This window comes from Streptomyces sp. ISL-99, from assembly GCF_018614005.1.
GTDB lineage: Bacteria > Actinomycetota > Actinomycetes > Streptomycetales > Streptomycetaceae > Streptomyces > Streptomyces flavidovirens.
The window spans coordinates 112,789-170,459 of sequence record NZ_JAGGPC010000028.1 but is presented as its reverse complement, the minus strand read 5'-3'; the positions used below and the strand labels follow the sequence as shown (position 1 = coordinate 170,459).

General features: G+C 69.7%; 43 protein-coding genes, 2 tRNA genes and 1 pseudogene (1 of these 46 running past the window's edge). 36 read left to right on the top strand and 10 right to left on the bottom strand.

All coding sequences use genetic code 11. The features are described from left to right. On the bottom strand, positions 1 to 1,340 hold the 5' portion of the coding sequence (locus J7E91_RS17370) for an amino acid permease (protein WP_308376700.1). Its footprint begins 301 nt before the window's first position; 1,340 of the gene's 1,641 nt are visible here — the first part of the coding sequence; it begins with the start codon at positions 1,338 to 1,340; its stop codon lies beyond the left edge, outside the window. A 120-nt stretch (positions 1,341 to 1,460) separates the two neighbouring features. After that, positions 1,461 to 2,840, bottom strand: coding sequence for an amino acid permease (locus tag J7E91_RS17365; protein WP_251015789.1), 1,380 nt, complete (start codon positions 2,838 to 2,840; stop codon positions 1,461 to 1,463). 271 nt (positions 2,841 to 3,111) lie between these two features. On the opposite strand from J7E91_RS17365, the gene J7E91_RS17360 reads away from it, so the two are divergent. Next, positions 3,112 to 3,714: a biotin transporter BioY gene (locus J7E91_RS17360; protein WP_214905100.1), complete on the top strand. Its 603-nt coding sequence runs from the start codon at positions 3,112 to 3,114 to the stop codon at positions 3,712 to 3,714. 71 nt (positions 3,715 to 3,785) lie between these two features. On the opposite strand, the gene J7E91_RS17355 is transcribed toward J7E91_RS17360, so the two are convergent. Continuing rightward, complete coding sequence (locus J7E91_RS17355; protein ID WP_214905098.1) at positions 3,786 to 5,240, bottom strand: amino acid permease; 1,455 nt, start codon at positions 5,238 to 5,240, stop codon at positions 3,786 to 3,788. 169 nt (positions 5,241 to 5,409) lie between these two features. Here J7E91_RS17355 and J7E91_RS17350 point away from each other — a divergent pair, with 169 nt between their 5' ends. Both J7E91_RS17350 and J7E91_RS17345 read left to right on the top strand, forming a co-directional pair. Further along, positions 5,410 to 5,898 carry a ribose-5-phosphate isomerase gene (locus J7E91_RS17350; RefSeq protein WP_214905096.1) on the top strand — a complete coding sequence of 163 codons (489 nt, stop codon included), beginning with the start codon at positions 5,410 to 5,412 and terminating at the stop codon, positions 5,896 to 5,898. A 430-nt stretch (positions 5,899 to 6,328) separates the two neighbouring features. Continuing rightward, on the top strand, positions 6,329 to 7,141 hold the full coding sequence (locus J7E91_RS17345; protein WP_214905093.1) for an Fpg/Nei family DNA glycosylase: 813 nt from the start codon (positions 6,329 to 6,331) through the stop codon (positions 7,139 to 7,141). A gap of 365 nt (positions 7,142 to 7,506) precedes the next feature. Here J7E91_RS17345 and J7E91_RS17340 read toward each other — a convergent pair whose 3' ends face one another. Continuing rightward, entirely contained in the window at positions 7,507 to 8,757 is a 1,251-nt protein-coding gene (locus J7E91_RS17340) for a GNAT family N-acetyltransferase (protein ID WP_214905090.1), read from the bottom strand. A gap of 107 nt (positions 8,758 to 8,864) precedes the next feature. Between J7E91_RS17340 and J7E91_RS17335 the strand changes: the two genes are divergently transcribed. Then, positions 8,865 to 10,010, top strand: a complete 1,146-nt coding sequence (locus tag J7E91_RS17335) for a PP2C family protein-serine/threonine phosphatase (protein ID WP_214905087.1) — start codon at positions 8,865 to 8,867, stop codon at positions 10,008 to 10,010. A 90-nt stretch (positions 10,011 to 10,100) separates the two neighbouring features. Next, positions 10,101 to 10,568, top strand: a complete 468-nt coding sequence (locus J7E91_RS17330) for an HD domain-containing protein (protein WP_214905086.1) — start codon at positions 10,101 to 10,103, stop codon at positions 10,566 to 10,568. Here the strand turns inward: J7E91_RS17330 and J7E91_RS17325 are convergent. Beyond that, entirely contained in the window at positions 10,565 to 11,794 is a 1,230-nt protein-coding gene (locus J7E91_RS17325) for an acyltransferase family protein (protein WP_214905083.1), read from the bottom strand. The genes J7E91_RS17330 and J7E91_RS17325 overlap by 4 nt on opposite strands. Before the next feature lie 517 nt (positions 11,795 to 12,311). Here J7E91_RS17325 and J7E91_RS17320 point away from each other — a divergent pair. Next, positions 12,312 to 12,506: a hypothetical protein gene (locus J7E91_RS17320; protein WP_037649254.1), complete on the top strand. Its 195-nt coding sequence runs from the start codon at positions 12,312 to 12,314 to the stop codon at positions 12,504 to 12,506. A gap of 81 nt (positions 12,507 to 12,587) precedes the next feature. On the opposite strand, the gene J7E91_RS17315 is transcribed toward J7E91_RS17320, so the two are convergent. After that, positions 12,588 to 12,661: transfer RNA gene (locus tag J7E91_RS17315), tRNA-Gly, on the bottom strand. A gap of 138 nt (positions 12,662 to 12,799) precedes the next feature. On the opposite strand from J7E91_RS17315, the gene J7E91_RS17310 reads away from it, so the two are divergent. From J7E91_RS17310 to clpX, 5 genes are all read left to right on the top strand, one after another. Next, a tRNA-Pro gene (locus J7E91_RS17310) sits at positions 12,800 to 12,876 on the top strand. A gap of 176 nt (positions 12,877 to 13,052) precedes the next feature. Further along, complete coding sequence (gene tig / locus J7E91_RS17305; protein ID WP_214905077.1) at positions 13,053 to 14,441, top strand: trigger factor; 1,389 nt, start codon at positions 13,053 to 13,055, stop codon at positions 14,439 to 14,441. A gap of 249 nt (positions 14,442 to 14,690) precedes the next feature. Further along, the gene (locus tag J7E91_RS17300) at positions 14,691 to 15,296 is read left to right on the top strand and encodes an ATP-dependent Clp protease proteolytic subunit (RefSeq protein ID WP_214905276.1); all 606 of its coding nucleotides are present in this window, start codon (positions 14,691 to 14,693) and stop codon (positions 15,294 to 15,296) included. A gap of 41 nt (positions 15,297 to 15,337) precedes the next feature. Further along, entirely contained in the window at positions 15,338 to 16,009 is a 672-nt protein-coding gene (locus J7E91_RS17295; RefSeq protein WP_285439094.1) for an ATP-dependent Clp protease proteolytic subunit, read from the top strand. Positions 16,010 to 16,157: 148 nt separating this feature from the next. Next, positions 16,158 to 17,453, top strand: coding sequence for an ATP-dependent Clp protease ATP-binding subunit ClpX (gene clpX / locus J7E91_RS17290; protein ID WP_214905055.1), 1,296 nt, complete (start codon positions 16,158 to 16,160; stop codon positions 17,451 to 17,453). Between the two features lie 65 nt (positions 17,454 to 17,518). On the opposite strand, the gene J7E91_RS17285 is transcribed toward clpX, so the two are convergent. Further along, positions 17,519 to 18,499, bottom strand: coding sequence for a hypothetical protein (locus J7E91_RS17285; RefSeq protein WP_214905052.1), 981 nt, complete (start codon positions 18,497 to 18,499; stop codon positions 17,519 to 17,521). Positions 18,500 to 18,635: 136 nt separating this feature from the next. Here J7E91_RS17285 and J7E91_RS17280 point away from each other — a divergent pair, with 136 nt between their 5' ends. Beyond that, complete coding sequence (locus J7E91_RS17280) at positions 18,636 to 21,287, top strand: valine--tRNA ligase (protein WP_214905049.1); 2,652 nt, start codon at positions 18,636 to 18,638, stop codon at positions 21,285 to 21,287. A gap of 105 nt (positions 21,288 to 21,392) precedes the next feature. On the opposite strand, the gene J7E91_RS17275 is transcribed toward J7E91_RS17280, so the two are convergent. Further along, a complete protein-coding gene (locus J7E91_RS17275) occupies positions 21,393 to 22,415 on the bottom strand; it encodes a rod shape-determining protein (protein WP_214905037.1) in 1,023 nt (340 codons plus the stop codon). Positions 22,416 to 22,544: 129 nt separating this feature from the next. Between J7E91_RS17275 and J7E91_RS17270 the strand changes: the two genes are divergently transcribed. From J7E91_RS17270 to J7E91_RS17210, 13 genes and pseudogenes are all read left to right on the top strand, one after another. Next, positions 22,545 to 24,059, top strand: coding sequence for a folylpolyglutamate synthase/dihydrofolate synthase family protein (locus J7E91_RS17270; protein WP_214905034.1), 1,515 nt, complete (start codon positions 22,545 to 22,547; stop codon positions 24,057 to 24,059). Between the two features lie 5 nt (positions 24,060 to 24,064). After that, positions 24,065 to 24,427 carry a DUF4233 domain-containing protein gene (locus J7E91_RS17265; RefSeq protein WP_214905031.1) on the top strand — a complete coding sequence of 121 codons (363 nt, stop codon included), beginning with the start codon at positions 24,065 to 24,067 and terminating at the stop codon, positions 24,425 to 24,427. A gap of 92 nt (positions 24,428 to 24,519) precedes the next feature. Further along, complete coding sequence (ndk, locus tag J7E91_RS17260; RefSeq protein ID WP_028813451.1) at positions 24,520 to 24,933, top strand: nucleoside-diphosphate kinase; 414 nt, start codon at positions 24,520 to 24,522, stop codon at positions 24,931 to 24,933. 289 nt (positions 24,934 to 25,222) lie between these two features. Continuing rightward, the gene (locus J7E91_RS17255) at positions 25,223 to 26,242 is read left to right on the top strand and encodes a rod shape-determining protein (protein WP_214905028.1); all 1,020 of its coding nucleotides are present in this window, start codon (positions 25,223 to 25,225) and stop codon (positions 26,240 to 26,242) included. Positions 26,243 to 26,343: 101 nt separating this feature from the next. Next, a complete protein-coding gene (gene mreC, locus J7E91_RS17250; protein ID WP_214905025.1) occupies positions 26,344 to 27,297 on the top strand; it encodes a rod shape-determining protein MreC in 954 nt (317 codons plus the stop codon). Positions 27,298 to 27,309: 12 nt separating this feature from the next. Next, the gene (mreD, locus tag J7E91_RS17245) at positions 27,310 to 27,981 is read left to right on the top strand and encodes a rod shape-determining protein MreD (protein ID WP_214905022.1); all 672 of its coding nucleotides are present in this window, start codon (positions 27,310 to 27,312) and stop codon (positions 27,979 to 27,981) included. Positions 27,982 to 28,018: 37 nt separating this feature from the next. After that, positions 28,019 to 30,187 carry a penicillin-binding protein 2 gene (mrdA, locus tag J7E91_RS17240; protein WP_214905019.1) on the top strand — a complete coding sequence of 723 codons (2,169 nt, stop codon included), beginning with the start codon at positions 28,019 to 28,021 and terminating at the stop codon, positions 30,185 to 30,187. Beyond that, positions 30,187 to 31,386: a rod shape-determining protein RodA gene (gene rodA, locus J7E91_RS17235; protein WP_214905016.1), complete on the top strand. Its 1,200-nt coding sequence runs from the start codon at positions 30,187 to 30,189 to the stop codon at positions 31,384 to 31,386. Before mrdA ends, rodA begins: the two co-directional genes overlap by 1 nt. 45 nt (positions 31,387 to 31,431) lie before the next feature. Then, positions 31,432 to 32,990, top strand: a pseudogene (locus tag J7E91_RS17230) (CHAD domain-containing protein). Positions 32,991 to 33,041: 51 nt separating this feature from the next. Continuing rightward, positions 33,042 to 34,967, top strand: a complete 1,926-nt coding sequence (locus J7E91_RS17225) for a TIGR03960 family B12-binding radical SAM protein (protein ID WP_214905002.1) — start codon at positions 33,042 to 33,044, stop codon at positions 34,965 to 34,967. A 120-nt stretch (positions 34,968 to 35,087) separates the two neighbouring features. Beyond that, a complete protein-coding gene (locus J7E91_RS17220) occupies positions 35,088 to 36,275 on the top strand; it encodes a hypothetical protein (RefSeq protein WP_214904999.1) in 1,188 nt (395 codons plus the stop codon). Between the two features lie 129 nt (positions 36,276 to 36,404). After that, positions 36,405 to 37,187, top strand: coding sequence for a TIGR03936 family radical SAM-associated protein (locus J7E91_RS17215; protein WP_028813459.1), 783 nt, complete (start codon positions 36,405 to 36,407; stop codon positions 37,185 to 37,187). Positions 37,188 to 37,417: 230 nt separating this feature from the next. Next, positions 37,418 to 41,155, top strand: coding sequence for an Rne/Rng family ribonuclease (locus J7E91_RS17210; RefSeq protein ID WP_214904996.1), 3,738 nt, complete (start codon positions 37,418 to 37,420; stop codon positions 41,153 to 41,155). 76 nt (positions 41,156 to 41,231) lie between these two features. Here the strand turns inward: J7E91_RS17210 and J7E91_RS37055 are convergent, their stop codons facing one another. After that, positions 41,232 to 43,235: a glycosyltransferase gene (locus J7E91_RS37055; protein WP_214904993.1), complete on the bottom strand. Its 2,004-nt coding sequence runs from the start codon at positions 43,233 to 43,235 to the stop codon at positions 41,232 to 41,234. 441 nt (positions 43,236 to 43,676) lie between these two features. Here J7E91_RS37055 and rplU point away from each other — a divergent pair, with 441 nt between their 5' ends. From rplU to J7E91_RS17150, 11 genes are all read left to right on the top strand, one after another. Continuing rightward, entirely contained in the window at positions 43,677 to 43,997 is a 321-nt protein-coding gene (rplU, locus tag J7E91_RS17200; RefSeq protein WP_028813461.1) for a 50S ribosomal protein L21, read from the top strand. A 12-nt stretch (positions 43,998 to 44,009) separates the two neighbouring features. Next, positions 44,010 to 44,267: a 50S ribosomal protein L27 gene (gene rpmA / locus J7E91_RS17195; RefSeq protein ID WP_069928781.1), complete on the top strand. Its 258-nt coding sequence runs from the start codon at positions 44,010 to 44,012 to the stop codon at positions 44,265 to 44,267. A 132-nt stretch (positions 44,268 to 44,399) separates the two neighbouring features. Further along, positions 44,400 to 45,833: a GTPase ObgE gene (gene obgE, locus J7E91_RS17190; RefSeq protein ID WP_214904991.1), complete on the top strand. Its 1,434-nt coding sequence runs from the start codon at positions 44,400 to 44,402 to the stop codon at positions 45,831 to 45,833. 227 nt (positions 45,834 to 46,060) lie between these two features. After that, positions 46,061 to 47,560 carry a bifunctional cytidylyltransferase/SDR family oxidoreductase gene (locus J7E91_RS17185; RefSeq protein ID WP_214904989.1) on the top strand — a complete coding sequence of 500 codons (1,500 nt, stop codon included), beginning with the start codon at positions 46,061 to 46,063 and terminating at the stop codon, positions 47,558 to 47,560. A gap of 135 nt (positions 47,561 to 47,695) precedes the next feature. Beyond that, a complete protein-coding gene (locus J7E91_RS17180) occupies positions 47,696 to 49,819 on the top strand; it encodes a hypothetical protein (protein ID WP_308376688.1) in 2,124 nt (707 codons plus the stop codon). A gap of 160 nt (positions 49,820 to 49,979) precedes the next feature. Beyond that, positions 49,980 to 51,224: a glycosyltransferase family 2 protein gene (locus tag J7E91_RS17175; RefSeq protein ID WP_374224729.1), complete on the top strand. Its 1,245-nt coding sequence runs from the start codon at positions 49,980 to 49,982 to the stop codon at positions 51,222 to 51,224. A gap of 180 nt (positions 51,225 to 51,404) precedes the next feature. Next, positions 51,405 to 52,532, top strand: coding sequence for a glutamate 5-kinase (proB, locus tag J7E91_RS17170; RefSeq protein ID WP_214904986.1), 1,128 nt, complete (start codon positions 51,405 to 51,407; stop codon positions 52,530 to 52,532). A 133-nt stretch (positions 52,533 to 52,665) separates the two neighbouring features. Then, positions 52,666 to 53,151, top strand: coding sequence for a hypothetical protein (locus tag J7E91_RS17165; protein ID WP_214904983.1), 486 nt, complete (start codon positions 52,666 to 52,668; stop codon positions 53,149 to 53,151). Between the two features lie 116 nt (positions 53,152 to 53,267). After that, positions 53,268 to 54,578: a glutamate-5-semialdehyde dehydrogenase gene (locus tag J7E91_RS17160; RefSeq protein ID WP_214904980.1), complete on the top strand. Its 1,311-nt coding sequence runs from the start codon at positions 53,268 to 53,270 to the stop codon at positions 54,576 to 54,578. Positions 54,579 to 54,655: 77 nt separating this feature from the next. Next, positions 54,656 to 55,288, top strand: a complete 633-nt coding sequence (locus tag J7E91_RS17155) for a hypothetical protein (protein ID WP_214904976.1) — start codon at positions 54,656 to 54,658, stop codon at positions 55,286 to 55,288. 109 nt (positions 55,289 to 55,397) lie between these two features. Next, on the top strand, positions 55,398 to 56,519 hold the full coding sequence (locus J7E91_RS17150; RefSeq protein WP_214904973.1) for a hypothetical protein: 1,122 nt from the start codon (positions 55,398 to 55,400) through the stop codon (positions 56,517 to 56,519). On the opposite strand, the gene J7E91_RS17145 is transcribed toward J7E91_RS17150, so the two are convergent. After that, the gene (locus J7E91_RS17145) at positions 56,516 to 57,589 is read right to left on the bottom strand and encodes a M48 family metallopeptidase (RefSeq protein ID WP_214904970.1); all 1,074 of its coding nucleotides are present in this window, start codon (positions 57,587 to 57,589) and stop codon (positions 56,516 to 56,518) included. The genes J7E91_RS17150 and J7E91_RS17145 overlap by 4 nt on opposite strands. Between the last annotated feature and the right edge of the window lie 82 nt (positions 57,590 to 57,671).

Here is a 57,671-nt window from a genome sequence, read left to right as displayed (position 1 = left end):
AGCCGAGTGCCCTCCTCACGGGCCATCAGCACGAACACCGCCGCCATGCCCGCGAGCGCCACCCAGGTCAGCACCGGGTAGAGCCACATCTTCACGACAAGCTTCTCCGGCGCCTCGCGCTCGGTCCGCCGGCGCAGCACCAGCTGCGAGACGGCGATGAAGATCCAGACGACCAGGATCAGCGCGCCGATCATGTTGAGCAGCCACTGGAAGATGTCGTTCGGCCGCCAGTAACTGAGCAGCACGCACACGAAGCCGAACACGGAAGACACCAGCACGGCGGTGCGCGGCACACCGCCGTAGACCGCCCCCAGCGCCTTCGGTCCCTGACGGCGCGAAACCAGCGAGCACGCCATGCGCGAGGCGCCGTAGATGTTGGCGTTCATCGCCGACAACAAAGCAACCAGCACGACCACGTTCATGATCTGACCGGCGGCGGGGATGCCCAGGTGGTCGAGGGTCGCGACGTACGGCCCCTTCTCCACAACGGCCTTGTCGTTCCACGGCACCAGCGTGACGATGACCGCCATCGAGCCGATGTAGAAGATCGCGATGCGCCACATCGCCGTACGCACGGCCTTCGCGACGCCCTCGATGGGACGCTCCGACTCGGCCGCGGCGATGGTGACCGTCTCCAGGCCGCCGTACGCGAACACGGAGGCCAGCAGGCCGACGATCAGCCCCTCGGAACCGTTCGGCATGAAGCCGCCGATGCCCGTGAGATTGCCCGAGCCCGGCGCAGACGCGTCGGAGCCCGGCAGGAAGCCGACGATCGCGAGGACGCCGATGCCGAGGAACACGACGATCGCGCCGACCTTGAGCGCGGCGAACCAGAACTCGAACTCGCCGAAGTTCTTCACGGCCGCCAGGTTCGTGCAGCAGAACACCAGCATGAAGAGGGCGACCCACGCCCACTCCGGGGTGTCGGGGAACCAGCCGACCATGATCTTCGCGGCGCCGATGCCCTCAAGGCCGACCGCGACACAGAGCAGGAACCAGAACGCCCAGCCCGCCGTGAAGCCGGCCCACGGGCCGATCGCGCGCTCCGCGTGTACGGAGAAGGAGCCGGAGGCCGGGTTGGCGGCCGACATCTCGCCCAGCATGCGCATCACGAGCATCACCAGCAGCCCGGATATCGCGTAAGCGACGATGATCGAAGGGCCGGCGGCGGCGATACCCGCACCCGACCCGACGAAGAGTCCCGCACCGATGACGCCGCCGAGGGCGATCATCGACAAATGGCGTTGCTTGAGTCCGTGCGTGAGCGGCGAGTCGACCTTGTTGCCGATGTCGACAGCGCCGACATCCTCGACGGGCGCCGGCGCGGAAGTCCGAGACATGGATGTGCCCTGTTCAGTAGCTGAGACCGGGGGGAACAGACGCCACAGTCTGAGTACGCGCACCGCCCACAGGGAACACTTGACCGCTATACGGACACCACGCTCACACTTTGTGAACGATCACGCACGCCGTGCACGCAACTCCCTCACCATCGCCACCACCAGCACCGCCCCGGTCGCGGCGGCCGACCACAGCAACTGCGGCCGCGCCGCGTCATCGGTGAGCATCAGCAGCAGTACGCCGCCGAGCCCGGCCAGTGTGACCCAGGTGAGCCAGGGGAAGCCCCACATCTTCAGCGTCAGCGTCTCCGGCGCCTCGCGCTCGATGCGCCGGCGCAGGCGCAGCTGCGACGCGGCGATGAGCCCCCAGACGAACAACAGCACCGCGCCCACCGCATTGAGCATGTAGAGGAAGACGGTGTCGGGCCACAACAGATTGAGGACCACAGAGACGAACCCGAAGGCGACCGAGGCGAGTACGGCCCGCCGAGGAACCCCACCGCTCTCACCTTCACCACCCGAAACCTTCAGCAGCGCCTTCGGCGCCTCCCCGCGCTCCGCGAGCGAGAACACCATCCGCGAGGATCCGTACAGATTGGCGTTGAGCGCGGACAGCAGGGCGACGAAGACCACGATGTTCATGATCTGCCCGGCGGCCGGAACACCGATCGCGTCGAGCACGGTGACGTACGGGCTGATCCCGGCCTTCTGCGCGGTCCAGGGCAGGACCGTCACAATGACGACCATCGACCCGACGTAGAAGAAGAGGATCCGCCACACAGCGGCGCGCACCGCGCGGGCGACATTGCGGGCCGGGTCCTCGGTCTCGGCGGCGGCGATCGTGACGACCTCAAGGCCACCGAAGGCGAAGACAACGGTCAGTACCCCGGCGACAACGCCTTCCCACCCATTCGGCAGGAACCCGCCCGCACCGGTCAGATTCGTGACCCCGACAGCCTCGGTCTCGGGCAACACCCCAAAAACAGCGAGCAGCCCCAGCCCGAGGAAAAGAACAATCGCGGCGACCTTGAGCCCGGCGAACCAGAACTCGAACTCGCCGAAGTTCTTCACGGCCGTCAGGTTCGCGCAGGTGAACACCACCATGAAGATCAGCACCCACGCCCATTGCGCGATGCCCGGCACCCAGCCGTTCGCGATCTGTGCCGCGGCCGTCGCCTCCACCGCCAGCACCACGACCAGCAGGAACCAGTACAGCCAACCCACGCTGAACCCGGCCCAGCGGCCCAGTGCCCGCTCGGCGTGCACCGAGAACGAACCGGAAGCGGGCATCGCCGCCGACATCTCACCGAGCATCCGCATGACCAGCATCGCGAGCGTGCCGGCGATCAGATACGAGACGACGATTCCAGGACCGGCGACGGCGATCCCGGCGCCCGAACCCACGAACAGCCCGGCGCCGATCACCCCGCCGAGGCCGAGCATGGTCAAGTGGCGCTGTTTGAGCCCATGTGCCAGCGGCTCGGCCTGATCGTTGTGCATGTTGCTCGCAGCTCTAGAAAACATTCAATGGTCGTTTAGCAAGAACCTACAGTCTCCCCAGGCCCGCCCGTTCCCCGCAAAAGCGCTCCCAGCCGCCCGACCTCAGTGACGAGCATCACGCAATCAAGCGATTACCGCCCACTCTTTGTACGAACTCCACCACGCCACCAAGCTTCCCTTTGTCAGCGGCTGATGGTGATCGCTCGTTAACCCCTGGGCTACGGTCACGATGTCCTTTTCTGTCCAGCCCCTTTCCCTTCGCGGAGTCCCGATGAGCACTGCTGCCGCCCCCGCCCGTTCCGGAGCGGTCCTCGCCGACCTGCTGCCGTCCACCACCACCGCCGCCCGGGCCTTCGCCCGCGACGCGGCCCTGGTGCTCGGCGGCGCCGCGCTCACCGGTATCGCGGCCCAGATAGCCGTCCCGGTCCCCGGCTCCCCGGTCCCCGTCACCGGCCAGACCTTCGCCGCGCTGCTCGTCGGCACGGCCGTCGGCGCCCGGCGCGGCTTCCTCTCCCTCGCCCTGTACGCCCTGGTCGGCATGGCCGGCGTGCCGTGGTTCGCGGGCGGCACCTCGGGCGCGGGTGGCGCGTCCTTCGGCTACGTACTCGGCATGCTGCTGGCCGCCACCGTCGTCGGCGCGCTGGCCCGCCGGGGCGGCGACCGCTCGGTGCTGCGCATGGCGGGCACGATGGTCCTGGGCTCGGCAGTGATCTACGCGATCGGTGTCCCGTACCTCGCCCTCTCCACCGGCATGTCGCTGGGCGCGGCCGTGGCGGCGGGCCTGGTCCCGTTCCTGATCGGCGACGCGCTGAAGGCGGCGCTGGCGATGGGAGCCCTGCCCACCGGGTGGAAGCTGATGGGCGACCGAGGCTGATTCCCCCGTAACCAAACGGAAGGGCCCGCACCTCCACCCGAGGCGCCGGCCCTTCCCCATTTCCGTACGTACTACGCCCGGCCGGCCGACTCCTCGGCCTCACTGCGACCACGCCGCAGCTTCTCGCGTACGAACGCGATACCGACCACGACGGCCGCCACCAGCAGCGACAGCAGCACCTGCTCGCGCGCCGCGTCGTCGAACGCCATGTAGACAATGACGAACGTGATCATCGCCGCGGTCGCCCACGTCAGATACGGGAAAAGCCACATCTTCACGATCAGCTTCTCCGGCGCCTCGCGCAGGATGATGCCGCGCATCCGCAGCTGCGTGAAGCAGATGACCAGCCACACGAACAGCGCGACCGCGCCCGAGGAGTTCAGCAGGAATGCGAACACCGTGTCGGGCCACTTGTAGTTGAAGAAGACGGCGACGAACCCAAAGGCGACGGACGACAGGATCGCCGCCGTCGGTACGCCCTTCTCGCTCGTACGGGCGAACGACTTCGGCGCGTCACCGCGCTGGCCGAGCGAGAACGCCATCCGCGAGGCCGTGTACAGCCCGGAGTTCAGGCACGACAGCACAGCCGTCAGCACGATGACGTTCATGATCTGCCCGGCGTGCGGAATCCCGATGGAATTAAGAGCAGCGACGTAGGACCCGTCCTTCAGGATCGACTTGTCGTTCCAAGGCAGCAGCGTCAGCACCACAAAAATCGAGCCGAGGTAGAAGACGCCGATACGCCAGATCACGCTGTTCGTGGCCTTGGTGACGGCCCGCTGCGGGTCGGACGACTCGCCGGCCGCCAGCGTGACGATCTCGCTGCCCATGAACGAGAAGACGACCATCAGCACACCGGTCAGAATCGCACCGGGCCCGTTCGGGAAGAACCCGCCGCTGTCCGTGAGATGAGCGAACCCCGCCCCCGGGTTGTCGGACCCCGGCAGCACCCCGAAGACGGCCAGCAGACCGATGACAACAAACCCACCGATCGCGACGACCTTGATCCCGGCGAACCAGAACTCAAACTCACCGTACGACGACACCGAGACCAGGTTCGTGGCGGTCAGCGCGACCATGACGATCAGCGCCCAGCCCCACTGCGGTACGGCCGGTATCCACCCTTCGAGGATCTTCGCGCCCGCGGTCGCCTCGACCGCCAGCACGACCACCCAGAAGAACCAGTACAGCCACCCGATGGAGAAGCCGGCCCAGCGCCCGAGCGCGCGGTCCGCGTACGCCGAGAAGGAGCCGGACGTCGGGTTCGCCGCGGCCATCTCGCCGAGCATCCGCATGACGAAGACGACGAGGGCGCCGACGAGTGTGTACGACAGAAGAATCGCCGGGCCGGCGGCAGCGATGCCGCCGCTCGATCCCACGAAGAGACCGGCGCCGATGACGCCGCCAATGGCAATCATGGACAAATGGCGGTTTTTCAGACCGGCCTGGAGACCGTCGGAGGACTGCGGATTCCCTGGTTCTACGGGGTTTCCGCCTGCCTTCGCAAGGGTCGGCTGCGCGCTCATGCACAATCCTTAGCTTCTTGGGTCACTCGGGTTACGAGCCCCCGCATTCAAACCGGAAGTTACGCGGGACGGAAGACCCGATTCCGGATCGTTGTACGAAATCCGAAGCAAGACCCGCACTCCACCCCCGGCGAAGCCTGCGCGGCGCCACCCGTGCCACACTCGTCCCATGCGCGTGTACCTCGGTTCCGACCATGCCGGATACGAACTCAAGAACCATCTCGTCGAGTGGCTGAAGGCCCATGGGCACGAGCCCGTCGACTGCGGCCCCCACATCTACGACGCCCTGGACGACTACCCGCCGTTCTGCCTGCGTGCCGCGGAGAAGACCGCCGCGGACCCGGAGAGCCTGGGCATCGTGATCGGCGGCTCCGGCAACGGCGAGCAGATCGCCGCGAACAAGGTCAAGGGCGTACGGGCCGCGCTGGCCTGGAGCGAGCAGACGGCGGCGCTCGGCCGTGAGCACAACGACGCCAACGTCATCTCGATCGGCGGCCGCATGCACACCCAGGCGGAGGCCACGAAGTTCGTGGAGATCTTCCTCTCCACCCCGTACTCCAACGAAGAGCGCCACCAGCGCCGGATCGACATGCTGGCGTCGTACGAGCAGACCGGCGACCTCCCCCCGATCCCGCCGCACCACCCCCAGCACCCGTAGCCCCACCCCGCACCGCCGCCACACCGGCCGCGGTGCGGGCGCCGCGAGGGAGCGCACCGGCCCACACCCACACCGCCCCCACATGCCGGTACCGGGGGAGGGGACGCACCGGCCCACCCCTACCCCGACTGGCATGCCACAGTGCCGGAGGGGGAGGCACGGGGCCATACCCACCCCGGCCTCCCATGCCAGGCCGCCGGTGAGGGGACGTGCCGGGGCGCTCCCCGCAGGGCGTTGAACGCAACCACCGCGAACGAACCAACGCAGTACCCGAACGTTCGACGCCCGAGGAGACGCCCCGGCGCGGCACCGCCCCCGAAGCCCAGGGCCCCGGAACCCCGCCGGTACCGCCCCCGAAGCCCAGGGCCTCGCAACGCCCCGGCAAAACCGGGACCCCCAGCAGCCCCACCCCGCCAGGAGACGCCAACCCATGCCCGAGGGGCACACCATCCACCGCCTCGCGGACGACCACCGCGCCCGCTTCGTCGGCGGCCCGGTGCGCGTGACCAGCCCGCAGGGCAAGTTCGCGGACAGCGCGGCCCTCCTGGACGGCACGCCCCTCACCACCGCCGACGCCCACGGCAAGCACCTCTTCCTCGGCTTCGAGGACACCGGCTGGGTCCACATCCACCTCGGCCTCTTCGGCAAGCTCGGCTTCGGCAGCGCGACGCCCGCCCCGCCGCCCCCCACCGACACGGTCCGCCTGCGCCTCGTCAACGACGACCACTACGCCGACCTCCGCGGCCCCACCACCTGCGCCCTGATCACCGACGGCGAGAAGCAGGCGATACACGACCGCCTGGGCCCGGACCCGCTGCGCCCCGACGCCGCCCCCGACAAGGCCTGGCAGCGGATCTCCCGCAGCCGCACGACCATCGCCGCGCTTCTCATGGACCAGAAGGTCGTAGCGGGCGTCGGCAACGTCTACCGCGCCGAAGTCCTCTTCCGGCACGGCATCGACCCGTACCGCGCGGGCAAGGACCTCACCCGCCGCGAGTGGGACGCGATCTGGGCGGACCTGGCCGTCCTCATGCGCGAGGGCGTACGGAACAACCGCATCGACACGGTCCGCCCCGAGCACATGCCCGAAGCGATGGGCCGCCCGCCGCGCGTCGACGACCACGGCGGCGAGGTCTACGTCTACCGCCGGGCGAACCTGCCCTGCCACATCTGTGGCGGCGAGATCCGCACCGCCGATCTCGCCGCCCGCAACCTCTTCTGGTGCCCACCCTGCCAAAGCTGACCCCGCGTCGCTTCTGGGTTCCGGGGTTCCGGGGCCCTGGGCTTCGGGGTCGGTGCCGCGCCGGGGCGTCTCCTCGGGCGTCGAACGTTCGGGTACTGCGTTGGTTCGTTCGCGGTGGTTGCGTTCAACGCCCTGCGGGGAGCGCCCCGGCACGTCCCCTCACCGGCGGCGTGGCAGGTGAGGCGGGGCCGGGCGTGCCCCAAACGTCTCTCCCGCACAGCGCGGCCTGCTGGGCGGCGTCGGTCGCGTCCGGTCGGTCTCTTCGCGCACCGTGGATTGCGAGGCGGGGCCGGGCGTGCCCCAGGCAACCCTCCCGCACCGGGCCTGCGCCTGCTGGGCGGCGTCGGGCGCCCGACCCGCGTTGATCAGAACCCGTGCGGAAGCCACGGCGCGACCCCGGCTTCGAATGCCACCGACGCCTCCGCCAGCGCCCCCGGCCGCAGCTCCCGCACGCGTCCCGCCGCTGCGAGCGAGGCCAGGGTGACGCCGCCGAGGTACGCCGCGCCCAATTCCCGTACGGACAGGGCGAGCTCCGCCGCCTCGTCCGTCCGCTTGCACGACGCACCCCCCTTCGCGTCGCCCGTCAGCCGCCAACGCCCCTCGTTCCAGGGGCAGAACGCGTCCGTCACCTCGAAGACCACATCCACCGGCGCCCGATACGCACGCACCTCCAGCGCCGCCCCCACCTCCACCAGCCGCACGTACAGCGAATCCCGCAGCCGTACGTCGCACCGCCGGATGTCGGAGACAAGGTGCTGCCAGGCGTCGTCCACGGGCCGGTTGCGCGTCCGGATCTTCGACGTCAGGTCCATGTCGAAGAGGAAGCGCCACAGGGCCGCGTACGCCGCAGGGTCGAGCGCCTCAAGGTCACGCAGTACGACCGTGCCGTCGGAGCCGGCCCATTTCCACTCCGGTTTGAAGTGGAACCGGGCGTACCCGACGACATCCGCCGGCTCCCCGTCCTGCCCGCCCCGCTCCGCCAGCACGCACCGCAGCGGCGACGCGCCGTCGCGATCGCTCTCCGGGTCGATCAGCGGCACTCGTTCCCAGTGCGGTCTGCGCGCGAGCATCCCGGGCCGGCCCGGTACGTTCCGCGCGTACACCGCCTCGCAGGCGTCCCGCGCATCAGCGGGCTTCGCGAACCGGAGCCGTACGTCGTCCGTGCCCGCGGGTACGTCCAGCCGTACCCGCGCCGTGTCGATCTCCGCCGACAGCTGCTGCGTCGCGGCGCCGTAGCCGAAGCGGCCGTAGATCGCGGGCTCCGACGCGGTGAGCAGCGCGAGCGGTTCGCCCCATTCCCGCACGTCGTGGAGCTGGCGCCGCATCATCCCGGTCAGAACCCCGCGCCGCCGGTGCGTCGTAGCGACGCTCACCAGGCTCACGCCGGCGGCCGGCACCAGGGCGCCGCCCGGAACGGCCAGCCGGAAGGAGAACGCGCTCGCCGTGCCGACGCACTGGTCCCCGTCCCAGACACCCAGGCTCCGGGCCGGGTCGGTCACCGCGCGGTCGAGCTCCCGCTCCTCCGCGCTCTGGGCCACGCCCCCGAAGGCAAGTTCGACCGCCTCGAGCCAGTCGTTCCACTCACTTGCCCGCAACACGCGTAATTCGGTGGTCATATGCCATGCCTACCAGGCCCCCCGGCATTTGGGCGACCCAATTTCGAACACAATGTCACAGGGGTCCCCCTGCGGAGCACGGGTCGGGGTGGATAGGGTCCACCGCAATGGCAGGTGGAGTGGGAACCGAATCGTTCTCGGCACGGACGCGCAAGAGCGCGCTCCGGGCCCGGATCGCGCTGCGCAAATCCGGCGTCGACTACTTCCGGGGCGACGGCTCGGACTGGATCGCCCTGGTGGGCCTCCTGCTGACCGTTCCGGCGATCGTCGGCGGCACGATCGCGTCGCCGGTCTGGTGCGCGCCGGCCCTGCTGGTCCTCCCGATCGTGGCCGGCGGCCTGCTGCTGCGCCCGGCGAGCCTGCTCGGTCTGTACGCCGCGGCGGCCACCGGGCTGATCGTCGAGTCGATCGCGCTCGGCCCCTATACGCAGGGCCCGGCGACGGTCACGCCCGGCACGGTCCTCACGGTCGCCGCCTGCGGTTTCTTCGGCCTGATCATCGCCCAGTTCCGGGCCCGGGTCGGCGTCCCCTGGCGCCGCGGCGGCACGATGCTCTTCGACCTGCGCGAACGGATCCGGGTGCAGAGCGCGCTGCCCCGCCTGCCGAAGAACTGGCACAGCGAGATGGCGCTGCGGCCCGCGGGCGGCCAGTCGTTCTCCGGCGACTTCGTGGTCGCGGCCCGTACGAACGGCGGCCGCACCCTGGAGGTCGTACTCACCGACGTATCGGGCAAGGGCATGGACGCGGCGTCGCGCGCGCTGCTCCTGTCCGGGGCGTTCGGCGGCCTGCTGGGCTCGCTCCCGCCGCACGGCTTCCTGCCCGCAGCCAACGGCTACCTCCTGCGCCAGGACTGGGAGGAGGGCTTCGCGACCTCCATCCACCTGGTTCTGGACCTGGACTCCGGCGACTACGAACTCCTGTCGGCGGGCCACCTCCCCGCGCTCCAGCTGCACGCGGGGAGCGGCCGCTGGGAGGAGAAGTCCGGCGAGGGGCCGCTGCTCGGCGTGTACGACGGCGCCCAGTTCGACTCGTGCAAGGGCTCGCTGGGGCCCGGCGATGTACTGATGCTGTTCACGGACGGCCTGGTGGAGGCGTCGGGCCGGGACATCGCGGAGGGCATCGACCGCCTGACGGGCGAGGCCGACCGCTACGTGTCCTGCGGCTTCCAGGGCGCGGCGTGGCACCTGATCGAAGCGGTGGCGAAGGACGTCAACGACGACCGCGCGCTCCTCCTGATCTGCCACGACGCGTAACGCGTAACGCGTAACGCGTGGCGGAGGCCGCGGCTCAGCCCGGGCCGACGTCCCGTACCCGGTCCGCGGCGCCGTCCGTACAGTCGGACCATGCCGAACCTGACTCTCGCCGAGGTGGAAGAGATCGCCCGGGCCGCGCACGCCACGCAGACCGACAAGGCGGGCCGGCCGTACGCCGAGCACCTCGCCGCCGTTGCCGAGGGCGTACGCGCGCGGGGTGGCTCCGAGGAGCAGATCGCCGCCGCCTGGCTGCACGACGCGGTGGAGGACGACGCGCTGTCGGCGGACTGGCTGGCGGCGGCCGAACTGCCGCAGTCGACCAAGGACATGGTGCTCGCGGTGACCAAGCGGCCGGGGGAGGACCTCCGCACGTACACGCGCCGCATCCTGGCGACGCCCGGCGCGCGCCTGGTCAAGGAGGCGGACCTCGCACACAACGCGGACCCCGGCCGTCTCGCCGTTCTCGACGAGGCGACCAGGGTCCGGCTCACGCTCAAATACGCGGAGGTACACCGTCTCCTGGGGCTGGAACCCGGGCCCGGGACCGCTGCCTCCTAGGAGGCCTTGCCCGCGGGGCGGCGCTCCCGCTGCCGGGCGTTGTCGGCCGGGTCGCGGCGGAAGGCCCAGTTCATCTCGGGCTCCATCGCCCAGCGGAACATCCGCCGCACGAACGGGGTGCAGAGCAGCGTGACCGCGACGGCGATCACGACGGTCACGAAGATCTCGCCGAGCGGGGTGGAGAGCCAGGGGTACGTCTCGAACAGGTCCGCGTATCCCGCACCCTTCACCAGGAAGCCGTGCAGCAGGTAGCCGCCCAGCGTGCCGGCGCCGAGCACCGTGAACCACATCGTGCGGCCCGGAACCCAGGCCAGGAAGCAGGCCGTCAGGACCAGCGAGCACCCGAAGAGGGCGAAGGTCATGACGACCCCGGCCCACCACGGAGCGCCGATCTGCTGGGCTGCGCTGCTGTGGTAGAACCATCCGAGCTCGATGCGGGGGGCGGCCCAGTACGCGAAGACCAGCGTGCACAGCACGACGGGAAGGGCCAGCAGCCGGACCTCGCGGCGCCGCACCATCCGGAAGTGCTCCGGCTTCAGCAGCAGACCCAGCACGAAGTACGGCAGGAACTGCAGCACGCGCTGGAGGTTGAGGTCGTCACCGATGTTGGGGGTCACGGAGGCGAGTACGGCGATGGCCAGCGCTACCGGCAGGGGATGACGGAGCGACTGCCAGACGGGGGTGGTCAGCCGCCAGACGAACAGGGCGATCAGGAACCAGGTCAGGTACCAGGGGTCGAGCAGGCTGATGGACTGGCCGGGATCGTCCGCCCACCGCTTGAAGAACGTATAGGCGGTCTCGAAGATCACATACGGTACGGCGACGCCCGTGATCAGGCGCTGGATCTTCTTGCGGCTCATGTCGAAGCCGCGCGAGAAGTAGCCGGAGATGATGATGAACGCCGGCATGTGGAAGCTGTAGACGACGATGTACAGCGCGCGCGTGGCGCGGCTGCCGTCCATCACGGGTTCCCACATGTGCGCCACCGCGACGAAGACGATCGCCAGGTACTTCGCGTTGTCGAAGAACGCGTCGCGCTGCTTAGGGGCGGGCGCGGCAGCGGGGGCAGGGGTGGCGGCGCGGGCGGGGGCGGCGGGCGTGGGGACTGTGTCGGCCCCGGACCGGAGGGTGGTGGTCGCGGCGGTCCGTGCGAGGGGTGTTTCGGGCTCCTGCTCCCGGGCCGGGGGGAGCGGGGCCCTCTGATATCCGTGCGGAGCGTGAAACATCTGAGGCACCCTAGCGCCGCCGGACGGATTCCGTAAAACCTCGATCCCGGCTCTCTTCTTTGGGTGTGAGTGCCCCGTGGGCAGAGAAGTCGACATAGCGATGGGTCTTTATGGCGCGGCTCACACCTTCGCGCCCGTATGGGCTACTTCATCCTGATTAAATGGTGCATACCGCCAGAGGGTGACTCTGGTGATATGTCCTGTTCATTGCGCGTTTGTCGACCGCGGATGTGTGGGCCTCCGCGCAATTCGAATTTCCTGCGAACGTGATGTGTGGATAGCGAAACGATCACGTCTATTAACCCCCGCACGGGGCAGTTCAATTCAGCGGCGCGCATATGCGGCGCCCGCGCCCCGGGGTGTACGCCGGGCCTCCCGGCGGCGTGAACAGGTCACCAACGTTCCGTCACCCGTCAACCACCAGTGGTGAGTTGGTGGCACGATGGTGCTTGCGGGAGTGCGCTGGGCCGTGCGCTCCCGGGCCGGCAAGGCGGACCGACCGAGGGTGTGATCAGTTGTGGCCATTTCACTGTCTGTGGTGCTTCTGTTGGCGATCGTCCTGGTGGTGTTGATCCGCGGGGGCTCGATCAAGGCGGGACCGGCGGTGGTGGCCGTTCTCTTCGGCTTCTTCCTCGCGTCCACCGGCATGGCGCCGTCGATCAACCGCTTCCTGAATTCGATAGCGGAGACCATCAACCAGATCAGCTTCTGACGGGCGCCGACGGGAGGCGGCGCGGCTCCGCAAACGCCACCGGCCCGGCCGGTGACGTATCACCGAGCCGGGCCGGGGCCGTGGAGCGGGCGACGGGAATCGAACCCGCGTAGCTAGTTTGGAAGACTAGGGCTCTACCATTGAGCTACGCCCGCACAGAGCACCGCAGGTCACGTGACCGCGGCACGAAGAGCATCGTAGCGGGTTCCTGGCGGTCGGCGCACACCCGATACGCCCCACGTATAAACGGCGGCCGTACAGCCCGTGGGCATGTACCCTACGTGTCGCACCGACGGGGTGTGGCGCAGCTTGGTAGCGCGTCCGCTTTGGGAGCGGAAGGTCGTCGGTTCGAATCCGGCCACCCCGACCATCACCAGACATGATCCCGGCGCGATCTCGACCAAGATCGCGTTGTGGGAGTCTTCCTGCTTGCCGTTACTATGCAGACTCGTGCCCGTGTGTCTGATGTGCCGGGCTCGAACGGCGAAGCCGCCTCCCGCGCGGCCCAGCAGAACCCCAGAAGTCAGCCCCCAAGGAGACCGAACCGTGAAGAGCGCCGTGGAGACCCTGAACCCGACCCGGGTTCGGCTCAGCATCGAGGTGCCCTTCGAGGAGCTCAAGGACAGCCTCGACGCGGCGTACAAGAAGATCAACCAGCAGGTCACGGTGAAGGGCTTCCGTAAGGGCAAGATCCCGAACCGAGTCATCGACCAGCGGTTCGGCCGTGGTGCTGTGCTGGAGGAGGCCGTCAACGACGCCCTTCCGAAGTTCTACACCGAGGCTGTCAACGAGGGTGAGCTGAACGTTCTCGGCCAGCCCGAGGTCGACATCACCGAGCTGAAGGACGGCGAGCTGCTCTCCTTCACCGCCGAGGTCGACATCCGCCCGACGATCGAGATCCCGGACTACTCCGGCATCGAGGTCGAGGTCGACGCGGTCGAGGTCACCGACGAGGACGTCGACAAGGCCGTGGAGGAGCTGCGTGCGCGCTTCGCCTCCACCAACCCGGTCGAGCGCCCCGCCGCCGAAGGCGACGTCGTGACGATCGACCTCGAGGCCAAGGTCGACGGTGAGGTCCTGGAGGACGGCGTTGCCGAGGGTGTCTCGTACACCATCGGTTCCGGCGAGCTCCTCGACGGCATCGACGAGGCGGTGACCGGCCTGGAGGCCGGTGGCGAGGCCACCTTCACCTCCTCGCTCAAGGGCGGCAGCGCCGAGGGCAAGGAGGCCGAGGTCACCGTCAAGGTCACCGCGGTCGCCGCCCGCGAGCTGCCCGAGCTGGACGACGACTTCGCGCAGATGGCCAGCGAGTTCGACACTCTTGACGAGCTCAAGGCCGACAGCCGCAAGCGCCTCGAGAACATGAAGCAGTACGACCAGGCCACGCAGGCCCAGGAGCGCGTCCTGGAGAAGCTGCTGGAGCTGGTCGAGGTCCCGATCCCCGAGAAGCTGCTCGAGGACGAGGTCAAGACCCGCAAGCACAACCTGGAGCACCACCAGCTCGGCCAGATGGGCCTGGACATCGAGAAGTACCTCGAGATCCAGGGCAAGACGGCCGAGGAGTTCGACGCCGAGCTGCGTGAGCAGGCGGTCAAGGGCATCAAGACGCAGTTCGTCCTCGACGAGCTCGTCAACAAGGAGAAGCTGAACGTCAACCAGGAGGAGCTCACCGAGCACCTCATGCGGCGTGCGCAGTCCTCCGGCATGAGCCCCGACCAGTTCGCCCAGGCCGTCGTCGAGGGTGGCCAGGTGCCGATGCTCGTCGGCGAGGTCGCCCGCGGCAAGGCGCTCGCCGTTGTCGTCGAGGCCGCCAAGGTCACCGACACCAACGGTGAGGCCGTCGAGCTCGAGGACGAGGAAGACGAGACCGCCGAGGCCCCTGCGGCCGCCGAGGCCGCCGAGGCTTCCGACGAGGAGAAGACGACCGAGGCCTGAGCTTCGTTCGCTCCGATCTGATCTGCGGGGACGGGCCCGGACGCACCATGCGTCCGGGCCCGTCGTCGTACGGGGGAGCGGGCCCGTACCTTGCGCTCCCAGCGAACAGTTCGGGAAGCGGGATGGCGTTGCCCTACCTGCGCGTTAGGGTCCATGAAGAGGAGAGTGGGGAGTCCCCGCCCTCCGGTACGAAGACGCTGAGACGGCCGATGCCGTCAGAGACGAGCAGGTGTAAACGTGACGAATCTGATGCCGCACGCCGCGGGTGAGCCGTCCATCGGTGGAGGCCTCGGCGACCAGGTCTACAACCGGCTGCTCGGCGAGCGGATCATCTTCCTCGGCCAGCAGGTCGACGATGACATCGCCAACAAGATCACAGCGCAGTTGCTCCTCCTTGCCGCCGACCCGGACAAGGACATCTACCTCTACATCAACAGCCCCGGTGGCTCGGTGACGGCGGGCATGGCGGTCTACGACACCATGCAGTACATCCCGAACGACGTCGTCACGATCGGCATGGGTCTCGCGGCCTCCATGGGCCAGTTCCTGCTGACCGGCGGCTCCGCGGGCAAGCGCTTCGCGCTCCCCAACACCGACATCCTGATGCACCAGGGCTCGGCCGGCCTCGGCGGCACCGCCTCGGACATCAAGATCCAGGCCGAGCAGCTGCTGCGTACGAAGAAGCGCATGGCGGAGATCACCGCCCGGCACTCCGGCCAGACCGTCGAGACGATCATCCGTGACGGTGACCGCGACCGCTGGTACACCGCGGAGGAGGCCAAGGAGTACGGCCTCATCGACGAGATCATCAGCTCTGCTTCGGGCGTTCCGGGCGGCGGCGGTACCGGGGCCTGATCCCCGCACCGAGTCTCCCCAGCCCACCGAACGCCACCAGGATGGTGAACACCGACATGAACGACTACTCCGCGAGCGGCCTCTACACGGGCCCGCAGGTGGACAACCGCTACATCGTGCCGCGCTTCGTCGAGCGCACCTCGCAGGGCGTGCGTGAGTACGACCCGTACGCGAAGCTCTTCGAGGAGCGCGTGATCTTCCTCGGCGTGCAGATCGATGACGCCTCGGCCAACGACGTCATGGCGCAGCTGCTGTGCCTGGAGTCGATGGACCCGGACCGCGACATCTCCATCTACATCAACAGCCCCGGTGGCTCGTTCACGGCCCTCACGGCCATCTACGACACGATGCAGTTCGTGAAGCCGGACATCCAGACGGTCTGCATGGGCCAGGCGGCCTCCGCCGCGGCCGTGCTGCTCGCCGCCGGTACGCCGGGCAAGCGCATGGCACTGCCGAACGCGCGTGTGCTGATCCACCAGCCGTCCTCGCAGACGGGCCGTGAGCAGCTCTCCGACCTGGAGATCGCGGCGCAGGAGATCCTGCGGATGCGCTCGCAGCTGGAGGAGATGCTCGCGAAGCACTCCACCACGCCGATCGAGAAGATCCGCGACGACATCGAGCGCGACAAGATCCTGACCGCCGAGGACTCCCTCGCGTACGGCCTGATCGACCAGATCGTGTCCACCCGAAAGAACGCGCCGGTGGGCGCCTGACGCGTGGCAGCCCACCCCTTGGCGCGGCGCGCGTCAATGTGAACCGCGCCAAGGGGGGCCCGAACGAGGGGCCAGGCAAGGTACCGTCGGATATGAGGCACCAGGAGACGCTGAACGTGGCGTCTCCCAGGCGAAGGGGAAGCACCTCGTGGCACGCATCGGTGATGGCGGCGACCTGCTCAAGTGCTCGTTCTGTGGCAAGAGCCAGAAGCAGGTGAAGAAGCTCATCGCAGGTCCCGGTGTGTACATCTGCGACGAGTGCATCGACCTCTGCAACGAGATCATCGAGGAGGAGCTCGCCGAGACCTCCGAGGTGCGGTGGGAGGAACTCCCCAAGCCGCGGGAGATCTACGAGTTCCTCGAGGGTTACGTAGTCGGCCAGGAGCCCGCGAAGAAGGCGCTCTCGGTGGCGGTCTACAACCACTACAAGCGCGTGCAGGCCGGCGAGAACGCGGGCGCCGGCTCGGGCCGCGACGACGCGATCGAACTGGCCAAGTCCAACATCCTCCTGCTGGGCCCCACAGGCTCCGGCAAGACGCTGCTGGCCCAGACCCTCGCGCGCATGCTGAACGTCCCGTTCGCCATCGCCGACGCGACGGCGCTGACGGAGGCGGGGTATGTCGGCGAGGACGTCGAGAACATCCTGCTCAAGCTGATCCAGGCGGCCGACTATGACGTCAAGAAGGCCGAGACCGGGATCATCTACATCGACGAGATCGACAAGGTCGCCCGCAAGAGCGAGAACCCGTCGATCACGCGCGACGTATCGGGTGAGGGCGTCCAGCAGGCCCTCCTCAAGATCCTTGAGGGCACGACGGCCTCGGTCCCGCCGCAGGGCGGCCGAAAGCACCCGCACCAGGAGTTCATCCAGATCGACACGACGAACGTGCTCTTCATCGTGGGCGGCGCGTTCGCCGGCCTCGAGAAGATCATCGAGTCGCGGGCGGGTGCCAAGGGCATCGGCTTCGGTGCGACGATCCGCTCGAAGCGGGAGATCGAGGCGAGCGACCAGTTCCAGGAGGTCATGCCGGAGGACCTGGTGAAGTTCGGGATGATCCCGGAGTTCATCGGCCGCCTGCCCGTCCTGACCTCGGTCCACAACCTGGACCGAGAGGCGCTCCTCCAGATCCTGGTGGAGCCGCGCAACGCGCTGGTGAAGCAGTACGAGCGGCTCTTCGAACTCGACGGCGTGGAGCTGGAGTTCGAGCGCGAGGCGCTGGAGGCGATCGCGGACCAGGCGATCCTCCGCCAGACGGGCGCGCGCGGTCTGCGCGCCATCATGGAGGAGGTCCTGATGTCGGTGATGTACGAGGTCCCGTCCCGCAAGGACGTGGCCCGCGTCGTCATCACGGCGGACGTGGTCCACAGCAACGTCAACCCGACCCTGGTGCCGCGCGAGCCCCGCATCATCAAGAACGACGGCCGCCACGAGAAGTCCGCGTAGCGGCGTAGTCAGCGAAAGGGCGCCCGGCGAATCCCGCCGGGCGCCCTTTTCACGTCACCGCCGCGTCAGTTGATCTCGACGCGGACATCCTTGCGCAGCTTGGCGGCCATGTCCGCCACCTCGTCCAGCGGAATGCCGCCGCCCGCGAGGATGGCACCGGTGTCGGTGAACGTGACGGACGCGACGGTGCTGTGGTCACCCCAGACGCACATCGGCGTCTTGAAGCCCTTGGAGGAACTCGCGTCGGACGAGACCGTCGCGCCCAGCTTGAACTCGGCCTCCTGGCACTTCATGACGCCGCCCTCGAAGCCCGCGGGCGTGAACTCCTTGGCCTCGCCGAGGAGCTGAACCCCCTTGCCCGCGTTCTGCTCGGAGTTCTTCTTCATCTCGGCGAACATGTCGTCGATGACCTTCGCGGGGTCGTCGATCTCGCCGTACACACCGGAGAAACTCAGAGCCTTCTTGGCCATGTCCTGGCCCGCCTCGTACTGGCCGCTGGCTTCCGTGGGGTTGTTGATTCCCTGCCCCTCGAGCTTCTGGAGGTCGCTGGAGGTCATGCCGCCTCCGGCGCTGCCGGGCGCGGCGGCCGACTTCTTGTACTCGCCGCCGAGAACCGTCTCCGGCGCCTCCAGCTTGTACCGCTTGCCGTCGTCGGCGATGTCACTACCGCCACCGCGAAGAGTGGCGAAGTAGATCCCGCCGCCGATGACCGCGAGGGCGACCACCACCACGCCCACGATCAGGCCCGTCTTCTTCTTCGGCGCGCCCGGGGGCGGCGGGACCATGCCGCCGGGGTACTGAGGCTGCTGTCCGTAGGGGCCCGGCTGCTGGGGCTGGCCGTACGGAGGCTGGCCGTACGGGGGCGGCTGCTGGCCCTGCTGGGGGTAGCCGTAGCCCTGCGGCGGCGGGGCCTGCTGGGGGTAGCCGTAGCCGGGCTGGCCCTGCGGGGGCTGCTGTCCGTACGGGTTCGGCTGGCCCTGCGGCGGCTGCTGGCCGTAAGGACCGGGCTGCTGCCCGCCGTACGGGCCCGGCTGGTTGTAGCTCATGGACTGGGTTCCCCTCCAGATACTTATGCGTTACGAACATCCTGACGGAACCACCGGCATACCGGGGCGGCGGGGCCCTCACCGTTACCAAGAATCCGGTTTCGGTACGGGGCTGTGGCGCCCGTAAACTGAGCCCGTGACCGAGAACTCATCGCAGCAGCCAGCCGCACCCGCCCCCGAACTGCCGACCCAGTACGCGCCGGCCGAGGTAGAGGGGAAGCTGTACGAGCGCTGGGTAGAACGCGGTTACTTCGAGGCGGACGAGAAGAGCGACAAAGAGCCGTACACCATCGTCATCCCGCCGCCGAACGTCACCGGTTCGCTCCACCTCGGGCACGCCTTCGAGCACACGCTGATCGACGCCCTCACCCGCCGCAAGCGCATGCAGGGCTACGAGACGCTGTGGCAGCCCGGCATGGACCACGCCGGCATCGCAACCCAGAACGTCGTCGAGCGCGAGCTCGCCAGGGAGGGCAAGTCCCGCCACGACCTGGGGCGCGAGGCGTTCGTCGAGCGCGTCTGGCAGTGGAAGGCCGAGTCCGGCGGTCAGATCTCGGGGCAGATGAAGCGCCTCGGTGACGGTGTCGCGTGGTCGCGCGAGCGCTTCACCATGGACGAGGGGCTGTCGAGGGCCGTCCAGACCATCTTCAAGAAGCTGTACGACGACGAGCTGATCTACCGCGCCGAGCGCATCATCAACTGGTGCCCGCGCTGTCTGACCGCCATCTCCGACATCGAGGTCGAGTACCAGGAGGACGACGGCGAGCTCGTCTCCATCCGGTACGGCTCCGGGGACAACGAGATCGTCGTCGCGACGACCCGCGCCGAGACGATGCTCGGTGACACCGCCGTCGCCGTCCACCCCGACGACGAGCGGTACGCGCACCTCATCGGCACCGAGATCGAGCTGCCGCTCACCGGCCGCCGTATCCCGGTCGTCGCCGACGAGCACGTCGACCCCGAGTTCGGCACGGGCGCCGTGAAGGTCACGCCCGCCCACGACCCGAACGACTTCGAGATCGGGCAGCGGCACGGGCTGCCCAACCTGGCCGTGATGGACGAGCGAGCGGTCATCACCGCGCACGGCCCGTTCCAGGGCCTCGACCGTCTTGAGGCCCGCAGCGCCATCGTCGCCGCCCTGCGCGCCGAGGGCCGGATCGTCGCCGAGAAGCGTCCGTACGTCCACTCCGTCGGGCACTGCTCGCGCTGCAAGACGACCATCGAGCCGCGGCTGTCCCTGCAGTGGTGGGTCAAGGTCGGCCCGCTGGCGAAGGAGGCCGGCGACGCGGTCCGCGACGGGCGGGTCAAGATCCACCCGAAGGAGATGGAGCCCCGCTACTTCGGCTGGGTCGACAACCTCCACGACTGGTGCATCTCGCGTCAGTTGTGGTGGGGTCACCGGATCCCGGTCTGGTACGGGCCGAATGGTGAAGTCGTCTGCGTCGGACCCGACGACGAGGCGCCGACCGGCGAGGGCTGGCACCAGGACACGGATGTCCTGGACACCTGGTTCTCCTCCGGCCTGTGGCCGTTCTCCACGCTCGGCTGGCCCGAACAGACCCCGAGTGTCGAGAAGTTCTACCCGAACTCGGTCCTCGTCACCGGTTACGACATCCTCTTCTTCTGGGTCGCCCGGATGATGATGTTCGGCCTGTACGCCATGGACGGCACCCCGCCGTTCCACACCATCGCCCTGCACGGCATGGTCCGCGACCAGTTCGGCAAGAAGATGTCGAAGTCCTTCGGCAACGCGGTCAACCCGCTGGACTGGATGGACGAGTACGGCTCCGACGCGGTCCGTTTCACGCTCGCGCGCGGTGCCAACCCGGGTGTTGACGTCCCGATCGGTGAGGACTGGGTCCAGGGGTCCCGCAACTTCGCCAACAAGATCTGGAACGCCACCCGCTTCGCGCTGATGAACGGCGCGACGGTCGAAGGTGAACTGCCGCCGGTCGAGCAGATGTCGGCGACCGACCGGTGGATCCTGTCGCGGCTGAACGCGACGGTGGCCGAGGTCGACGCGTACTACGAGGACTACCAGTTCGCGAAGCTCTCGGACGCGCTCTTCCACTTCGCGTGGGACGAGGTCTTCGACTGGTACGTCGAGCTGTCCAAGACCACCTTCTTCGCGGGCGGCGAGCCGGCCAAGGTCTCCGCGCGCGTCCTGGGCGAGGTCCTCGACGTCATGCTGCGCCTCCTCCACCCGGTCGTCCCCTTCGTCACCGAGACGCTGTGGACCACGCTCACCGGCAAGGAGTCGCTCGTCATCGCGGACTGGCCCAAGGCTGTGTTCGTTCCTGGGGCTGACGCCCCGGGCGGCTTCCGCGACGCCGAGGCGGAGAAGGAGATCGGACTCGTCCAGCAGGTCGTCACCGAGGTCCGCCGCTTCCGCTCCGACCAGGGCCTCCAGTCCGGCCAGAAGGTGCCGGCCCAACTGACCCTGGACGGCACGGCGCTGGCGCCGCACGAGGCGGCCATCCGCCAGGTGCTGCGCCTGACGCCGGCCGGTGAGGACTTCCACGCCACCGCCTCCCTGCCGGTCGTGGGCGCGCGGGTCGCCCTCGACCTGTCGGGCACGATCGACGTCGAAGCGGAGCGCAAGCGCCTCGCGAAGGACCTCGCGGCGGCCGAGAAGGAGAAGGCCCAGGCGCTCGGCAAGCTCGGGAACGAGGCGTTCCTGGCCAAGGCCCCGGACAACGTGGTCGACAAGATCCGCGGGCGGCTCTCGAAGGCCGAGGCGGACATCGAGCGCATCACGGCGCAGCTCGCCACGCTGCCGGAGAAGTAGGGCGAGTACGACGACGTACGCCGAGGGCCCCCGCGCGAGCTGCGCGGGGGCCCTCGGGCCGTACGTCACCCAGGGCCTGTCCGGCGTATCAGGGCCGGAAAGGCCCTAGTCCGTCAGGAAATCCTCCAGCGCGTCGAAGTTCTCGACGCACTTGCCCGCTCCGAGCGCCACACACTCCAGCGGGTCGTCCGCCACGAACACCGGGATGCCCGCCCCCGCCGCTATCCGCAGGTCCAGCCCCGGCAGCAGCGCCCCGCCGCCCGTCAGCACGATGCCGTGCTCCATCACATCGTCCGCGAGCTCCGGCGGGCACTCCTCCAGCGTCGACTTCACCGCCGAGACGACCGCTTCGCACGCCTCGTCGAGCGCCGCCCGTACCTCGACCGCGGACAGCTCCAGGGTCTGCGGCAGCCCGCCGGGTATCTTCTCCCGCCCGCCGACGGCGTACGTGCGGTTCTCCAGCTCAGGGTCCTCCGGCACCGGCCAGGCCGAACCGATCGCCAGCTTCACGGTCTCGGCCGTCCGCTCCCCTATGAGCAGCCCGTGCTCCTTGCGCACATGGTCGGCGATGGCCGCGTCCAGCCCGTCACCGCCCACCCGCAGCGACCAGGCCGCGACGATCCCGCCCAGCGATATCACGGCGACTTCGGTGGTGCCGCCCCCGATGTCGACCACCATCGAGCCGTGCGCCTTCGACACCGGCAGCCCGGCCCCCATCGCGGCCGCCATCGGCTCGTCGACGAGATGCAGCGTGCGGGCACCCACGCGTTCGGCCGCCTGGACGATCGCGCGCTGCTCGACCGGAGTAATACCGCTCGGTACGCACAGGACCATCCGGGGGCGCGCCTTGCGGCCGGGCACGGCCTTGCGCACGAAGTGCCGGATCATCGCCTCGGCGGCCGCGTAGTCGCTGATCGCACCGCCCTTGAGCGGGCGGATCGCCGTGATCGAACCCGGCGTCCGGCCGATGGCGTCCCTGGCCTCACGGCCGACCGCGAGAGCGATACCGGATCTGGCCTGCACCGCCACCACGGAAGGCTCATTGAGGACGATGCCCTTGCCCCGGGCGTAGACGATGGTGTTCGCCGTTCCCAGGTCTATACCGATGTCCTTGGCCGTGTCACCCATCTGGAGAAACCTCCGATCGTGATTTCCCCAGGCTGGCACGACACCGCCGGATCCGCCGCCGCAGAGCGGCCGAAGGCGGCATGCAGGTCCTGGCGGGGCACTGTCGGTGGTGCTCCGTAGACTGGTCTCGTGAGCCAGCTCCCTCCGCACGATGACAGCGACACCCCCGACGCCTTCGAAGAGATCGTCTCGGCCGAGACAGGCCGCGACCCCGACCTGGCGGTGATCGAGGCAGGCAGCCGTACGCTGCGCACCCAAGGTGCCCCGCAGCAGGGTGACGGCGCCGCCGGGCGCCCGCAGGACCCGGAGGTGGACAAGGCGCTGCGCGCCGTCGAGCAGGAGCTCCTGGCCCGCTGGCCGGAGACCAAGCTGGACCCGTCGCTGGTCCGGATCGCGGCGCTGATGGACGTCCTGGGCGAGCCCCAGCGCGCGTACCCCTCGGTCCACATCACCGGCACCAACGGCAAGACCAGCACGGCCCGCATGATCGAGGCGCTGTTCGGTGCCTTCGAGCTGCGTACCGGGCGGTACACCAGCCCGCACGTGCAGTCGATCACCGAGCGCATCAGCCTGGACGGCGCCCCGATCGACCCCGAGCGCTTCATCGAGACGTACAACGACATCCAGCCGTACGTCGAGATGACCGACGGCATGCAGGAGCACCGCCTGTCGTTCTTCGAGACGCTGACGGGCATGGCGTACGCCGCGTTCGCCGACGCGCCCGTCGATGTGGCGGTCGTCGAGGTCGGCATGGGCGGCAGCTGGGACGCGACGAACGTGATCGACGCGTCGGTGGCCGTCGTCACGCCGATCGATCTGGACCACACGGACCGGCTCGGCGCCACGCCCGGCGAGATCGCGGTCGAGAAGGCCGGGATCATCAAGCAGGGCGCCACGGTCATCCTGGCGCAGCAGCCGGTCGACGCGGCCCAGGTGATGCTGAAGAAGGCCGTCGAGGTCGACGCCACGGTCGCCCGTGAGGGCATGGAGTTCGGCGTCGTCTCCCGCGAGATCGCGGTCGGCGGCCAGATGATCGCGCTGCGCGGACTCGGCGGCGAGTACGAAGAGATCTTCCTGCCGCTGCACGGCGCGCATCAGGCGCACAACGCGGCGGTGGCCCTGGCGGCCGTCGAGGCGTTCTTCGGCATCGGCGCGGAGCACGCGCGCACGCTCGACATCGACACGGTCCGCAAGGCCTTCGCCTCGGTCACGTCGCCGGGCCGGCTCGAGGTCGTACGCCGCAGCCCGACCGTCGTGCTGGACGCGGCGCACAACCCGGCGGGCGCGCGGGCGGCGGCGGAGGCCGTCACCGAGGCGTTCAGTTTCAGCCGCCTGATCGGGGTCGTCGGCACGAGCGGTGACAAGGACGTGCGGGGTGTCCTCGAAGCGTTCGAGCCGGTCTTCGCCGAGGTCGTCGTCACCCGTAACTCCACGCCCCGCGCGATGGACGTCGACGAACTGGCGGCGATCGCCGTCGAGGTCTTCGGCGACGACCGCGTGCAGGTCGAGCCGCGCCTCGACGACGCGCTGGAGGCCGCCATCACGCTCGCCGAGGAAGAGGGCGAGTTCGCCGGCGGTGGCGTCCTGGTGACCGGTTCCGTGATCACGGTCGGCGAGGCCCGGCTGCTCCTGGGGAGGGGCTGATTCCTGTGCGTATGCTCTGCGCGTCCACTCTGATCAGCGAGTTCTTCGTGGTGGCCTTCGCGGGCCTCGTCGCGATGAAGTCGGACGACCTGTCGATGACCGCGGTCTGGACGGTCTGCGGCGTCGCGATGCTGCTGTCCGTGCTGCTCTGCGGGATGCTCGGCCGGCCGGGCGGGGTGCAGCTCGGCTGGGCGCTCCAGATCGGCCTGATCGCGAGCGGCTTCGTCGTCCCGGTGATGTTCTTCCTCGGCGCGGTCTTCGCGGGCCTGTGGTGGGCGTCGATCCACTACGGCCGCAAGATCGACGAGGCGAAGGCACGGTGGGCCGCGCAGGCGGAGGCGGCGGAGGCGCAGGCCCCGGCGCAGTAGGGGCCGCTGTCCGCCAGTGCCGGGTGCTGCCCCGGCGGCGTGTCCTTGTAGCCTCTGGACATTGCATCCGCTATGCCCGCAAGGAGCCGTACATGACTCAGCGCACTCTCGTCCTTCTCAAGCCGGACGCGGTCCGACGCGCACTCGTGGGTGAGATCATCAGCCGCATCGAGCGCAAGGCCGGCTGGAAGATCACAGCGCTGGAGATGCGCGGCCTCGACCACGAGACGCTGGAGCAGCATTACGGCGAGCACAAGGGCCGCCCCTTCTACGAGCCGCTGGTCGAGTTCATGGCGTCCGGTCCCGTCGTGGCCCTCGTGGTCGAGGGCGAGCGCGTCATCGAGGGTGTACGCCAGTTGGCGGGTCCGACTGACCCGATCGCGGCGGCTCCCGGCTCCATCCGTGGGGACTTCGGCACCATCGTCCGGGAGAACCTCATCCACGCCTCGGACTCCGAGGAGTCCGCCGAGCGGGAGCTGAAGCTTTTCTTCCCCGGCATTTCCTGACATAACGTCAGCCAAATAGGGGTCATGGCCTGGGGCGACCGAAGTAATTCGGCCGCCCCCCGGCATATGCGGGAAGATGCGGGGAACGCATCCCTCCGACACGACGTCACCATTACTGGGACGGGTACGTGTTCCGCTCACAATGGCGAAGGACCCTCGCGCCGCATCCGTGCAGGCGGCACTACGATGGAAACCTCCACGCCGCACCACCCACTTCGCCGTCCTAAAAAAGCCAACCGCTCCACTTGGGAAGGCCCGACGCATCCTCATGGGGAACAAGGGGAACTCAATGTCGTTCATCGGCCGTGACATGGCTGTCGACCTCGGGACCGCCAACACGCTGGTGTACGTCAGGGGCAAAGGGATCGTGCTCAACGAGCCCTCCGTCGTCGCCATCAACACCAACACCGGCGGCATCCTCGCCGTGGGTGCCGAGGCCAAGAAGATGATCGGCCGGACGCCGGGCAACATCGTTGCCGTCCGGCCGCTGAAGGACGGCGTCATCGCCGACTTCGAGATCACCGAGCGGATGCTCCGCTACTTCATCCTGAAGATCCACAAGCGCCGCTACCTGGCCCGCCCCCGGGTCGTCGTCTGCGTGCCCTCCGGCATCACCGGCGTCGAGCGCCGCGCCGTCATCGAGGCGTCCACCCAGGCCGGCGCCCGCCGGGTGCACATCATCGAAGAGCCCATGGCCGCGGCCATCGGTTCGGGCCTGCCCGTCCACGAGGCCACCGGAAACATGGTCGTGGACATCGGTGGCGGCACCACCGAGGTCGCCGTCATCTCGCTCGGAGGAATCGTCACAGCACAGTCGATCCGGGTCGCCGGCGACGAGCTGGACAGCTCGATCATCCAGCACATCAAGAAGGAGTACTCCCTCCTGCTCGGCGAGCGCACCGCCGAACAGATCAAGATCACGATCGGCTCGGCGTCCGACCTGGAGAAGGACGAGCACACCGAGATCCGCGGCCGCGACCTCGTCTCCGGTCTCCCCAAGACCGTCGTCATCTCGGCGGCCGAGGTCCGCAAGGCCATCGAGGAGCCGGTCAACGCCATCGTCGACGCCGTGAAGACGACGCTCGACAAGTGCCCGCCCGAGCTCTCCGGTGATGTCATGGACCGCGGCATCGTCCTCACCGGCGGCGGCGCCCTGCTGCGCGGTCTCGACGAGCGCCTGCGCCGCGAGACGGGCATGCCGATCCACATCGCCGAGGACCCGCTCGACTCCGTCGCGCTCGGAGCGGGCAAGTGCGTCGAGGAGTTCGAGGCGCTCCAGCAGGTACTGGACGCCCAGCCCCGCAGATGAGCCGCCCCGACGAATCCGCCGTACGAGGCCTTCCTTCTCGTGCGGCGGATCGTTGATATACAGACACAAGAATTCCGACGAGGAAGGCACGGCCGCCGCACGTGAGGGACACACGAGAGAGCCGGCTGCTCCTGGTGCTGCTGATCGCCATCGCATTCGCGTTGATTACGGTGGATATCCGCGGCGGCGAGGAGTCGCCGGTCGACGGCGCCAGGCGGGCCGCCGCCACCGTCTTCGGACCGGTGGAGAACGGGGTCGCCCAAGCTGTCGACCCGATCGGCAACGCCATCGGTGCCGTTCGGGACTCCGGTGAGCGGCACGACCGCCTCGCCGTCCTCGAGCGAGAGAACGCCGCACTCAAGCACAAGCTCGGCAGCGACGACCGCAACCGCAGCGGCGTACGCCAGCTCGACAAGATGCTCAAGAGAGCCGGCGCCGGCCAGTACGGCATCAAGGGCGCCGAAGTCATCGCGATAGGAGCGGCCCAGGGATTCTCCTGGACCGTCACCATCGACGCCGGGAGCAACGACGGCATCAAGCGCGACATGACCGTGCTCAACGGCGACGGACTCGTCGGCCGCGTCACCACCGTCGGCCCGGACACCGCGACCGTACTGCTCGCCAACGACCCGGACTTCACCGTCGGCACCCGCCTGGAGAAGACCGACGAACTCGGCTTCGCCACCGGCCAGGGCGACCGCCCGCTGCGCGTGCAGATGCTCAACGGCAAGGCCAAGGTCAAGGCGGGCGACCGGCTCGTCACCTTCGGCTCGCAGGCCGCGAAGCCGTTCGTGCCCGGCGTCCCGGTCGGCACGGTCGTCCGCGTCGATCCGTCCGGCGGCGACCTCACCCGTACCGTGTACGTCCGCCCGTACGTCGGCTTCACCAAGCTCGACATCGTCGGCGTCGTCGTCCAGGCGCCGCGCCAGGACCCGCGCGACATGGTCCTGCCGCCGAAGCCCGCGGGCCCCAAGCCCACCCCCACGGTCACCGTCACGGTCACGCCCTCGGGGCCTCCCGCCGACGGCGCCGATCCCGCCGATGGCACCGAGTAGGAGCTGAACCCCATGCGCTTCAACCGGATGCTGCTCTCCACCACCCTGGTGATCGTCGCCCTGGTCGTCCAGGTCACCGTTCTCGCCAGGCTCCAACTCCCCGGCGCCGTACCGGACCTGATGCTCCTCACCGTCCTCGGTCTCGCCTTCGTGTACGGCAACACCAGCGGCGCCCTCATCGGGTTCGGCGCGGGCCTCCTCGCCGACCTCGCCCCGCCCGCGGACCACGCGGCGGGCCGCTACGCGCTGGTCCTGTGCGTCATCGGCTACCTCGCCGGACTCGCCAAGCCGGAGACCGGCCAGCTCAGGTCCGCGACCGCCCCGATGGTCGCGGTCGTCGTCGCCGCGATCGGCTCCACCCTCCTGTACGCCGGAGTGGGCGCCCTGGTCGGCGACACCGCCGCCCGCCATGTCGGCATCGTGAACCTGCTGCTCACCTCCGCGCTGTACGACCTGCTGCTCGCCCCGTTCGTCGTGCCGGTGGTCATGTGGCTGGCCAGACGCGCCGACAACGATCCGCTCGCCGACAGCCAGAGCGGCAACAACGGCGCCGACGTGGCCAGCGGCTGGCTCGCCTCCAGCACCGGCCTGCGCGTCGGCAGCCAGCGCGCGGGCCTGAGGGTCAAGGCCGCCCGCTCACGGGCGGCGCGGGCGGGACGCATCAAGGGGGTCAAGCGACTGTGACCACCGCGCGCAGCACGGACTTCGAGGAGGGGACGGCTTGAGCAACATTCCCGAGACCGGGCGGACCCCCAGGGTCCAGATCCGGCTCATCATCATCCAGGTCCTCGTCTTCTCCCTCCTGCTCACCCTCGGCGGCCGCCTCTGGTACCTCCAGATCCGCAACGGCGACGAGTACACCGCCGAAGCCGCCGGCAACGGCGTCCAGCAAGTCGTCCAGCCCGCCGTCCGCGGCTCGATCCTCGACGCCCGCGGCGTGCCGCTCGCCGACAACGAGACCCGCCTCGTCGTCTCCGCCAGCCGCACCGAGCTGATGAAGATGAAGGACGACGGCAAGGGCGTACTGGCCCGCCTCGCCGGCGTACTCGGCATGAAGCCCAAGGAAGTCGCCGACAAGGTCAGGCTCTGCGACAACGAGACCCCCCAGCCCTGCTGGAACGGCTCGCCCTACCAGCCGATCCCCGTCACCGACGAGGCCACCACCAAGCAGGCCCTCCAGATCCGCGAGCGCGCCGAGGACTTCCCCGGCATCACCGCCGAACCGACGGCCGTACGCCGCTACACCGCGCCCGGCAAGGCCAGGACGGCCCAGGTTCTCGGCTACCTGTCGCCGGTCACCGACGAGGAGATCGAGAAGGCGAAGGACGGCCCGTCGCCGTACCTGCGCTCCGACATGGTCGGCCGCTCCGGACTTGAGCGTACGTACGACAAGGAACTGCGCGGCAAGGCCGGCGTCACCCGTTACGAGGTCGACAACCTCGGCCGTGTCATGGGCGAGGCGGAGAACGACCCGACGGTGCCCGGATCCTCCGTCGTCACCAGCATCGACGCCCGGGTCCAGGGCGTCGCCGAGTACGAGCTCCACCAGGCGATGAAAACCGTCCGGAAGGAGAACGACAAGATCACCGGACGCCCGTACGAGGCCGACGCGGGCGCCGTCGTCGTCATGGAGTCCAAGACCGGCCGAGTCGTCGCGATGGCCTCCCAGCCCGACTACGACCCCAACGCCTGGATCGGCGGCATCTCCGGCAAGGAGTACGCCAAGCTCACCGACAAGAAATCCAACTACCCGCTGCTCAACCGGGCCATCCAGGGCCAGGCGCCCGCCGGCTCGGTCTTCAAGGTGGTGTCGGCGAGCGCGGCCGTCCGGGCCGGCTACCCCTTCGACGGCCGCTACAACTGCAGCAGTTCCTACAGCATGGGCAACCGGAGCTTCGCGAACTTCGAGTCCAAGGGGCACGGCCCCATCTCCCTCGGGGACGCCCTCAAGTTCTCCTGCAACACCGTCTTCTACCGTCTCGGCCACCAGGAGTGGCAGCGCGACGGCGGAATAAAGCCGAAGAAGAACGCCCACGACTGGTTCTACCGGACCGCCCATGACTTCGGATTCGGCGCCGAAACCGGCATCGACCTGCCGAACGAGGTCAAGGGCCGTATCCCCGACCGCCAGTGGAAGCAGAACTTCTGGGCAGCCAACAAGGACGCCTGGTGCAAGCAGGGTAAGAAGGGTGGCAGCTACGTCGAGCAGATCGCCTACGAGAGCTGCCTCGAAGGCAATCAGCTGAAGGCGTTCGACAGCATCAACTTCGCCATCGGCCAGGGCGACGTCCTCATCACCCCCATCCAGTTGGCCACCGCCTACGCCGCCATCAGCAACGGCGGCACCCTTTACAACCCCACCCTCGGCAAGGCCGTGATCAGCCCCGACGGCAAGAAGATCCAGGAGATCAAGCCCAGGCCCCGCGGCAAGCTGCCGGTCGACGCCCAGACCATCAGCGACCTCGACAAGGGCCTGCGCTCCGTCGTCGAGCCCGGCGGCACCGCCGCCTGGCGGTTCGGCGGCTGGCCGCAGGACAAGATCCCGATGCGGGCCAAGACCGGCACCGCCCAGGTCTACGGCAAGCAGACCACCTCGTGGTTCGCCACCTACACCGACGACTACACGATCGTCATGACGATCTCTCAGGGTGGTACGGGCTCCGGCGCCTCAGGGCCGGCCGTACGCAACATCTACGACGCGCTCTACGGCGTCAGCGACGAGGGCGACATCAACCCGAAGAAGGCCCTGCTCCCCAAGCCGCAGAAGGAGCTTCCGAAGATCGGCAGGGACGGCTCCATCGACGCCCCGGAGATCCGGCCGTACGTACCCGAGAAGCCCAAGGACCCGGCTGCGGACAAGCAGATCGCGATCGGCAGGAGTGGCGACTGATGGCCGGCCCGCACGGTTTCTCCGTCCAGCGGTACGCCCCCGAGCGCGGCACCCTCGCCAAGCTCACCGCCCGCGACTCCGTGGTGCGCCGGCTCGACTGGCCGCTGCTCTGGGCGTCGCTCGCGCTGTCGGTCATCGGGGCGCTGCTGGTCTGGTCCGCGACCCGTACGCGCGACCAGCTCAACCAGGGCGACCCGGAGTACTTCCTCTGGCGCCACATCGTGAACACCGGCATCGGCCTCGTGCTGATGATCGGCACGATCTGGCTGGGGCACCGCACCCTGCGCGGCGCGGTCCCCGTGCTCTACGGACTGTCGGTGGTGCTCGTCCTGCTCGTCCTCACACCACTCGGCGCGACCATCAACGGTGCGCACGCGTGGATCGTGCTCGGCGGCGGGTTCTCCCTCCAGCCCTCCGAGTTCACCAAGATCACCATCATCCTGATCATGGCGATGCTGCTCGCCGCCCGCGTCGACGCGGGCGATCAGGAGCATCCCGACCACCCCACCGTCGTCAAGGCCCTGTGCCTCGCCGTCGTACCGATCGTCGTCATCATGCTGATGCCCGACCTCGGCTCGGTCATGGTCATAGCGGTGATCATCCTCGGGGTGCTGCTCACCTCCGGGGCGTCCAACCGCTGGGTCCTCGGCCTCATCGGCACCGGAGCCATCGGCGCCGTCGTGGTCTGGCAGATCGGTCTGCTCGACGAGTACCAGATCAACCGCTTCGCCGCGTTCGCCAACCCCGAACTCGACCCGGCCGGCGTCGGCTACAACACCAACCAGGCGCGCATCGCGATCGGCTCCGGCGGCCTCACCGGCACCGGCCTCTTCAAGGGCAGCCAGACGACCGGGCAGTTCGTACCCGAGCAGCAGACCGACTTCGTCTTCACCGTCGCGGGTGAGGAACTCGGCTTCCTGGGCGCCGGACTGGTCCTGCTGCTGCTCGGCGTGGTCCTGTGGCGGGCCTGCCGCATCGCCCGCGAGACGACCGAGCTGTACGGCACGATCGTGGCCGGCGGCATCATCGCCTGGTTCGCGTTCCAGTCGTTCGAGAACATCGGGATGACGCTCGGCATCATGCCGGTGGCGGGCCTGCCGCTGCCGTTCGTGTCGTACGGCGGGTCGTCGATGTTCGCGGTCTGGGTCGCGATCGGGCTGCTCCAGTCGATCAGGGTGCAGCGGCCGATGTCGGCATAGCCAGTGCACCTGCCCAGGAGCCGCGATCGCGTCTAGATTCGGTGCATGGCGGACACGAAGCGCGAGACAGAGCGGAAGTACGAAGCCTCAGCGGATGCCTCGGCGAAGGCCCACGACGAGACCCGGCTGCCCGACCTGACCAAGGTGGCCGGCGTCTCGACCGTACGGGACGAGGGTGTCGCGGAACTCGACGCCGTTTACTACGACACTGCCGACCTGCGGCTCGCCGCCGACTCCATCACGCTGCGCCGCCGCACCGGCGGCGCCGACGCCGGCTGGCACCTCAAGCTCCCGGTCTCCCCGGACGTACGCGACGAGATCCGCGAGCCGCTGACGGACGATCCGCCAACCGCTCTGGTCGCCCTGACGCGGTCCCGGACCCGCGCGGAGCCAGTCGTTCCCGTCGTACGGCTGCGCAGTGTGCGCGACGTACGCCACCTCCTGGACGCCCGCGGCGAACTGCTCGCCGAGGTCAGCGTCGACACCGTCACCGCACAGCGGCTCGGTGTCCCGGCCTCCGGCGCCACCACCCACTGGACCGAGATCGAGGTCGAGCTCGCCGACAAGGGTGACCCGGCCTTCCTCGACGCGGTCGGGAAGAAACTCCGCAAGGCCGGCCTGCGCCCGTCCACGTCGGCGTCCAAGCTGGCCAGGGCCCTGAAGGACACGGCACCGTCGTGGCAGAAGCCCGAGAAGGACAGGCCGGCCCCACCCGCTTCCGGGACCGCGGGCGACCACGTCCTCGCGTACCTGCGCGAGCAGTACGAATCCCTGGTGGCACACGACGCGGCCGTACGGCGCGACCTGCCCGACTCGGTCCACCAGATGCGCGTCGCCACCCGCCGGCTGCGCAGCGCCTTCCGCACCTACCGGAAGGTCCTGGACCGGACAGTCACCGACCCGGTCGCAGCCGAGCTGAAGTGGCTGGCACGGGAACTGGGCGTGGACCGCGACCAGGAGGTGCTGGACGCCCGGCTCCGCGCCCGGATCGACGACGTATCCGAGACGCTCCTCATGGGCCCGGTACGAGGACGGCTGCGCGTCTGGTCCGTGGCCGGCCGGGAGAGCTCGCGCGCCAAGACCCTCGCGGCGCTCGACAGCCGGCGGTACCTGGACCTCCTCGCCACGCTGCACGCCCTGCTGGCCGACCCGCCGCTGCGCCGAGCCGCGTCGAGGCCCGCCGCCGGGGTCCTGCCCAGGGCGGTCCGCAAGGACTACGGCCGGCTGGCCCAGCGCATGGAGGCGGCCCTTTCGCTGCCCCCGGTGACGAGCGGGACCGGGCCCTGCACAGCGCCCGCAAGGCCGCCAAGCGCACCCGTTACGCCGCCGACGCCGCCCGGCCCGCCCTCGGGAAGCCCGCCAAGCGGTTCTCGAAGCGGGTGAAGGCCGTCCAGTCCGCGCTGGGCGCGCACCAGGACAGCGTGGTGGCGCGGGAGACCCTGCGGACTCTGGGCGCCCAGGCCCACGCGGCGGGCGAGACGGCGTTCACCTGGGGCCTGCTGTACGGGCGGGAGGAAGCCGCCGCCGAGGCCGGGCAAAGCGAGCTGCCGCGGGTGTGGAAGCCGGCCACGGCCGGGAAATTGCGGGCGGATCTGGGCGGCTGAGGGCCGGGGTACGCTTGATGGTCACCCCTGCCAGCTCATGAGAGACACACGATGCCTGTCGAGTCGGTCTTCCCACGCCTGGAAGCGCTTCTCCCGCATGTCCAGAAGCCGATCCAGTACGTCGGCGGCGAACTCAACTCCACCGTCAAGGACTGGGACGCCACGGACGTGCGGTGGGCGCTCATGTACCCCGACGCGTACGAGGTCGGGCTGCCCAACCAGGGCGTCATGATCCTTTACGAGGTACTCAACGAGCGTGAGGGAGTCCTGGCCGAGCGCACGTACAGCGTGTGGCCGGACCTCGAAGCGCTCATGCGCGAGCACGAGGTCCCGCAGTTCACGGTGGACGCGCACCGGCCCGTCAAGGCGTTCGACGTCTTCGGGCTCAGCTTCTCCACCGAGCTCGGCTACACCAACATGCTCACCGCCCTGGACCTGGCGGGCATCCCGCTGGAGTCCAAGGACCGTACGCTCGACGACCCGATCGTCCTCGCGGGCGGGCACGCCGCCTTCAACCCCGAGCCGATCGCGGACTTCATCGACTGCGCGGTGATCGGTGACGGCGAGCAGGCCGTCCTGGAGATCACCGAGATCATCCGCGCCTGGAAGGCCGAGGGCCGTCCCGGCGGGCGTGACGAGGTGCTCTTCCGGCTGAGCAAGACCGGTGGCGTGTACGTGCCCCGGTTCTACGACGTCGAGTACCTGCCCGACGGCCGCATCAGCCGCGTCGTCCCCAACAGGTCCGGCGTGCCGTGGCGCGTGTCCAAGCACACCGTCATGGACCTCGACGAGTGGCCCTACCCGAAGCAGCCGCTGGTCCCGCTCGCCGAGACCGTCCACGAGCGGATGTCCGTCGAGATCTTCCGCGGCTGCACCCGCGGCTGCCGTTTCTGCCAGGCCGGCATGATCACGCGCCCCGTGCGGGAGCGAAGCATCACCGGCATCGGCGACATGGTGGAGAAGGGTCTCAAGGCGACCGGCTTCGAGGAGGTCGGCCTGCTGTCGCTGTCCTCGGCCGACCACACCGAGATCGCGGACGTCGCCAAGGGCCTCGCGGACCGGTACGAGGAAGACAAGATCGGTCTCTCGCTGCCGTCGACCCGCGTGGACGCGTTCAACATCGACCTCGCCAACGAGCTGACCAGGAACGGCCGCAGGTCCGGCCTGACCTTCGCCCCCGAGGGCGGTTCGGAGCGTATCCGCAAGGTCATCAACAAGATGGTCTCGGAAGAGGACCTCATCCGGACGGTCTCGACGGCGTACGGCAACGGCTGGCGTCAGGTGAAGCTGTACTTCATGTGCGGCCTGCCCACCGAGACCGACGAGGACGTTCTCCAGATCGGTGACATGGCCGTCAAGGTCATCGCCGAGGGCCGCAAGGTGTCGGGGCAGAACGACATCCGCTGCACGGTCTCCATCGGCGGCTTCGTGCCCAAGCCGCACACCCCCTTCCAGTGGGCCCCACAGCTCTCCGCCGAGGAGACGGACGCCCGCCTGGAGAAGCTGCGCGACAAGATCCGTGGCGACAAGAAGTACGGCCGTTCCATCGGCTTCCGCTACCACGACGGCAAGCCCGGCATCGTCGAGGGACTCCTCTCGCGCGGCGACCGGCGCATCGGCTCCGTCATCCGCGCGGTCTACGAGGGCGGCGGCCGCTTCGACGGCTGGCGCGAGTACTTCAGTTACGACCGGTGGATGGACGCCGCGGCGAAGACGCTGCCGGACTTCGGTGTGGACGTCGACTGGTACACCACGCGTGAGCGTACGTACGAGGAGGTCCTGCCCTGGGACCACCTGGACTCCGGTCTCGACAAGGACTGGCTCTGGGAGGACTGGCAGGACTCGCTCGACGAGACCGAGGTCGAGGACTGCCGCTGGACGCCGTGCTTCGACTGCGGTGTCTGCCCGCAGATGGACACGCAGATCCAGATCGGCCCGACGGGCAAGAAGCTGCTGCCGCTGACGGTGGTCAAGTAGCGGGGACGCACGTCCAAGGCCCGGCCGGGGAAAGCTTCTTGGCCGGGCCTTCGTGCGTTACGGATCAGCATCGGGCTCCGATTCTGGATCCGGACGGCGGGCTGACGCGTCTATCCGGGCATGGACTTCGAAAAGCAGCCGCAGCCGCCCGCGCCGCGGCGTGAGGTGCCGCAGGCGGAGGGCTGTCTGACCGCCGTCATCAGGATTCCGGTGCGCATCGTCGTGCTGGTCCTGGTGGTTCCCGTGCGGATGGTGTGGGACCTGCTCGCCGTCTGCGGGAAAGCGGTCGGCCGCGCGCTCGGCGCGGTCTGCCAACTGCTGGTCGTGACACCGCTGGTGTGGTTGTACCGCAAGGTCGTCGTCCCCGTCGCCAAGGCGCTCGGGTACGTCGCGCACGCCCTGCTCGTGATGCCCTGGGTGCTGCTGTGGAAGTACGTCGTGGTGCCCGTCGTCCGGTACGGGATCGTGGCACCGGCGGTGTGGCTGTACCGGCAGGTGCTGACCCCGGTCGGGCACGGACTCGCCTGGCTCGGGCACACCGTCGGGCACGCGCTCGCGGTCGCCGCGCGTGCCGTGGGCACGGCAGTGGCCTGGTTGGTCAGGGTGCTCGTCGTGGTGCCGGTGGTGTGGCTGTACGAGAACGTCCTCACCCCGGTCGGGCGCGTGCTCGCGTGGCTGGGCAAGGCGGTGTTCGTGTGGCCCTGGGTGGCGCTGTGGCGATACGTGCTCGCGCCGCTGGGCCGGGGCATCGCCTGGCTGGCCGCCGGTCTCGGGCGCGCGCTGGCCTGGTGCGTCATGACGGTCCTGGTGACGCCCGTCGCGTGGCTCTGGCGCGCGGTGCTGGTGCCGGCCGGGCGCGAGACCGCTGCCGCGTTCGGGCACGCCTGGCGCATCGCCGGGTACATCTCGCGGGCCGTCGGGCGCGCGCTGAAGTGGCTCGGGTGGAATCTGGTGGGCAGGCCGGTGCGCTGGGTGTGGCTCGGTGTGTGTACGCCGGTGGGGCACTGGGTGCGCGACACGCTCTGGGCGCCGGTGAAGCGGGCGGGCCTCGAAGCCGGCCGGGCGGCGCGCGGGGCGCTGCGCAGCGCGCGCGAAACCGTGCGCCAGGCCCGGCGCGACGCGTGGCGCGCCCTCGTCGGGGGCCCTGCGGACACCGGGCCGGCGGCGGGGCCCGGTGCGGGTCCGGCCGAGGCCGTGGAACCGGTGCGGACTCCTGCGCGTACTCTGGGTAGTAAGACCACTGCCCCCAGCGCGGCACCCGCGTCCGAGATCTCCCTGCTTGGCGGAAGCACAGCCAGGCAGGGGTGAGCCGGCCGCCGGGACGCGAGGGGGCGACCCCCACGCCGGAAGGGTGACGCGCGGACAGCGCGCCGCCCCGCACGAGGAGAAGAACCACTGGGCAAGCGACAGCCCGAAGGCCCGCCGCCCGCACCGGCGGTGCAGCGCATCCGACTGCGCTACACCAAGCGCGGCCGCCTCCGGTTCACCAGCCACCGTGACTTCCAGCGCGCTTTCGAGCGGGCGCTGCGACGCGCCGACGTACCCATGGCGTACTCGGCGGGTTTCACCCCGCACCCGAAGGTCTCGTACGCCAATGCCGCACCCACCGGTACGGGCAGCGAGGCCGAGTACCTGGAGATCGCACTGACCGCCACGCGCGACGCCGACGAGCTGCGCGAGCTGCTCGACGAGTCGCTCCCGGACGGGCTCGACATCACGGACGCGGTCGAAGCCCGCACGTCGGGTCTCGCCGACCGGCTGCAGGCTTCCGTATGGGAGATGCGCCTCGACGGTGTCGCTCCCGAAGACGCGGAGAAGGCCGTCGAAGCCTTCCTCGCCGCTGAGAGCGTCGAGGTCCAGCGCCGTACCAAGAACGGCATGCGGTCCTTCGACGCCCGCAGCGCCGTCGCAGATCTCCAGGCCGTTCGTCCACCGTCCGATAGGCCGGACGACAAGCCCTGTGCGATACTGCGGCTGGTTGTTCGGCATTTGACACCCGCCGTACGACCCGACGACGTCCTGTCCGGTCTCCGAGCTGTGGCCGACCTGGCGCCGCCGGTCCCCGCAGCGGTGACCAGGCTGGCGCAGGGGCTCTTCGACGAGGAGTCCGGCACGGTGACCGACCCGCTCGCGCCCGACCGCGAGGCAGTCACGGCCGCCCCACCCACGGCCGCCGGACTGACCGCCGCGAAGGCGCCGGAAGGTGCAGGTTCCGCGTAGGGCGGTCGTCGTAGCGCAGCCCTGGTACTCGGGAGCCACCTGGGTCGGGCCGCGTACTGACCAGAAGACTTTCGCCAGGCCGTGCGCATACCGCGTACGGAACCGGCGAGCTAGACAACAGCTCCCGTGCGGCGCCCGCGCCCCGGACGGCGGTACCGCGCTCATCGCGCGGACCGGACCGGACCGGAATCAGGTGTGGCGCCCGGGAGCGTGACGGGAGAACCGCCCGCATGCTTGAGCCGAACGATTCCACTGAGCCCTCGGCAGGTACCGCGCGTACCACCGGGGACAACGACAACAACTCGCCCAGCGACACGCTGCCGCCGCGCCGCCGGCGCCGTGCTGCCTCGCGCCCTGCCGGTCCGCCGGCCGGTGACGCCAAGGCCGTAGTGACCGCCGAGACTGCAGAGGCCGCGGCTCCGGCCATACCGGCCGGAGAGGGTGCCGCCGTGAGCGAGCCCGCACAGAGCACAGAGTCCGCACCGCCCGCGGAGAGCGCCGAGGCCGCTCCGCCGGCCCGTACGCGCCGCCGCGCCACCCGTAAGGCGACCGCGCCCGCCGGTGCGCCGAAGCCCGCCGAGGCCGAGGCCGCCGCGGAGGCACAGGCCCCTGCGGCTCCCGAAGCCCCTGCCCCGGCCGCCCCGGTAGCCGACGAGGCTGCCGAAGAGGCGCCGCGTGGGCGTGGCCGTCGTCGTGCGACCCGTAAGGCGACCGCGCCTGCCGGTGCGCCGAAGCCCGCCGAGGCCGAAGCCGTGGCCGAAGAGGCGCCTGCCGCCGCCGAGCCCGCCCCCGCGGAGCCCGTGGCCGAGCAGGCCGAAGAGGCGCCCCGTGGCCGTACGCCGCGCCGTCGCGCGGGTCGTAAGGCCGCCGACGAGGCCGCCGCCGCTGAGGTGGCTGCCCCGAAGCCCGCCGCCGCTGCCGCCGAGGAGCCGGCGCGTTCGCGCCGCCGTGCGACGCGGCCCGCCGTGGCCGTGTTCCAGGCCCCGGTCTTCACCGAGCCGATGTTCCAGACCCCCGAGACGGCCGCCGCTGCCGCCGCCGCCCGGGTCAATGAGCCGGACTTCATCGAGGACGTGGAAGAGGAAGAGGAGGCGGAGGAGACCGTCACCATCGAGGCCCCTCCCGCGCCGCAGGCCGCACCCCGCGGCCGCCGTCGCCGTCGCCGCGGTGAGCCCGCCGAGGACGAGCGCGCGGAGCGTGCCGAGCGGCCCGAGCGCGCCGTCGAGCCCGCGCCGCAGCCCGGGGAGCCGGCCGAGGCCCTTGAGGAAGAGCGCGAGGAAGAGGCGCACGACGAGTCCGAGGAGGCCGAGGACCGCAGGGCGCGCCGCCGTCGCCGCGGTGGCCGTCGCCGCCGCCGTGGCGAGCTCGCCGACACGGAGGAGGCCGAGGAGCAGGAGACCTCCGAGGAGGCCGCCGCCGAGCGGGCCGAGGAGGAGGAAGAGCGCGCCGAGGAGGACGAGGACGACCAGGCGGGTGCGGGTTCCGCGTCCAGCCGTCGTCGCCGCCGTCGTCGCCGTCGCAGTGGTGACGCGGCCGCCGAGGCCGAGGCCAACGGCGTCGACGACCCGGAGCGTACGGTCGTCAAGGTCCGCGAGCCACGGGAACGGCGTGCGAAGGAAGCAGCGGAGCGCGAGCCGGGCACCGGCTTCGACGAGGTCCAGTCCATCAAGGGCTCGACCCGTATGGAGGCGAAGAAGCAGCGCCGCCGTGAGGGCCGTGAGCAGGGCCGCCGTCGCGTCCCGATCATCACCGAGGCCGAGTTCCTGGCGCGCCGCGAGGCCGTCGAGCGCGTGATGGTCGTCCGCCAGAACGGCGACCGCACCCAGATCGGCGTGCTCGAGGACAACATCCTCGTCGAGCACTACGTCAACAAGGAGCAGTCGACCTCGTACGTCGGCAACGTCTACCTGGGCAAGGTCCAGAACGTACTGCCGTCGATGGAGGCCGCCTTCGTCGACATCGGCAAGGGCCGCAACGCGGTCCTGTACGCCGGTGAGGTGAACTTCGACGCGCTGGGCATGGGCCACGGCCCCCGCCGCATCGAGTCGGCCCTCAAGTCCGGCCAGTCGGTCCTCGTGCAGGTCACGAAGGACCCGATCGGCCACAAGGGCGCCCGCCTCACCAGCCAGGTCTCGCTGCCCGGCCGCTACCTGGTCTACGTGCCCGAGGGCTCGATGACCGGCATCAGCCGCAAGCTGCCCGACACCGAGCGCGCGCGTCTGAAGACCATCCTCAAGAAGATCGTTCCCGAGGACGCGGGCGTCATCGTGCGCACCGCAGCCGAGGGTGCGAGCGAGGACGAGCTGCGCCGCGACGTCGAGCGCCTGCAGCAGCAGTGGGAAGACATCGTCAAGAAGTCGAAGAGCAGCGGCGCGACCAGCGGTCCGACGCTCCTCTACGGCGAGCCGGACATGACCGTCCGCGTCGTGCGCGACATCTTCAACGAGGACTTCTCGAAGGTCATCGTCAGCGGTGACGAGGCGTGGCAGACCATCCACGGTTACGTCAACCACGTCGCCCCGGACCTGACGGACCGGCTGTCGCGCTGGACGTCGGAGGTAGACGTCTTCGCGACGTACCGGATCGACGAGCAGCTGATGAAGGCGCTGGACCGCAAGGTCTACCTGCCGAGCGGCGGTTCGCTCGTCATCGACAAGACCGAGGCGATGATCGTCGTCGACGTCAACACCGGCAAGTTCACCGGTCAGGGCGGCAACCTCGAAGAGACCGTGACCAGGAACAACCTGGAGGCGGCCGAGGAGATCGTGCGTCAGCTGCGGCTGCGCGACCTGGGCGGCATCGTGGTCATCGACTTCATCGACATGGTCCTGGAGTCGAACCGCGATCTGGTGCTGCGGCGCCTGCTGGAGTGCCTGGGACGCGACCGTACGAAGCACCAGGTCGCCGAGGTCACGTCGCTGGGCCTGGTCCAGATGACGCGCAAGCGGGTGGGCCAGGGTCTCCTTGAGTCCTTCTCCGAGACCTGCGTCCACTGCAACGGCCGTGGCGTGATCGTGCACATGGAGCAGCCGACCGCCGCCGGTGGCGGTGGCAAGCGCGCGAAGAAGCGCGGCCGTGGCGCCGAGGCCGAGCACGAGCACGTGGAGCCGGTCGAGATCGAGGCCGAAGCCGAGGTGGAGACCGAGGCCGAGCTCGCCGCCGAGGTGGCCGCGCCGGTGGCGCTTCCCGAGCCCCCCGCGGCGGAGCCGCTGTCGGACGCCTTCGTGCCGGACGAGGAGCTGTACAGCAGCGCCGCTGAGGCCGAGGCGGCTGCGGGTCGTGGGCGTTCGCGCCGTCGTGCGTCGCGCAAGGCGACGGCCCCGGCCGGCGCGCCGAAGGCGGCGGAGCCGGCCGCCGTTGCGGAGCCTGAGCCTGAGCCTGCGGCAGAGCCCGTGGTCGAGCCCGCGCCCGAGCCCGTCGTGCAGGAGGCTGCCCCGGCCCGTACGCGGCGCCGTGCGACGCGTAAGGCGACGGCTCCGGCCGGTGCGCCGAAGACCGCCGAGGCCCCCGTGGCCGAGGAGGTCCTGGTTGTTGCTCCGGCTCCCGTGGTGGAGGAGCCCAAGGCCGCTGAGTCGGTGACCGAGGCTCCGGCCGAGGAGCCCGCAGCGGCGGCTCCGCCGCGTGCGCGTCGTCGTGCGACGCGCAAGGCCTCCGCCCCGGCGGGATCGCCCAAGGGCGCCGAAGAGGCGGCCGTGCTGGTCGTCGAGGCACCGGTGACCGGCAAGGGCGCCGGGGCCGGTGCTGAAGCCGGTACCGAGGCCGAGGCCGAGGCCGCGGCTCCGGCCAAGAAGGCGGCTCGCAAGACGGCCGCCAAGAAGGCACCCGCGAAGAAGGCGGCGGCCAAGAAGACGGCAGCCAAGAAGACGACGGCGAAGAAGACGACGGCCAAGAAGGCGTCGGCTTCGAAGAAGACCTCGGCCGCGGAGCAGCAGTCGCAGTCGGCGGTCTCTGCCCCCACCGAGGACTGACCTCAGGGACGCGCCGCACAACGCCCGAGGGCCGCCCCCCGTCACGGGGGGCGGCCCTCGGGCGTTGGCGACGGCGTCAGCGCTTCAGACGCCCCGCCAGGGCCTTGCCCACCCGGACCCGGTCGACGCGCACGGTGAACCGCTCACTGCCGGGGGCCGGCACGGCGTACCAGGGCAGGCCGAACCGTCGCCACCGGCCGGCCGCCATGCCCCGGCGTGCCGGTACGGTCACGAGCCAGGAGGCGCCGCCCGCCCCGGCCAGCAGCAGGGACGCCGTCCAGGTGCCTGCCGCGAGGCCGGAGAGGGGAACGTACGCGGTGAAACCCTTGTCGCCGCGGCGGGTCACGGGGAAGTCGGTGAACCCGCCGTCCTCGTTGCCCAGGCGCACGCTCAGCGCGTCGAGCGGCAGCGTGGCCAGCTTCCAGGAGCCGGTGATCTCCAGTGTCGCGGCGTCGGTCTTCGACCAGGCGACGTCGTCGACGCGGAGCTTGTCGCTGACGAGGTGCTTGTTCTCGCCGACGTCGACGGTCAGGTTGCTGTACGGCTTGGTGAAGTAGAGAGCGACGGCCATGGTGTCGTCGCCCCGGCCCACGACATGCGTGGCCGGTCTGGCGTCGACCTCGGGGAGACGCTGGTGGCCGAACCGGATTTCGCGGGTGACGCCGTCGGTGTCGAGTGCGACGAAGACGTCCCACAGCCCGCGCGGCAGCCGCTCACCACCGGCGACGGTGCTGAGGTCGGCGGTCACGGAGAAGCCCGCGCCGGTGTAGGAGTACGCCCCGCCGTCCTCGTCCGCGCCGAGCCCGTCCACCGCCCTGGGCTGTGCCGGTACGCGGTGCTCGGCCTTGCTGTCCCGCTCGCGCAGCACCAGCTCGGCGCCGGGGCGCAGGCCCGGCACGCGGCGCAGATAGGCGTGGCCGGTCAGGGTCAGCCGGGTGCCTTCGAGGGACACGGAGTCGAGCCGGTGCCGCGCCTGGAGCTCGCGGGTGATGTCGTAGCAGTCGTCGGGGATGCCGGCCTCGGGGTCGCGGAAGAACGGCAGACGGGCGTACGCCCGGCCGTCCTCCACCAGGATCTCGGGGGAGGTGCCGGCGGCCCGGTGGGCCTTGTCCGCGCGTTCCAGCACGAGCAGTTCGTCGAGCAGGCCGCGCAGGACCAGCTCCGAGCGCAGGCGGGTGATGGCGTTGACGCGGGTCCTGAGCGAGTCGGGGTACGAGCCCGTCAGCATCTCGCGCAGTTCACCGAGGTGCTTCTCCTGCACCGCCCGATCGGTCTCGCGCTCGAGGTGCAGCAGCGCGTGGTACATGTCGATCGTCAGGTGGCGGTGCATCAGTACGTCGCGGTCGGGCCCCGGGGGGACGTTCTCCTCGACCAGGTCGATCATCATCCGCAGCGCGCGGATGCGCTGGCCCGCGCCGTGCGTGGTGACGGTGATGTTCTGGCCGTCGTCGCGCCTGACGATGAAGAGGCACTCGTAGTCGGCGACGACGGAGATGCCGTCGGCGCGCAGATAGGCGAGGGCGGTGAAGAGCTGGTCCTCGCACACCTTGTAGCCGGTGGGGAAGCGCAGTCCGTGACGCTCGACGAAGTCGCGGCGGAACAGCTTGAGCGGGTTGAGCGCCCAGTACACCCGGGAGTTGAAGACATCGGTGCGCGGCTGGTTGCGTACGAACATGGAGGCGGGCGCGCCGCGTCCGTTGACACCGACCATCTTGCCGAGCACGACATCGGTCCGGTTGGTCTCGGCAGCCGCGAGCATCCGCTCCAGGGTCTCTTCGCCGAGGTAGTCGTCCGCGTCGAGGAAGAAGACGTACCGGCCCTTCGCGCGGTCGAGTCCCACATTGCGCGGGGCGGAGGGGCCGCCGGAGTTCTCCTGGTGGACGACCTGGAAGAGTCCCGGGTAGTCGGCGGCGAACCGCTCCAGCTCTTCACCCGTGGTGTCGGTGGAGCCGTCATTGACCGTGATGATCTCCATGCGGTCGTGTCCGATCGTCTGCCCGACGACCGACGCGAGGGTCCGCGACAGATAAGGCATGGCGTTGTACGCACCGATGATCACGGATATGTCTGGGGTGGTCACTCGTTGTTCCCGTTTCGTGCGGCTCGGTGAGCTGTGCCGCGATCGCGGGAAGCGTCGGCCGCCGTGGTCGGCCCTTGCGGGATCTGTGGATGCGAGGCGTGCTGTACGTGAAGGTACTGCACGTGTGGGAGAAGCGAAGGACCGAACTGACCTTCGGTGGTGGTGTGTTTGTCTCCGGCGCCGCAGACGCCATGCCGTGACAATCTTGCGTCTTCGCGGGGCGGGTGGGGTGCGACGGGGCCGGTTTGACCCCTCAACTCAGGGCCCGTACTCTTGACCGTCGGCGTGTTTTTGTGCACGCCATCTCCTGAGCACCTCCCTTCCGGCACTCCTTCGGGGAGCCGTTAGAGGCCGCTCGTCCATTCGGATTCGTCGCGGGCCTCACGGCCCGTGCGAGCGGCTGGCATCAGGGGTCCCGTCCCGAGCGAAAGAGAGATCAGCGTGTACGCCATCGTGCGCAGCGGTGGTCGCCAGCACAAGGTTGCTGTCGACGACATCGTTGAGGTTGACAAGATTCCCACGGCCAAGGTTGGCGACACGGTCGAGCTCTCGACCCTGCTCGTGGTCGACGGCGACTCCGTCACCAGCGACCCGTGGGTCCTGGCCGGCATCAAGGTCACCGCCGAGGTCGTGGACCACCACAAGGGTGCCAAGATCGACATCCTTCGGTACAAGAACAAGACCGGCTACCGCCGTCGCCAGGGTCACCGCCAGCAGTACACGGCGATCAAGGTCACCGGTATCCCCACGGCTGCGAAGTAAAGGGACTGAGACATGGCACACAAGAAGGGCGCATCGTCCACTCGGAACGGTCGCGATTCCAATGCCCAGCGGCTCGGCGTGAAGCGCTTCGGCGGTCAGGCCGTCAACGCCGGTGAGATCCTGGTCCGCCAGCGCGGCACCCACTTCCACCCGGGCTCGGGCGTCGGCCGTGGCGGCGACGACACGCTGTTCGCACTCGCCGCCGGTGCGGTCGAGTTCGGCACGCACCGTGGCCGCAAGGTTGTGAACATCGTTCCGATCGCCGAGTAATTCCGGCTTTCGTCGAGCGGTACACACAGCACTTTCCGAGGGCGGACGCTCTTTCCCGGGGAACGGGGAAGCGCGGCCGCCCTTGGCGTGTTACGTATGTAGACATTTCCGTATGTACTGGAGGACCCACCCATGACCACCTTCGTGGACCGCGTCGAACTGCATGTCGCCGCGGGTAACGGAGGCCACGGCTGCGCCTCCGTACACCGTGAGAAGTTCAAGCCGCTCGGCGGTCCGGACGGCGGTAACGGCGGGCGTGGCGGCGACGTCACCCTCGTCGTCGACCAGTCCGTGACCACGCTGCTGGACTACCACCACAGCCCCCACCGCAAGGCCACGAACGGCCAGCCGGGTGCGGGCGACAACCGCTCCGGCAAGGACGGCCAGGACCTGATCCTGCCCGTTCCCGACGGCACGGTCGTCATGGACAAGGACGGCAACGTCCTGGCCGACATGGTCGGCCACGGCACGACGTACGTCGCCGGTGAGGGCGGCCGCGGCGGCCTCGGCAACGCGGCGCTGGCCTCGGCCCGCCGCAAGGCGCCGGGCTTCGCGCTGCTCGGTGAGCCGGGCAAGGGCGGCGACATCGTCCTGGAGCTCAAGACCGTCGCCGATGTGGCGCTGGTCGGTTACCCGAGCGCCGGCAAGTCCTCGCTGATCTCGGTGCTGAGCGCGGCCAAGCCGAAGATCGCGGACTACCCGTTCACCACGCTCGTCCCGAACCTCGGTGTCGTCACGGCGGGTTCGACCGTCTACACGATCGCCGACGTCCCCGGCCTGATCCCCGGCGCGAGCCAGGGCCGTGGCCTGGGCCTGGAGTTCCTGCGGCACGTCGAGCGCTGCTCGGTGCTCGTGCACGTACTGGACACGGCGACGCTGGAGTCCGACCGTGACCCGCTGACCGACCTCGACGTCATCGAGGAGGAGCTGGCGCAGTACGGCGGTCTGGGCGACCGGCCGCGTGTGGTGGTCCTCAACAAGATCGACATTCCGGACGGCAAGGAACTCGCGGAGATGATCCGCCCGGACCTGGAGGCGCGTGGTTACCGCGTCTACGAGGTGTCGGCGGTCGCGCACATCGGCCTCAAGGAGCTGTCCTTCGCGCTGGCCGAGGTCGTCTCCAAGGCGCGCGCCGCGAAGCCCAAGGAGGAGTCGACCCGTGTCGTCATCCGCCCGAAGGCCGTCGACGACGCGGGCTTCACGATCACCGAGGAGGACGGCGTCTACCGCGTGCGCGGCGAGAAGCCCGAGCGCTGGGTGCGTCAGACCGACTTCAGCAACGACGAGGCCGTGGGCTACCTCGCGGACCGCCTCAGCCGCCTCGGCGTCGAGGACAAGCTGATGAAGGCCGGAGCCCGTGCGGGTGACGCGGTCGCGATCGGCCCCGAGGAGAACGCGGTCGTCTTCGACTGGGAGCCGACGATGATGGCGGGCGCGGAGATGCTCGGCCGCCGTGGCGAGGACCACCGCCTGGAGGCCCCGCGTCCGGCGGCGACCCGCCGCAAGGACCGCGAGGCCCAGCGCGACGACTCGCAGCGCGAGTACGACGAGTTCGACCCCTTCTAGGCCGGACACCACTCCCTGTGGCATCGCTCACCCCGGGGGTGTGAACCCTCACTCCCTCCGGGACGTGCCGCCGGTCGCCGTGCGGGCCCAAGTGTCCGGTCCCGCACGGCGATTGAGCGCGGTGCAGGTTTCGTACAGGTGTCGGCAGAAGGAAGTCCACCTTGCGAGACGGTCACGGAGAGTGCGACCATCACCCTGTCTCCCAGCCCTCGCAAGGTAGGTCGTCTGTGTCTGTGCAGCCCATAGCCAAGCCCCGAACCACAGCAGTAGTGCTCGCCGGTGGTACCGGTCAGCGTGTGGGTCTGTCGATCCCCAAGCAGTTGCTGAAGATCGCAGGCAAGGCGGTCATCGAGCACACGCTGTCGATCTTCGAGCAGGCTGAAGGCATCGACGACATCATCGTTCTCATGGCGCCGGGCTACGTGCCCGACGTCGAGAAGATCGTCGCCAAGGCCGGCCTCGCCAAGGTCACCAAGGTCATCGAGGGCGGTTCGACCCGCAACGAGACCACCGAGCGCGCCATCTCGGCCCTCGGCGAGGGTCTCGCCGAGGGCGAGGACCGCAACGTCCTCTTCCACGACGCGGTACGCCCCCTCCTGTCACAGCGTGTGATCCAGGACTGCGTCGACGCGCTGGAGCGCTACGAGGCGGTCGACGTGGCCATCCCGTCCGCGGACACGATCATCGTGACGCGTACGCACGGCGGCGACGGCGAGTTCATCACCGAGGTCCCGGACCGGTCCCGGCTGCGCCGCGGCCAGACCCCGCAGGCCTTCAAGCTGTCGACGATCCGCAAGGCGTACGAGGTCGCGTCCAGTGACCCGAACTTCCAGGCCACCGACGACTGTTCGGTCGTGCTGAAGTACCTGCCGGACGTGCCGATCTACGTCGTCGCGGGCGACGAGTACAACATGAAGGTGACGCAGCCGGTCGACGTCTTCATCGCCGACAAGCTGTTCCAGCTCGCCTCCACCGCCGCCCCGCAGCAGGCCGACGAGGCCGCGTACCGCGAGCTCCTCGCCGGCAAGACGCTGGTCGTCTTCGGTGGTTCGTACGGCATCGGCGCGGACATCGCGACTCTCGCCGAGAGTTACGGCGCCAAGGTGTACGCACTGGGCCGCTCCACCACCGGTACGCACGTCGAGAACCCCGAGCACGTCGACGACGCCCTGTCGAAGGCGTACTCGGAGACCGGCCGCGTCGACTACGTGATCAACACGGCGGGCGTGCTCCGCATCGGCAAGCTCGCCGAGACGGACAACACGACCATCCAGGAAGCGCTGAACGTCAACTACCTGGCCCCCGTGCAGATCGCCCGCGCCTCGCACAAGTACCTCGCCGAGACCAAGGGCCAGCTGCTGCTCTACACGTCCAGCAGCTACACCCGCGGCCGCGCCGAGTACAGCCTCTACTCCTCCACGAAGGCCGCCATGGTGAACCTCACCCAGGCCCTCGCCGACGAGTGGGCGGCCGACGGCGTGCGCGTCAACTGCGTCAACCCGGAGCGCACGGCGACCCCGATGCGCACCAAGGCGTTCGGTGACGAGCCGGCGGGCTCGCTGCTGTCCTCCGAGGCCGTGGCCCGTACGTCGCTGGACGTGCTGCTCTCGGAGCTCACCGGTCACGTCATCGACGTACGGCAGGTGGACCCGACCCGCGGCGCGTCCGAGGCGTCGGGCTTCGAGCAGGCGCTGGCGGCCGTCCTGGACCGTCAGGAAGATGTGTAATACTGCTTGACAATTAACGATTCGGGCCTCTGTAGTCGCCAAAGCTGCGATTTACAGAGGCCCGACTTCGTGAAACCGGACTTCACAATTCCATTGCACCGTAAATAACCGGCACCCCTCTGGAGCAGGTTCTTCGTGATTTCGACCGCCATCCGCCTGGCCCGCGTGGGCAGCGGGTCCGAACTGGCCGCCGCCGCTGTCATCGGCCTCGGGTATCCGTGCGTCATGCTGGCCGCGCTGATCCCGAACCTCTGGTTCTTCGCGGCCGCTGTCGCCGCGACGTACCTCGCGGACCGGCATCTGCACCGGCGCAACAGCTACCTGATCAACCGTCTCAGCAAGGTCCGGGCCGGCCTCCCGATCCGCTTCCTGGTGCGCCAGTTGCTGCTGATCCTGCTGCTGGCCCGTATGCAGCTCGCCGAGCAGACGATCTTCTACGTGACGATCGCGTCCCTCCTGCTGTTCTACGCACTCCAGGCCCCGCACGGCGCGCTCGTCACGCTGATCCGCCTGCGCCGCAGGATGCCGGTGGTCACCCGAAACATCGACCTCGGCATGCTGAACATCCCGCCGGCCCCGCCCAAGCGGCTGCTGAACCGATCCGCCGAGAAGATGCTGCACCTCGACGTCTTCGCCGTGGCAGGCGTGCTCATCGCGGTCCAGAGCGGAGCGCACGTTGTCGGTTACGCGGGCCTCGCGATCACCCTGGTCCTGGCCGTCGCCTACGTCGCGGTGCTGCTGCCGTACACGCGCCGCGGCCGTCGCGTGCCGCCGGTGGACACCGTCCTGGAGGGCATCGACACCTGGCTGCGCGACTACCGCCCCACCACGGTCCTGTACTTCTCCGGCTCCCGCGAGTCGGCGTACCAGGTCAACATGTGGCTGGAGACGATGAAGCAGCTCGACGGCAGGCCGCTGATCATCCTGCGCGAGCGCCACATCGTGCCGCAGCTCGGCCCCACGTCGGTGCCGGTGATCTGCGTCCCGAGCGCCACACACCTGATGAACATGGACCTGTCCACGGTCCGCGTCGCGCTCTACGCCGCCAACGTCGGCAAGAACATCCACATGCTGCGCGTCCCCACCATGAAGCACGTCTTCATCGGGCACGGCGACAGCGACAAGGTCGCGAGCATCAACCCGTTCAGCAAGGTGTACGACGAGGTGTGGAGCGCGGGCCGGGCCGGCCGCGACCGCTACGCGCTCGCCGACGTCGGCGTCCGCGACGAGGACATCGTCGAGGTGGGCCGCCCGCAGCTCGCCCCGATCCAGACCTGGAGCGGTACGCCGAAGAACCCCGTTCCCACCGTCCTGTACGCCCCCACGTGGGAGGGCTGGGACGACAACCCGGGCAACACCTCGATCCTGCTGGCCGGCGAGAACATCGTCAGGCGCCTGCTGGAGGCCGAGGAGCCGGTCCGGGTGCTCTACAAGCCGCACCCCTTCACCGGGACGCGCAGCCCCAGGGCCAAGGCCGTCCACGCCCGTATCACCGCCATGGTGGAGGCGGCGGCCGCCGAGCGCGCCACCGACCCCCGCTGGGCGAAGGACGCCGCCGCGCTCCGGGCGGAGCAGGCCGCGGCCAAGGCCGAGCTGGCCCGCATCGAGGAGCGCCTCGGCGAGCTGGGCGCCACGGGCAAGGGCGCGCCCAAGAGCGGCAAGGACGAGGCGGAGACGTCCCGCGACGCTCTGCCCGATCCGGCGCGCGAGGCCGAGTTGGCGAAGCTCAGGGACGAGTGGAACGACGCGTACTGGCGCTCGTTCGGGTGGTGGGAGCACCGGGTCATCACCGGCGCCGAGCCGCGCCTGTACGACTGCTTCAACGAGTCGGACGGTATGGTCTCCGACATCTCCAGCGTGGTGTCGGACTTCATCGCGAGCGGCAAGCCGTACGCCGTGACCGACTCCGCGGAGCTGGGTGTCGAGGAGTTCAAGCAGCAGAACACCGCCGTACGCGCCGCCGTGATCCTCAACAACCGGGCGGAGCCGCTCGGTGAGCTGCTCGCCGCCATCCGGGGCGGCGAGAGCGCCGACCCGCTGGCAGAGGCGCGGCGCGAGCTGAAGGCGTACCTGCTGGGCCCCGACGAGCCCGCGTCCATCGTGCAGTTCAACGACGCCGTACGGGCCCTGGCGGCCAAGTCCGAGGCCCGCAACCAGGGGGTGGCCCAGCGCACCGGCGTCGAGGCCGCCCTCGCCGCGGCCGACCCGAGCGACTCCGCGCCGGAGTCCACCGGGGTCGACTCGACCGTGGTGGGCTGACCTCCGGCACGGCTGGTCGATACCCGGGCAAAGATACGAAATCGGCCCGGTAGGGCGTCTTTTGAGACGTTCTGCCGGGCCGCTCGTGTGGGATGTGGTGAGCATCACGTGGAAAAGTAACGATGGTGAACAACCCTCCACCATGTGTCGACTGTCTTGGATGTCGATGAACGAGAATGAGATGGGCATGGCAGTAACCGGGATTCCCGACGTGACGGTGATCATCGGCGCCTACGAAGCGATGCCGTACCTGATCCCCTGCCTGGAGTCGGTCGAGGCCCAGACGCTGGGCGCCGACCGCATAGAGATCGTGGCCGTCAACGACGGCTCGACCGACGGGACCGGAGAGTACCTCGACGAGTTCGCGGCCAGGAGCAAGGTCGCCACGCGCGTGGTTCACCAGGAGAATTCTGGTGGACCCAGCAAGCCCCGCAACGTAGGCCTCGACATGGCCCGCGGCCGTTATGTCTTCTTCCTCGACGCCGACGACTACCTCGGCGACGAGGCGCTGGAGCGCATGGTCGCGATGGCCGACCGCAACGGCACGGACGTCGTACTGGGCAAGATCGAGGGCATCGGGCGCGGTGCGCCGAAGTCCATGTTCGGCCGCACTCTGGAGCGTACGGACGTCTTCTCGTCCAACATCAAGATGACGCTCAGCGCGGAGAAGCTCTTCCGGCGGGAGCTGCTGGAGAAGCACAAGATGCGCTTCGATCAGCAGCTGTACACCGGTGAGGACGCACGCTTCACCCTTGAGGCATATGTGCGAAGTGCCGGGGTTTCAGTCGTCGCCGACTACGTCTGCCTCTACATCGTGCGCCGCGACGACGGCAAGCACATCACGCAGAGCGGCAGTTACGCGATGCGGTTCGACTCGGCGAAGGCCCTGATGGACCTGATCGCCGAGCTCTTCCCGCCCGGCGAGAAGCGCGACGAGCTGATGATCCGGCCCTTCGTGATCACGCTGCTGCCGCAGTTCGACCACCGCTGGCTGAAGGCGAAGGCCGAAACGCGCGAGGACAAGCTGGACCTCGCGCGGCCGCTCATGGAGAAGTACTGGACGCCGGGCGTGGCCCGCCGGCTGAAGGTGCCCGAGCGGCTGCGGATGTACTACGTCGCCGAGAGGCGGGCCGATCTCCTGGCGGACCACCTCACGTTCCTCCAGGCGAAGCAGGTGCCCGAGGTGATCCGCAAGAGTTCCGCGGCTCAGCCGTACCTCGCGTACCCGCACTTCAGGGACAAGAAGGCCGGCGTACCCGACGAGATGTTCGCGGTCACGGTCTCGGAGATGGTCGGCGGGGTGCGGGTGACCGCCCCCAAGGCCCCCATCAGACCCACGCCGTCCTTCGCGCGGCGCGTGGTGCGCAAGCTGCGCCGGATGGCGCGCGGCTTGGCCCGTTCCTGACGGAGGGTCTCCCGGCCTCTGCTTCGTGTCCCGAGTCCTCCTGGAATCAACGGACATGAACCAGAGGCCGGTGTCCGCCCGCAGGCCCCGGCCGTCCAGGGGGCGAAATGCGGAGGCGGCGTCCGCAGCGGCTCGCGTACATTGCGGGGGGAACCGGGCGAGCAAGAGTGGGGACTGTACGTGTCAGGGGCAAGGCAGGGCGTAGCAGAGGCCCGCAGGATCGTTGTCAAGGTCGGCTCCTCCTCGCTCACCACCGCGTCGGGAGGGCTCGACGCGGACCGGGTCGACGCGCTCGTCGACGTACTGGCCAAGACGCGCAGCGGCGGCGAGAAGGAGATCGTGCTCGTGTCGAGCGGCGCCATCGCCGCCGGGCTGGCGCCCCTGGGTCTCGCCCGCCGCCCCAAGGACCTGGCCAGGCAGCAGGCCGCCGCCAGCGTCGGCCAGGGCCTGCTCGTGGCCCGCTACACCGCTTCCTTCGCGCGCTACGGCGTACGCGTCGGCCAGGTGCTGCTGACGACCGACGACACCAGCCGTCGCGCCCACTACCGCAACGCCTACCGGACGCTGGACCAGCTCCTCGCCATGGGCGCGGTTCCGGTCGTCAACGAGAACGACACCGTCGCCACGGACGAGATTCGTTTCGGCGACAACGACCGGCTCGCCGCCCTCGTCGCCCACCTCGTACGGGCCGACCTGCTGGTGCTCCTGTCGGACGTGGACGGCCTCTACGACGGCGACCCCAGCCTCCCCGGCACCTCCCTCATCGACGAGGTGCGCGGCCCCGAGGACATCGCCCACGTCTCGATCGGCAGCGCCGGCAAGGCCGGCGTCGGCACCGGCGGCATGGTGACCAAGGTCGAGGCCGCCCGTATCGCAGCGGCCGCCGGCATCCCCGTCGTCCTCACCTCCGCCAGCCACGCCGCGGACGCCCTCGCCGGCCGCGAAACGGGCACGCTCTTCCACAGCACGGGCCGCCGCAGCGCCGACCGGCTGCTGTGGCTCGCCCACGCCTCGACGCCGCAGGGTGCGCTCGTGCTCGACGACGGGGCCGTACGGGCCGTGGTCGAGCGGCGTACGTCGCTGCTGCCCGCCGGGATCGCCGGGGTCGAGGGCGAGTTCAGCGCGGGTGACCCGGTGGAGCTGCGGAACACGTCGGGGGTGGCCGTCGCCCGGGGGCTCGTCAACTACGACGCCAAGGAGATCCCGCAGCTGCTCGGCCGCTCCACGCGCGACCTCGCGAAGGAGCTCGGGCCGGCGTACGAGCGAGAAGTCGTACACAGGGACGATCTGGTCGTTCTTCACCCCTGAAACGGCTGAAAGAGCGGCCTCGCGGCAGAGACCTTCAGGAAAACCGCCCCGCGCCGGGCCCAGGACTGGTCAACTTTGTTGCGGGGGAAACAGCGCGGGGTACAGCACAGCAACGCATTACAGGAGGCCGCCGGTGAGACGAGCACGTCCGGGGGCGCTGCCCCGAGGGACGGCCGAGCGCGCCCTGACCAGTGTCGGGGCGGGGGCGGACTTCGGCGACGCCCCGGAGCCGGACCAGCAACCGGCTCCTTGCCAGGAGGCACACTGCCCGCGGGAGGTGTCGAGGCTCTGGCACATCACCCTCTGCGTCTCGGGCGCCGAGGTACCGCTGCAGGAGGTCAGGCGAGGTCTCGAACAGCTCGCCCACGACCATCCCTTCCTGCTGACCAGCAGATACGCCAACGATCACGCCGAGATCCGGTACTGGGAAGAGGCACGGGACCTGCACGACGCCGCGGCCGTCGCGCTGCGCCTGTGGGGCGAGCACCGGTCGACGTCGAGGCTGCCGCCGTGGGAGATCGTGGGCCTGGAGGTCATCGACCGGGACACCTACCACCAGCGGGTCGCCGAGGGGTACGGTCCGCCGCCGGCGGCGCCGGTCGGGGTGCATCCGTACTGACTGCGCGCGTGCATACGTACCGACCGCGGCGTGCTTCCGTACCGACCGCTGTGACTGCTGTCTCGCGGAGCGGGAAAACCGGTGAACGCCCACAGAGCGCGCATTACCCTGCGGGTATGACCTCGCACTCACCTCTCGACGACACGACTCCCGCCGACACGACCGCGTCCGGGACCCCGGTCGTCCTGACCGCCCGGCGTGCCCGCGCCGCCGCCGACGCGATCGCGCCACTCCCGCGCTCCGTCAAGGACGCCGCGCTGCTGGCCGTCGCCGACGCGCTGGAGGCCCGTACGGACGAGATCGTCGAGGCCAACGCCAAGGACGTGGCCAAGGCCCGCGCCGCCGGCACGAGCGAGACGGTCATCGACCGGCTGACGCTGACCGCCGAGCGGGTCGCCGCCATCGCGTCCGACGTACGGGACGTGGCGGGGCTGCCCGACCCGGTCGGCGAGGTCGTACGCGGCTCCACCCTGCCCAACGGCATCGACCTGCGGCAGGTGCGCGTGCCCCTCGGCGTCGTCGGGATCATCTACGAGGCCCGGCCGAACGTGACCGTGGACGCCGCCGCGCTCTGCCTCAAGTCCGGCAACGCGGTGCTGCTGCGCGGCTCGTCGTCGGCGTACGCCTCCAACACCGCGCTCGTCGGCGTCCTGCGCGACGCGATCGCCGGGGCGGACCTGCCCGCCGACGCCGTGCAGCTCGTGCCGGGGGAGTCCCGCGACTCGGTGCGCGAGCTGATGCGCGCCCGCGGCCTGGTCGACGTCCTGATCCCGCGCGGCGGCGCCTCCCTGATCCGTACGGTCGTCGAGGAGTCCACCGTCCCCGTCATCGAGACGGGCACCGGAAACTGCCACGTCTACGTCGACGCCGAGGCCGACATCGACATGGCCGTCGACATCCTCGTGAACTCCAAGGCGCAGCGGCCCAGCGTCTGCAACGCCGCCGAGACGCTCCTCGTCCACCAGGACATCGCGGACGCCTTCCTGCCGCGCGCGCTGGACGCGCTCGCCGAGGCGGGCGTCACGGTCCACGGTGACGAGCGGGTGCTCCCGTACGCCGAGGGGTCCAAGGCGGCCGTCGTGGCGGCCACGGAGGACGACTGGGAGACCGAGTACCTGTCGTACGACATCGCCGCCGCGGTCGTCGACTCGCTGGACGGGGCCGTGACCCACATCCGCCGCTGGACCTCCGGGCACACCGAGGCGATCGTCACGACGTCGCAGGCCGCGGCCCGCCGGTTCACCCAGTTGGTGGACTCGACGACGGTCGCGGTGAACGCGTCCACACGCTTCACGGACGGTGGTCAGTTCGGTTTCGGCGCCGAGATCGGAATCTCGACGCAGAAGCTGCACGCGCGTGGTCCGATGGGCCTGCCCGAGCTGACCTCGACGAAGTACATCGTGACGGGCGACGGTCACACCCGGTAGCGGACGCGGCGGTCACGGCGAGCGCATCGTTTGCAGGTTCTCTGCCCAAAACGACCGTCCAGGTCTACGCTGAACGAGTGCCGGACGACGTGGGGGGCAGGCCGTTCCAGGACGGCTGGGACCCTGAGGACCCTGTCGACCGCGGAGGCGCGGACGAGGAGTTCGCCTCCGTGGTGTTCGACGAGGACTTCGTACGGGCCGCCGAGGTCCATGAACCGACCGCGGTCGAGCGGCTGTTGGCCGCCGCCCAGGCGCGGGCCGAGGCGGAGGCGACCAGGGCGAGGGCCGGCAAGCTCTCCCCGGACGACGACCTCTACGACGACGGGTACGGCTCCGAGTACGGCGCCCGGGAACCCGGCCACGACGGCGCGTACGGCCCGCTGGACGCCGACGACGAGTACGACGACGGCGCGGGCCCGTACGGGCGCCACGGCGGCGCTCTGCGCCCGTACCGGGGCCATGCGCGCTGGCACCGGCCCGTGGCCTGGCTGCTGGCCCTGCTGATGGGCATCGGGATGGTGGCGCTCGCCTTCACGGCGGTCTACCGGGGGGCGGCCTCCGGGGGGCGGGAGGACCAGGTTCCGCTGCCCGCCACGAGCGACAACTCCCGGCCGGGCGGTAACTCCCGGCCGGGCGGTCCGGGCGGCCCCTCGGCCTCCGCCGAGTACTCCGCGCCCGCCGCGTCCGCCGTTCCGCGCACCACGCCCTGAGGGGCCGCCGGGTCCGGGTCTGCCACGGCCACTGTCCGTGGGGGAAGTCGTCACAACTTGTCGCGCACCAGGGCGTTTACGATCCCTTCCGCCGACCTACCCTGAAGGTATGGCAGGGCACGGAGAGCCACCTGAGGGGGCACCCGAGGGCCTCCCTGGTGGCAGCGACGACGAGTACCGGTCCGTCGTCTTCGACGAATCGTTCGTGCGGGCTGCCCGCCTCCAGGAGTACTCCGCACAGGAGCGGATGGACGACCACGAGAAGGCCGTGCGCAGTCGGCCCGCGTGGACGGTCCGCGACGGGCGCGGCGACAGCCGCAGGGGCGCCGGGCCGATGCAGGCGCTGGTGCTCGTCCTGCTGGTCGCGATCGCCTTCGGTACGGCGATCTACATGGGCGTACGCCACCCCTACCAGCCGCCGGCGGCCACGCGCGCGGGGCTGCTGCGGTCCACGGTGATACCGCTGGCTCCGGAGGGCACGGTGCCGGGCGGCGCGCCCGCCGAACTCTTCGAGCGCAGTCCGGCCGCGCAGTTCCGCACGGGCGCCGAGGGCATCACCCTGCCGTCCGCGCGGCGCACCGCCCACTTCTCGGAGGGACAGGTGATGGCCGCGCTGACCATCGCGAAGGACTACCTCGTCGAGTCGTCCCTCGACCCGCACGTACTGAACGGCTCCACGGCCCGCCCGGTGCGCTCGCTCCTCGACCCCGACCAGCTGACGCAGTTCGACCGCAGCTTCGACGCACCGGCCGCCGACGGCAGGCACGCGGCCACGGGCTGGCTGGTCCGCTTCGACCCGGCCAAGGTCACGCTCGCGGGCGGCTCCCAGCCGCGCGTACAGGGGGTCCTGCACGTCGAGGAGACCGAGTCCGGCCGTCTCGCAGTGACCTCGGACCACACCTTCGTGTACGCGCTGCGTCCGGCCGGAGCCTCTGCCGGTGACGCGCGGGCGGACGGCGCGTCGCTGTTCACCGTCCGCCGCGAGCTGCATTTCCGCTTCGACCGCGACGACCTGCGGATGCACCGGGCCGAGCTGCTCGTCTCGTACGTCCAGGCCGGGCCCCAGGCATGCTCGGCCGACGCGGTGAGTCACCTGCGGCCGGTGCCGGCCGGGCAGCGGGCCACGGCCGACGGGCCCGCCGCGACCGACCCGTACGCGACGGGTCCTGCCACGGCGGCCCCGTGCGGCACGCTCGCGCCGGACGCGATGCCCAGCCCGCGGGGCGGTTAGCCCTTGCCCGTGTCGTCGGCGCTGCCGTTGCTGGTGCTGCCGCTGCTGCTGCCGCCGGTGAACCGGTCCCGCAGCTTGCCGCCCAGGTCGCCCGCACCGCCCGCGATGTCGCCGACGAGCTTCATCAGCGGGTCCTTGCTCGTGCGTACCGTGTCGGCGTAGTGCGACGCGGACTCGCGGAAGGAGTCCGTCACGGAGGTGTCGCCGTCCTCGTCGCGCTTCGGGTAGTGGCCGTCCATGATCCGCTGGTAGTCGCGGCTCTCCGCCCACTTCTTCAGCTCGGCGGCCCGCACCGTGGTGAACGGGTGCGAGCGCGGCAGCACGTTGAGGATCTTCAGTACGGAGTCGCGCAGGTCGCCGCCCGCCTCGTACTCCTCGGCCTGTTCCAGGAACGCGTCCACGTTCATCTCGTGCAGGTGGTTACCACCGGCGATCTTCATCAAGCCGCGCATCGACGCCTGGAGGTCCTGGCCGACCAGCAGACCGGCGCGGTCGGCGGAGAGCTCCGACTTGCGGAACCACTCGCGCAGCGCCGTCACGATCGCCATGATCGCGATGTTGCCCAGCGGGATCCAGGCGACCTTGAGCGCCAGGTTCGTGAGGAAGAGGAGGATCGTGCGGTAGACGGAGTGGCCGGACAGGGCGTGGCCCACCTCGTGGCCGACGACCGCCCGCATCTCCTCCTCGTCGAGCAGCTCGACCAGGCCCGTGGTGACCACGATGATCGGCTCGTCGAGACCGATGCACATGGCATTGGGCTTGGGGTCCTGCGTCACGTACATCGGAGGGACCTTCTTCAGGTCCAGGATGTAGCAGGCGTCCAGCAGCATCGCGTGCAGATGGGCGAACTGGGCCTCGCCCACCCGCACCGAGTCGGACAGGAAGAGCAGCCGCAGACTGCGCTCGGGAAGCAGCCCGCTCATCGCCTTGAACACCGTGTCGAACCCGGTGAGCTTGCGCAGGGCCACCAGGGCCGAGCGGTCCGCCGGATGCTCGTACGCCCGGGACGAGATGTCCGGGAAGCGCCGGCGATTGCGGCTCGGTACGTTCTCGTGCTTGCCGTCGGTCATGGATGGCCCCCTGTCTACGAGTGTTTCCCGTCCCCCGGACTTGCCTCAGCGTATGTGCTCGAATCCGCTCACGTGCGGCGCG

Excerpts from the sequence above, each read along its gene's own strand:
- J7E91_RS17365 (WP_251015789.1), bottom strand. The coding sequence starts at position 2,840 with ATGCACAACGATCAGGCCGAGCCGCTGGCACATGGGCTCAAACAGCGC.
- J7E91_RS17360 (WP_214905100.1), top strand. The coding sequence starts at position 3,112 with ATGAGCACTGCTGCCGCCCCCGCCCGTTCCGGAGCGGTCCTCGCCGAC.
- J7E91_RS17355 (WP_214905098.1), bottom strand. The coding sequence starts at position 5,240 with ATGAGCGCGCAGCCGACCCTTGCGAAGGCAGGCGGAAACCCCGTAGAA.
- J7E91_RS17350 (WP_214905096.1), top strand. The coding sequence starts at position 5,410 with ATGCGCGTGTACCTCGGTTCCGACCATGCCGGATACGAACTCAAGAAC.
- J7E91_RS17345 (WP_214905093.1), top strand. The coding sequence starts at position 6,329 with ATGCCCGAGGGGCACACCATCCACCGCCTCGCGGACGACCACCGCGCC.
- J7E91_RS17340 (WP_214905090.1), bottom strand. The coding sequence starts at position 8,757 with ATGACCACCGAATTACGCGTGTTGCGGGCAAGTGAGTGGAACGACTGG.
- J7E91_RS17335 (WP_214905087.1), top strand. The coding sequence starts at position 8,865 with ATGGCAGGTGGAGTGGGAACCGAATCGTTCTCGGCACGGACGCGCAAG.
- J7E91_RS17330 (WP_214905086.1), top strand. The coding sequence starts at position 10,101 with ATGCCGAACCTGACTCTCGCCGAGGTGGAAGAGATCGCCCGGGCCGCG.
- J7E91_RS17325 (WP_214905083.1), bottom strand. The coding sequence starts at position 11,794 with ATGTTTCACGCTCCGCACGGATATCAGAGGGCCCCGCTCCCCCCGGCC.
- J7E91_RS17300 (WP_214905276.1), top strand. The coding sequence starts at position 14,691 with ATGCCGCACGCCGCGGGTGAGCCGTCCATCGGTGGAGGCCTCGGCGAC.
- J7E91_RS17295 (WP_285439094.1), top strand. The coding sequence starts at position 15,338 with ATGGTGAACACCGACATGAACGACTACTCCGCGAGCGGCCTCTACACG.
- J7E91_RS17285 (WP_214905052.1), bottom strand. The coding sequence starts at position 18,499 with ATGAGCTACAACCAGCCGGGCCCGTACGGCGGGCAGCAGCCCGGTCCT.
- J7E91_RS17275 (WP_214905037.1), bottom strand. The coding sequence starts at position 22,415 with ATGGGTGACACGGCCAAGGACATCGGTATAGACCTGGGAACGGCGAAC.
- ndk (WP_028813451.1), top strand. The coding sequence starts at position 24,520 with ATGACTCAGCGCACTCTCGTCCTTCTCAAGCCGGACGCGGTCCGACGC.
- J7E91_RS17255 (WP_214905028.1), top strand. The coding sequence starts at position 25,223 with ATGTCGTTCATCGGCCGTGACATGGCTGTCGACCTCGGGACCGCCAAC.
- mreD (WP_214905022.1), top strand. The coding sequence starts at position 27,310 with ATGCGCTTCAACCGGATGCTGCTCTCCACCACCCTGGTGATCGTCGCC.
- rodA (WP_214905016.1), top strand. The coding sequence starts at position 30,187 with ATGGCCGGCCCGCACGGTTTCTCCGTCCAGCGGTACGCCCCCGAGCGC.
- J7E91_RS17225 (WP_214905002.1), top strand. The coding sequence starts at position 33,042 with ATGCCTGTCGAGTCGGTCTTCCCACGCCTGGAAGCGCTTCTCCCGCAT.
- J7E91_RS17220 (WP_214904999.1), top strand. The coding sequence starts at position 35,088 with ATGGACTTCGAAAAGCAGCCGCAGCCGCCCGCGCCGCGGCGTGAGGTG.
- J7E91_RS17210 (WP_214904996.1), top strand. The coding sequence starts at position 37,418 with ATGCTTGAGCCGAACGATTCCACTGAGCCCTCGGCAGGTACCGCGCGT.
- rpmA (WP_069928781.1), top strand. The coding sequence starts at position 44,010 with ATGGCACACAAGAAGGGCGCATCGTCCACTCGGAACGGTCGCGATTCC.
- obgE (WP_214904991.1), top strand. The coding sequence starts at position 44,400 with ATGACCACCTTCGTGGACCGCGTCGAACTGCATGTCGCCGCGGGTAAC.
- J7E91_RS17175 (WP_374224729.1), top strand. The coding sequence starts at position 49,980 with ATGTCGATGAACGAGAATGAGATGGGCATGGCAGTAACCGGGATTCCC.
- J7E91_RS17160 (WP_214904980.1), top strand. The coding sequence starts at position 53,268 with ATGACCTCGCACTCACCTCTCGACGACACGACTCCCGCCGACACGACC.
- J7E91_RS17150 (WP_214904973.1), top strand. The coding sequence starts at position 55,398 with ATGGCAGGGCACGGAGAGCCACCTGAGGGGGCACCCGAGGGCCTCCCT.
- J7E91_RS17145 (WP_214904970.1), bottom strand. The coding sequence starts at position 57,589 with ATGACCGACGGCAAGCACGAGAACGTACCGAGCCGCAATCGCCGGCGC.